Here is a 56,074-nt window from a genome sequence, read left to right as displayed (position 1 = left end):
TCGTGTTGGGCCACCCGAATTCACCTGCGGCACAAGCACTCGAGGCGGTGGCCGGGAAGCTTGCGGTACGCGAGCGCGGACTGGTGGGAATGTCGCTGGGAATCGACACGACCCGGAAACTGTAAGGCAGGCGCTTATACCCGACAAACGACGCGGGAAACAGGGTTGGAGCCTTATGATTTGCCTTCAATCCTACTGTCGATAGAGAGTGGCCTTCATGAAGAAGCCGCATCGGGTCAGGCCGGTCGTCGTTCCGGTACTGATCGCACTGCTGATGACCCTGCTGGGATCCGTACTCGGTCCCGCGCTGGCGTCGGCACAACCTGCCCCGCCTGCCCAGAATTACTCGATCGCGACGGACACCACGTTCGCGCCCTTCGAATTCCAGGACGAGACAGGCAAACTCGTCGGAATCGACATGGACCTGCTCGCGGCCATCGCCGTCGACCAGGGCTTCGACTACACCGTCGAACAGGTCGGATTCGACACCGCACTCCAGGGCGTCACCAGCGGCCAGTTCAACGGAATGATCGCCGGCATGTCGATCACCGACGAGCGCAAGGCCACCTTCGACTTCTCCGATCCGTACTTCGATTCCGGTGTCCAGATGGCGATTCTGGATTCGAACGACGAGATCAAGGGGTACGAGGACCTACGCGGTAAGTCCGTCGCGGTCAAGAATGGCACCGAGGGTGCGACTTTCGCGACGTCGATCGCCGATCAGTACGGCTTCACCATCCGCAGCTTCGACGACTCCGCGACCATGTTCGAGGAAGTGCGTACCGGAAACTCCGCAGCGGCCTTCGAGGACTACCCGGTGCTCGCCTACGGCATCACCCAGGGCAACGGCTTCAAGACGGTCACCGAGAAAGAAGCCGGTGCCAGTTACGGATTCGCCGTCGCCAAGGGCACCAACGCCCAGTTGCTCGACCAGTTCAACACCGGCCTCGAGAACCTGCGCGCCAACGGCCAGTACGACGAAATTCTCGACACCTACCTCAACGCCGACGCGTCCACCGCCGACACCTCGATCCCCGGCCTGATCGCCAGCAGCTGGCAGTTGCTGCTCAAGGGTCTGTGGCTGACGATCGTGCTGACCGTCATCTCCATCGCGATCGCGCTGGTACTCGGCGGCATCTTCGGCCTGTTCCGCGTCTCGACCAACATCGTGCTCCGCGGCATCGGTACCACGTACGTCGACATCTTCCGCGGCACACCGCTTCTGGTGCAGGCATTCTTCATCTACTTCGGCGTACCCGCGGCACTGAACTTTCAGATGTCAGCATTCACCGCAGGCATCATCACACTGTCGCTCAACGCCGGTGCGTACATGGCCGAGATCGTCCGCGGCGGCATCCTCGCCGTCGACAAGGGCCAGATGGAGGCGTCGCGCAGCCTCGGTATCAGCTACCTCAAGTCGATGCGAAAAGTGGTGATGCCACAGGCAATTCGCACGATGATCCCGTCGTACATCAACCAGTTCGTCATCACGCTCAAGGACACCTCGCTGCTCTCGGTCATCGGCCTCGCCGAGCTGACGCAGACGGGCCGACTGATCATCGCCCGCAACTTCGAGTCGTTCAACATGTGGCTCATCGTCGGCGTCCTGTACTTCATCATCATCATGGCTCTCACCAAGCTGTCGAACCGGCTCGAGAAGAGGATCAACAAGTGAGCACCGAACTGACCAAGGACCTGCCGGTCGACAACGGTCCGGCAACGAAGATCTCGATCAAGGGCCTGCAGAAGGCGTTCGGCGACAACACGGTTCTCAAGGGCATCGACGCCGAGATCGCCAACGGTGAAGTGGTGTGCGTGATCGGCCCGTCGGGCTCGGGCAAGAGCACGTTCCTGCGGTGCCTGAACAAGCTCGAGGACATCACCGCGGGATCGGTCGTCGTCGACGGCACCGACCTCACGGACAAGAACGTCGATCTGGACAAGGTGCGCCAGAACATCGGCATGGTGTTCCAACACTTCAACCTCTTCCCACACATGACAGCCCTCGAAAACGTCATGCTCGCACCCGTCGAGACCAAGAAGATGTCGAAGTCGCAGGCCAAGGACGCGGCCCTGCAGCTGCTCGAACAGGTAGGACTGTCCGAACGCGCCGATTACAAGCCGGCCAACCTCTCCGGTGGACAGAAGCAGCGCGTCGCCATCGCGCGAGCACTGGCCATGAGCCCGTCGATCATGCTCTTCGACGAAGCAACCAGCGCCCTGGACCCCGAAATGGTCGGCGAAGTTCTGCAGGTGCTGCGCGACCTCGCCAAGGGCGGTATGACGATGGTCGTCGTCACCCACGAAATGGGCTTCGCACGCGAGGTCGCGGATCGAGTGATCTTCATGGCCGAGGGCGTCATCGTCGAGGAGGGAACACCCGACGAGCTGTTCGGGAACCCGCAGAACCCACGCACTCAGGACTTCCTGAACAAGGTGCTCTAGCCCGCGCTCCCCCGTATGCGTCAATGGGCCACCGCCGTGCTCAGACGTATGCAAGGGTCCATTCACGCACAAGCGGGGTCGGCGTGAATGGACCATTGCCGCGCTCAGACGTATGCAAGGGTCCATTCACGCGGACGGGTGAGACCGAACGGGGAAGGATTCAGGCTTACGTGGCGTCGGCGTCGATGGGCGGGGTATCGCCGGGCGCGAGTTTCGGCTCGTTCTTGCTCATCGACACGGCACCCCCGGACGCACCGCCCGAGGACACGCCGTTCTGCGGCGTCGGTCCGCCGACGTTCTTCGGCTTGGTGTCGAAGGGCTTGCCCTTGAAGGTGTCGTCCAGCGGGTTCTTGAAGACCGAGTCGTCACCGTCGAGCAGGTGCTTGGTGATCACGGCTCGCGGTGTCATGCCGCGGAGCTGGTTGAGGTCGGCGAGGGGCTTGCGCAGGTCCTCGAAGTCGGTGCCCAGCTCGTCCTTGAGTTGTTGGCTCGCGCCGTTGGCGTAGTCCTTGACCTGGCGGAGGGATTTCGACACCCAGCTGATGGCACCGGGGAGACGATCCGGGCCGAGGATGACCAGAGCTGCTACGAGGAGAATGACGAGCTCTCCCCAACCGATGTTGCCGAACACGGGTGCCAGCCTACGTCGTCAGTCGGAAACCGGCGTGACGGACAGGTCCACCAGCCGTCCGGAACGGACGAGTTGCACCGGCACCGCCTGGCCGATCGTGGTTTCCTGCACCGCGACGACGAGCTCGTCCGCGTCACCCACCGAGCGGTCGCCGACCTTGGTGATGACGTCCCCTTCGACGATTCCGGCTTGCTGGGCCGGCCCACCGGCCCGAACGTTGGCGACTTCTGCGCCGGCCGAGGTTTCGTTGATCACCGAACGCGCGTTGATCCCGAAATCCGGGTGCCGCATGACGCCGTCCTCGATGAGGGCCTGCGCCACCTCGGTGACTTCGTCGACGGGTATCGCGAAGCCCAGTCCCACCGATCCGCCGCTCTCGCTTCGGATGGCGGAGTTGATGCCGATGACGCGACCTTCGAAGTCGATGAGGGGGCCACCGGAGTTACCCGGGTTGATGGCTGCGTCGGTCTGAACCGCGTCGATGACGGCGTTGGTGTCGGTGCCCTCCCCCGACAGCGCGACGGGGCGGTCGAGAGCACTGACGATGCCCGAGGTGACCGTCTTGTTCAGACCGAGCGGTGACCCGACGGCGATGACGTCCTGCCCGACGCGGACGTCGTCGGAGCGTCCGAGCTGAGCCTCGGTGAGGTTGCCGACGTCGGTCTTGAGCACGGCGAGGTCGGTCTTCGTGTCGCGGCCGACGATGCGGCCGGGCACTTTGGTGCCGTCGGAGAAGGTGACTTCGAGCGTCGACTTGTCCTCGTCGGATGCTGCGAGCGAGATGACGTGATTGTTCGTCACGATGTAACCCTCGTCGGCGTCGATCACGACGCCCGATCCGGTGCCTCCGGTCTCGCCGAGTGTCACCTGGATGGAGACGACCGACGGTAGGACGGCGTCGGCGACCTTGCTGATCTGGCCGCGTGGGACGTCGTCGCCACTGGACTGAGTCAGTGTCACTTTCTGACTGGTCAGAGCGCCGGTCACTTCGGCGGTCAGCCGGCCGAACAGACCACCGACCAAGCCGATGACGAGGGCCAGGACACCGAGTACGACGAGCGCCCGCACGGACACCGATCGGCCGAACAACACGTCGCGCACACCGAGCTTGGTTCCGGGGGGAAGCACAGGAGGTGGTGGGGTATCGAGGGCCGCGCCGCCCAACGACACTCGTGACGCGGGATCACGCCACGGATCGGCCGGAACCTGGGGGCCGGCGTCGGACTCGTCGACGGCGTCGGGGTCGCGCTGCAGCGACTCGGTGGCGTCGTCGGGACGTCCGAATGCCTCGGCCAGGACGGGGTCCGGAGGCCGGACCGTCAGCCGGGAAGGTAGTTGTTCGTCGGGGCGACGTGGGGAGAACGAACCGCCGACGTCATCGGGACGTCCGAATACCGAGGCCGACACCGGATCGACGGTGGGTCGATGGACCGGACGCGGCGGCAACCGTGGACCCTCGTCTGCTGTGCCTGTGGTCTCGGTGCTGGTCGAGTTCGATGTCACGCGTCCGGTTACCCCTCGCATACGTCGGTGTGAGAGTTCAGTATCACTCGAGCGGTCGGGGCAGCTCGATGCAGGTGAGGACTCGTCGGGCAGAAAACGGGGTCAGCGTCGCCGGCGGCGAACGGCCTCGACGGACGCCATGAACGATCGCTTGGTTCGGGCGGGCCCGTCTTCGCCAGCACAGGACGGAATCTGGCTCAGCAACCCGAGCAGCGAATGTGGCATCGACATCTCTCCTGCTCCGCGTAGTGCGCGACGCGCCTGCTGCTGCGCCTCGACCTCGGCGGAGCACTCTGGGCATTCGGAGAGGTGATGAGCGGCGCGGAGGTGAGCGGGCATTCGTAGTTCACCGTCGACGTAGGCTGCAACGGCTTCACTGGCCAGATGTTCGGTGGAGCTGAATTGCCGAGGCTTGCGTGCCTGCGTCATCCAACCCTCCTCGTAGCTAGTGGACACTTGCGTGACCCGAGTCGACCTTCCCGTGCACTCGAAGGTACTCCCGTAGCGCGTGACGGCCACGGTGAATGCGACTACGGACCGTTCCGAGCTTGACGCCCAGTGTCGCACCGATCTCTTCGTACGACAATCCTTCGATGTCGCACAACACGATTGCGGCGCGAAACTCGGGTGCCAGCGAATCGAGCGCAGACTGCAGATCCGGGTCGAGGCGAGCATCGTGGTAGATCTGCTCGGGGTTGGGCCGGTCCGACGGAACACGGTCGTAATCCTCGGGCAGCGCCTCCATACGGATGCGGCTGCGGCGACGAACCATATCGAGGAACAGGTTGGTCGTGATGCGGTGCAGCCAGCCCTCGAACGTTCCCGGCTGGTAGTTCGACAGGGAGCGGAACACGCGGATGAAGGTGTCCTGGGTCAGGTCCTCGGCGTCCTGAGCATTGCCGGAGAGGCGGTACGCGAGTCGGTAGACGCGGTCGCCGTGTTCGCGAACGAGCTCGTCCCAGGACGGCATGGTGGAGTTCTCGCCGGTCGCATCGAACACTGCGGTGCCGCTGAGGTCGTCGGGGGTGGGCACGGACTCGGGTAGACGTGCGATGTCGCGATCGCCGTTGATCTTGTAAATAGTTGGATCCTCCTGCTCAGGACTGCGTACGTCCTTCTGATGCAACCGACGACTACCCTCGGATGTTCCAGCTCACACTTCGCAATCGAGACGGACCTGCGATTCCTCCATAGCCTGACCGACCCGCGTGTGGGTCCGGTATGAATCACCTGAGGCCCACCTGAGAATGTGTGCGTGAGATCGAGCCCTCGGCACGATAACCTCGGGACGTGCCGACCAACGCCGAGAAGATGCTCGCTTATGCCGAAGACTCCGCTCAGGAGGACGAGGTTCTGATCGCAGCAAGAGAGCGAGCCGTCGACCTCGGTGCCGCTCCCGTGCCGCCGTCCGTCGGTGCCATCCTCAGCATCTTCACTCAGATGCTCGGCGCGAAGACGGTCGTCGAAATCGGAACGGGCGCAGGAATCAGCGGCCTGTGGTTGCTCGACGGTATGCGGGCGGACGGTGTGCTGACCACCATCGACACCGAGCCCGAACACCAGCGGGCAGCGCGAGAAGCATTCCGGGCAGGAGGAATTGCGCCGTCCCGCACCCGGCTGATCAACGGCTGGGCTTTGGACGTACTGCCCCGATTGGCCGACGACACCTACGACCTGGTCTTCATCGACGCCAGCCCTGCAGACCATCCACACTTCGTCGCCGAGAGTGTGCGGCTGCTACGCCCCGGCGGAGTCCTGGTGCTGCACAACGCATTGCTGGGTGGGCGGGTAGCCGACCCGACTCAGCGCGACGCGACCGCGGTGGCCGTTCGATCGGCTGCGCGTGCCATCGCCGAGGACGAGCGCCTGACGACGGTGCTGCTCCCTCTGGGCGACGGGTTGATCTGTGCGTCGCGAGCATGACCATGTGAGTGGAAACTCGTAGCACGCTACGAATTTCCACTCACATGCTGCAGGCTCTGCTCTAGATCCAGACGCCCTTGCCGACGGAGACGACTCCCCCGGCACTGACGTTGAAGCGTTCCCGATCGCGTTCGAGATCGACTCCGACGATTTCGCCGTCACCGACGACGACGTTCTTGTCGAGGATCGCGTGCCGAACGACGGCACCCTTGCCGATCCGGACTCCGGGCATCAGGACGCTGCCTTCGACGGTCGCGCCGCTGTCGATCATGACGTTCGAGCTCAGTACCGAGTTTCGGACGGTGGCGGCACTGAGAATGCAGCCGGCACCGACGACGGATTCCTGAGCGAGTCCGCCTTGCACGAACTTGGCGGGCGGCAGATTCTCGGCCGATCCGCGGATGGGCCAACGGCGGTTGTAGAGATTGAAGATGGGATGCACCGACACGAGGTCCATGTGGGCGTCGTAGAAGGCGTCGATGGTGCCGACGTCTCGCCAGTAGCCTCGATCGCGTTCGGTGGCACCGGGAACGACGTTGTCGTTGAAGTCGTAGACCGAGGCCACGCCTGCTTCGACGAGCGCCGGGATGATGTCGCCGCCCATGTCGTGGTCGGAGTCGGAGTTCTCGGAGTCCGCCTTGATGGCATCGACGAGCACCTTGGTGGTGAACACGTAGTTGCCCATCGAGGCGTACGTGACGTCGGGGTCGTCGGGGGTTCCGGGCGGCTGCGCCGGCTTCTCCAGAAACTGGGTGATCTTGCCGTTTTCGTCCGAGTCGATGCATCCGAACGCGAATGCCTCGCTACGCGGAACCCGGATGCCCGCGACGGTGACGCCCGCGCCGGAGTCGATGTGCTGCTGCACCATCTGCTCCGGGTCCATTCGGTACACGTGGTCGGCACCGAAGACCACGATGTACTCGGGGTCCTCGTCGTACACCAGGTTCAGCGACTGGAAGATGGCGTCGGCGCTGCCGGTGTACCACCGGGGGCCGAGACGTTGCTGTGCCGGGACCGGAGTGATGTACTCCCCGGCGAAACCGGACAGTCGCCACGTCTGCGAGATGTGGCGGTCCAGTGAATGGGACTTGTATTGAGTCAGCACGCAGAGCCGGAGGTAACCGGCGTTGACGAGATTGCTCAACACGAAGTCGATGAGTCGGTAGGCGCCCCCGAAGGGAACGGCTGGCTTGGCTCGGTCCGCGGTCATCGGGTAAAGGCGCTTACCCTCTCCGCCGGCAAGCACAATCCCTAGTACGTGCGGTTGTGTCCTCACCCACCCAACCTATCCGCACCGAGAGAACCTTGCTACCAGTACACGCACAACTGTCGGGGAATGTAGGTTCGTTCACGTGCGAGTAGCGATGATGACCAAGGAATACCCGCCGGAGATCTACGGTGGCGCAGGAGTTCATGTCACGGAGTTGACCGCGCAGCTGAAGTCGCTGTGCGAGGTGGACATCCACTGCATGGGAGCTCCGCGCGACACTGCCCAGGTGCACGATCCCGATCCTGCACTCGCCGGAGCCAACGCAGCACTGACGACGTTGTCGGCGGAACTGCGGATGGCCAACGCGGCAGCGGGGGCGGACGTGGTGCATTCGCACACCTGGTACACCGGGCTCGCCGGCCACCTCGCGGCCGAGCTGTACGGAGTTCCGCACATTCTCACCGCGCACTCTCTCGAGCCGCGGCGACCGTGGAAGGCCGAGCAGTTGGGCGGCGGTTACCGCATCTCGTCGTGGTCGGAAAAGAACGCGGTGGAGTACGCCGACGCCGTCATCGCCGTCAGCGAGGGTATGGCCAAGGACGTGCTCGACGCCTATCCGCGCCTCGACCCGAGTCGAGTCCACGTGGTGCGCAACGGTATCGACACCGAACGGTGGTACGCAGATCACGGCACGTCGACTCTCGACGAGATCGGGGTGGATCCGAGCAAGCCGATCGTCGCCTTCGTCGGCCGCATCACTCGACAGAAGGGCGTGGGTCACCTCATCGCTGCGGCGCACCACTTCGATCCGTCGATTCAGCTCGTCCTGTGCGCAGGCGCGCCCGACACTCCTGAGATCGCTGCAGAAACCGAACGCGCAGTGGCGTTGCTGGCCGAGCAACGCAGCGGGGTCTTCTGGGTCAAGGACATGCTCCCCACCGACAAGATTCGCCAGATCCTTTCTGCCGCAGCGGTATTCGTCTGCCCATCGGTGTACGAGCCACTCGGCATCGTCAACCTGGAGGCAATGGCCTGCGAAACCGCGGTCGTGGCGTCGGACGTCGGCGGCATCCCCGAGGTGGTCGACGACGGGCGCACGGGCCGATTGGTGCACTACAACTCGTACGAGCCCGACGTCTTCGAGCGAACCCTCGCCGACACCGTCAACGAGGTTGCCCTGGACCCCGCATTGGCGACCTCGATGGGTAAAGCCGGCCGCGAGCGGGCCGTTGCCGAATTCTCGTGGGCCTCGATCGCGAAACAGACCCTCGCCGTCTACAACGACGCGCTGGCGCGTCGGGGCTGAGACACCTTTCGGTAGGTCGACACCGTCACCGACGCGGTGACCGGGACGGTGTCGGGCAAATCCTTCAACGCCGCGGACCGCGCATCGGGGTCGCCGTGCCGAGCCGAAGGACCCATCCCGATGAGTTCCTCGATGTCGTTGTGCGAGAGCATCATCGAGTATTCGAGCGGGGTCTCGGCCACCGACTCGAACAGACCCGACAACGACTCGCCGAGCCGACGGGTCTTGTCCTCTTCGACGCCGATCAGCCCCAAAGGCCCGCGCAGCTCACGCTGATGCCGCGAGGTCGGCGTAACGACCACCAACGTGCCGTCGTTGCCGAGAACCCGATGCAGTTCACCGGCATTGCGCGGCGAGAACACACACGTCACCGCAGACACAGCACCTGCCCGAACCGGTAGCCCACTCCAGATGTCCGCGACAACGCAACCGACCCGCGCATGCGACCGTGCGGCTCTGCGCGCCGCGAACTTGGACACGTCCACCCCGACCCCCAACGCGGCCGGACGCGCGTCCAGGACACCTGCGAGGTAATACCCGGTACCGACCCCGATATCGAGGACCACGTCCGACTCGGTTGGAACAGCCGCCGAGACCGCCGCCGCGATGGGCTCGAAATGACCGCCACCCAGGAAGTTCTCACGGGCCGCGACCATCTCGGCCGAATCACCGGTGAACTTGCCGCCGTCACCGGTCAACAAGCTGACATACCCCTGCCGAGCCACGTCGAACGAATGACCACGGTCACACCACAGACTCCGATCGGTCTCGCCGAGACCCAGGCCGGACTCGACCTCACGAGCGCGGCACTGTGGGCAGACCAGCACATCGACGACGTCGGTCAGCATCGAGCACCTCTTTCGTATCGAGACAGATTCTTCGGCACTCCCCGGGAAACGACCTGCCGATCACAACTTCGCTGATGACAACACAAAGCCCCGCCGGCCGGTGCGGCGAGCGGGGCTGAGCGATGATCGATCGACGTGGCGATCAGCCGGTGACGCCCTTCAGTTCGTCACCGAGTGCCGCGGCCTCGTCGGGGGTCAATTCGACGACCAAACGGCCGCCCCCCTCGAGCGGGACACGCATGACGATTCCTCGTCCCTCTTTGGTTGCTTCGAGGGGACCGTCCCCGGTCCGGGGCTTCATCGCCGCCATCCTCTGCTCCCTCCAGATCTGCGCCCACCTGCTCGGCGCCTCGGCCTAAAAGATAAATTCGTCGCGGGGCGACGGAGTGTCCTGTGCCATTCTTCCCTATCGCCGTCGATGGGGGGAACCTGAGTCGGTATTCGTGACCTGCACCCAACACCCCGACAGGTGATCGTCGACCATTCCGGTGGCCTGCATCAATGCATAGGCGGTAGTCGGACCGACGAACCGTAGCCCGCGGCGTTTGAGCTCTTTGGCCAACGCCGTCGATTCGGGTGTCGACGCGGGCACGTCGGTGAACTCCGCGAGCCGCCGTGACCTGGGCTCGGGCGCGAAAGACCACAGCAGAGTGTCTAGATCGGTGTCGTCGAGGTCGACGATCGCGCGCGCGTTGCTCACCGCCGCCTCGATCTTGAGCCGATTCCGCACGATCGACGCGTCGTTCATCAACCGCTCCACATCGGCGTCGCCGAAGCGGGCCACTGCGTCGGGATCGAACCCGGCGAAGGCACTGCGGAAGCTCTTCCGTTTGCGCAGGATCGTGATCCACGCCAAGCCCGATTGAAACGCTTCGAGACACAATCGCTCGTAGAGTTCGTCGCGGCCGTGCAGCGGCTGACCCCACTCGGTGTCGTGATAGGTGCGATACAGCTCGTCGTCGGTGGCACCCCACGGGCAGCGCGGCTTCCCGTCCGGCCCCGCGACTGCGCTCATCGTTCGTCCGGCTCGACCGTGCCTGTGACGCCCGCGCTGTCCGTGACGCCCGCACCGTCTGCCAGGCCCGCACTGTCAGTGACACCCGAATTGCCGGTCTGCTTCGACAGCGGGGATCGAGAACCTGACTTCTGCGCCGCGGACAGCCGTGACCGCAGCATGTCGATCTCGCCGCCCAGGCGCTCGAGTGCCCAGTCGACTTCGCTCGGCTTGTAGCCACGCAACGTCTGCTGGAACTTCAACTCACGCACATCGGCACCGGTGACTCCTTCGGCCGGCAGCACTGTTGCGGTGGTTCCCTCGGGCAACGGGCCCAGCTCTTCGCCGCGACCGAACACCGCTGCGGCGATGAAGAACAACGCTGCAGCGACGACTGCAATGACGATGATGTAGATCAACAGCGTCAACATGCCACGATCTTGTCACGGCTGTCCGACACGTCGGCTGGACGCACCTCCTGGTCGGTCAGATCAGCGAGTTCATCGCCGGTCGATCGGCCAACGACACTTCGGTCGAGAACGGCTCGAACGAGTCCCCTGCCACGCGGAACTGCATCAGTCCGGCCCCGGAATCGACCATGCCGCACCGATTGAGCATCGTTCCGACGATCTGCCGACTCATCGCCCCGAGTTCGACCAGCGGCCGATTGCGATGCTTACGCACTCCCAGGTTCACCTGTCCGATGGCCTGCAGACCGAGCCGGTCGTACGTGTCGAGAAGCAGGCCGATCTCCACCCCGTAACCGGGCGCGAAGGGGACCGCGGACAACAACTCACGAGTGCCCGCGTACTCCCCGCCCAACGGTTGAATCACGCCGGTCAACTCCGGACGCAATGCCGCGAGCAAGGGCCGAGCGACCAGCTCGGTGACGCGTCCGCCGCCGTTGGCGTCCTCGGTGCCACTGACGCGAAGTGGACGTCGGTAGTAGCCCTTGACGAGATGGATGCCGTCGCCCATCAGCAGTGGGCCGAGCAGTTTCGGCACGAACGCGGGGTCGGGATTGATCAGATCGGAATCGACGAAGGCGATGAGATCACCCGACGACGCCGCGACCGATCGCCACAGCACCTCGCCCTTGCCCGGTACCGGATCGAGCCCCGGTACTGCTTCCTCGCGACTGATGACACGGGCACCGGCCGCTTTCGCGCGTACTGCCGTCTCGTCGGTCGAACCCGAGTCGAGCACGATCAGTTCGTCGACGAGGCCACCGAGCAACGGGTGGATGGTGTCGATGACGGCAGCCACCGTCTGTTCCTCGTTCAGCGCCGGAAGCACTACGGACACCGTGCGGCCCGCCTTGGCGGCCTCGAGCTCGGCGATGGTCCATTCGGGGGTGTCCCAGCTGTTGGTCTCGGACCACATTCGGGTCACGTCCGTTCGATCGGCCAGTGTCATGCCAGCCCCCTGACCGTCCGCGCCGGGGTTCGTCGTCCCTGGATCGCTGCCACCATGTCGACGACTCTTCTGGTCGACGCAACCTCGTGCACCCGGAACATCCGGGCTCCGCCTGCTGCGGCCAATGCTGTCGCTGCCAATGTTCCCTCCAACCGGTCGGCGAGCTCTACCCCTAGAGTCTCGCCTACGAAGTCCTTGTTGCTCAGCGCCATGAGCACAGGCCACCCGGTGTTTACAAGAACGTCCACGCGACGCAACAACTCGAGCCCGTGATAGGTGTTTTTCCCGAAATCGTGGGTCGGATCGATCAGAATCGAATCTTTCTTCACCCCCTCCGCGACGGCATTGTCGGCAGCCGCGGTGACTTCGGCGATCACGTCGGCCACGACATCGCTGTACCGAACCCGGTGCGGACGGGTCCGCGGAACGGCACCGCCGGTGTGCGAACACACGATCCCGACTCCCTCGGCAGCGGCGACGCGCACCAACTCGGGATCGGCTCCGGCCCAGGTGTCGTTGATCAGATCGGCTCCCACGCCGCAGGCCAAGCGAGCAACCTCGCTACGCCAGGTATCGACACTGATCAGCAGATCCGGATACGCACCCCGGATCGCTTCGACGAACGGCACGACGCGGCGGATCTCCTCCGCCGCGTCGACGAGGTCACCGGGGCCTGCTTTGACGCCGCCGATATCGACCATGTCGGCACCCTCGGCGACAGCCCTGTGCACGGACGCCATCGCTGCATCGTCGGAGAAATTCGCTCCCCCGTCGTAGAACGAGTCGGGGGTGCGATTGACGATCGCCATCACCAACGCGCGATCGTCGGCGACCGGTTTGCCACAGAGGGTGCTCATGAAATCAATAGTGGCACGCAGATTTCACCGCACCCGATCGGCGGGAACCGGCCCTATCCCTTGGGGGCCTTGCCTGCGGCCACCTCGTCGACGTAACCGTCGTAGAACTTCTCGTAGCCACCGGACTTGCCGCGCAGCACGTGGAGTTCGCTGTCACCGTCTTCCTGGAACCCCAGCTTGCGCAGCGCGACCTTCTGGCTCTTGAACGTCGAGGTCTGCTCGAGGCTGTCGACGATGCGGACGAACAGCGGCACCGCGTACGTGGGCAGCTTGTCGTAGAGGTGCTCGGCGAACGACTTGCCGTCGAAGGACTCACCGTCGCGCAGGGTCACCGCAGCCATACCGGCCTTGCCGTCGGCACCCTCGATGTCGACGCCGTAGACGACAGCGCCGTCCACTGCCGGATGGCTACCGAGCGCACCCTCGACCTGGGTCGTGGCGACGTTCTCGCCCTTCCACCGGAACGTGTCTCCGAGCCGGTCGACGAAGGCGACGTGCATCCAGCCCTGCTTGCGAACGAGGTCACCGGTGTCGAACCACGCGTCACCGTCCTTGAATCCGTCGCGCACCATCTTCTTCTCGGTGGCCTTGTCGTCGGAATACCCGTCGAACGGTGCGCGGTCGGTGATCTTGGACAGCAGCAGGCCCACTTCACCGTTGCCGACCTTGCGGAGCTTGCCGTCGTGGCCGCGCTTGGCCTTGCCGGACTCTTCGTCGTACTGCACCACGGCGTACGGCAATGGGCAGATTCCGGCGGTCTTCTTCATGTTCAGTGCGTTGATGAAGGCGATGTTGCATTCGCTGGCACCGTAGAACTCCGCGACGCGAGAGATACCGAATCGCTCGGTGAATTCCTCCCAGATCTCCGGTCGCAATCCGTTGCCGACGATCAGCTTGACCGAGTTGTCCCGGTCCGAATCCTTCTTCGGCTGCGTGAGCAGGTACCGGCAGAGCTCACCGATGTAGGTGAACGCCGTGGCCTTGTTGACGCGAATGTCTTCCCAGAAGTTGCTCACCGAGAACTGCTTACCGATGGCCATCGTCGCGCCGCCGGCGAGCACCGAGGACAGCGTCACCGTCAGAGCGTTGTTGTGGTAGAGCGGAAGGCAGCAGTAGATGACGTCGTCGCCACGCAGTCGCACGCCCATGTTGCCCAGGCCCGACATCGACTTGAGCCAACGGAAGTGACTCATCAGGCTGGCCTTGGGCATGCCCGTCGTTCCCGAGGTGAAGATGTAGAACGCCTTCTCCTTGGCCTGAATCTCCGCGGTGACCGACGGGTTGGCCGTCGACGCCTTCGCGGCGAGCTCGGCCAGCTCCTTCAGCGGCAACACCGACCCGACCTTGGGCTCGCCGTCCAGAGAATCGAGTGCTTCCTGCGCGTTCTCGTCGAGGACCAGCACTTTCGCTTCGAGGATGCCGAGACTGTGCTCGAGCACGTCGCCGCGCTGGTTGTAGTTGAGCATGCCTGCGGTGGCACCGAGCTTGACGGCAGCCAGCGCCGCGAACAGCGCCTCGGGGCGGTTCTTGCTCAGCACACCGACGACGTCGCCGCGTACGACACCCCGGTCGGTGAATACTGCGGCGTACTGATTGACCAGCGCGTTCGCATCCTTGTAGGAGATCGACTCACCCTCGAACCGGACGAACGGTCGAGTGCTGTTCTTGGCTGCCGCATCCTGGAAAATCAGTCCGATGGACACCTTGTGATCGGGCTTGCGCGTGAAGCCCGCCAGCCCCTTGAGCAGGCTCGGCACCTCCGTCACCATTTTCGGCAACGCGACCGCGAGGTCGGTCACTCCGATTTTCTGACGGGCATCGACAGCCATGAGCTCCCCTTTGAGACGATGTGAGATAACTAACCCTACTAGAGAGTAACAACTTCCAGCACTTCGTCAGGCGGGCTCGGTTGGTGAACTTTCACAACGCGCCGCACACGTCCAGGGCCTCGTCGACAGAAGTGGTGCGCACGAGCGCGTCGAGGGCTCTCTGCTGCACGAACCCGGTGGAGCTCAGGCCGTCGATCCATCGCATCAGGCCGTCGAAATGCCCGAACGGATCGAGCATCACCATCGGCTTGCTGTGCATGCCCAGATAGCCGGCCGTCCACGTCTCGAAGAGTTCTTCGAGTGTTCCGATGCCACCGGGCAACGTGATGAAGGCGTCGGCCCGATCCTCCATGATCTTCTTCCGCTCACGCATCGTGTCGGTGACGATCAACTCGTCGGCATCGACGTCGGCGACCTCGCGGTGTACGAGCGCTTTCGGGATGACACCGACGGTGTGGCCTCCGGCAGCGCGTGTCGCCGCGGCCACCGCGCCCATCATCGAGACGTTGCCGCCGCCCGACACCAGCTGCCAACCACGTCGACCGATTTCGGTGCCGACCTCACTCGCCAGGTCGATGAACGACGCGTCGACCGGTCCCGATGCGCAGTAGACGCACACGCTGATCGCCGGGACGACCTGCTGCTCGCTCACTGCTGGGCCTCTTGGACGATACGGACGGCCTCGTCGACGCTGTCGGTGCAATGAATGAGGTCGAGGTCCTTCTCGGACACCTTGCCTTCTTTCACGAGAGTGGTCTTGATCCAGTCGAGTAATCCCGACCAGAAGTCCTTGCCCAGCAACACGATCGGGAATCGTGTGACCTTCGCGGTCTGCACGAGTGTGAGCGCCTCGAAGAGTTCGTCGAGAGTACCGAAGCCTCCGGGCAGGCACACGAACGCTTGGGAGTACTTGACGAACATGGTCTTGCGCACGAAGAAGTATCGAAAATTGACACCGAGATCGACCCAGTCGTTGAGGCCCTGCTCGAACGGCAGCTCGATGCCCAATCCGATGGAGTACCCGTCGGCCTCGCTGGCACCGCGGTTCGCACCCTCCATCACACCGGGCCCACCGCCGGTGATCACGGCGAAGCCTTCGCGCGCCAGGGCAGCTCCGAGTTCGCGCGCCCGCTCGTATTCGGGATGGTCGACGGGTGTGCGCGCCGAACCGAACACCGTCACCGCTCGCGGCACCTCGGCCAGAGCACCGAAGCCTTCGACGAATTCGCTCTGAATACGCAGCACGCGCCAGGTATCCGAATGAATCCAGTTTCCGGATCCGCGTTCGTCGAGCAGGCGCTGATCCGAGGTGGACGTCTCGGTGTTTCGACTGCGGCGCAGTACGACGGATCCCTTGTGTTTGGCCGGCTTTTCGCTACCGGTCTGTTCGAAACTGCCTGGGTCGTCGACGCTGTTCATGGCGTCCAGGCTATCCGGCGGAGAGGTAGCTCCGTAGAACCTGTGTGACGTGGGTGATCTGTTCGACCGGGACGCGCTCGTCGCGCTTGTGGGCGAGGTTGGGATCGCCCGGTCCGTAGTTGACCGCGGGTATGCCGAGGGCGGAGAACCGGGAGACGTCGGTCCAGCCGTACTTGGCCCGGAACTGCCCTCCCGCTGCCTCGATGAGGGCAGCGGCAGCAGGCTGGTTCAGCCCGGGCAGCGCACCCGGTGACGAGTCGGTCACCTCGAACCCGAGATCGAGTCCGTCGACCACCTCATGGACATGCTCGACGGCCTCGTCGACACTGCGGTCCGGTGCGAAGCGGAAATTGACGTCGAGCTCGGCGGCATCGGGGACGACGTTGCCCGCCACCCCGCCGGCGATCCGAACAGCTTGCAGCCCTTCGCGATACACACATCCATCGATATCGACGCTGCGAGCGTGGTAGGCCGCCAGCCGATTGAGCACCGCACCGAACTTGTGAATGGCGTTGTCCCCCAGCCAGGACCGGGCACTGTGCGCTCGGGTTCCCGACGCCGTCAGCCGAACACGCAGTGTTCCTTGGCAACCGGCTTCGATGAACCCTCCGGACGGTTCGCCCAGAATCGCGACATCGGCGTTCAGCCATTCGGGTAGCTCACGCTCGATGCGACCGAGACCGTTGCGTGAGGCAGCAATCTCCTCGCAGTCGTAGAACACCAGAGTCAGGTCGTGTGCCGGGTTGTCGATCGTCGCGGCGAGGTGAAGAAACACCGCATCGCCCGACTTCATGTCGACGGTCCCGCAGCCGTGCAGGATGTCTCCCTCGGCGCTCTCGTGCTCGCGCCTCGACGGGACGTTGTCGGCAATCGGCACGGTGTCGAGATGACCGGCGAGCATCACCCGTGAACCCAGCCCGCGGTTGGTTCTGGCCAGGACGGCGTTGCCGCTCCGAATGATCTCGAAGCCCGTGGTCTGCTCGCGGAGTGCTTGCTCCACCTCGTCGGCGATACGCGCCTCGTCCTCACTGACGCTGGGGATGTCCACCAGCGCTGCGGTGAGGTCTATCGGGTCTGCCTGCAAATCGAGCGTCACGGCGACAACCCTAGGCTTTGGGCCCCGGAATCTCGCGGACCACGCCGTCGAAGCCTGCGCCGAACAATCTTCCGCTCGAAAAGCCCTGCTCGGAACGACCGTAGGAGACGACACTGGTCAACCGAGTGCCGGTACCGATCACGCAGGTGACCCCAGGAGCATCGATGCGGACGACGGAACCGCCTGCATTGAGCGGCACCACCGGACGGCCGGCGGCGTCGAGAGTAAGACCGTCCGGTGCTGCGAAGGAGCCGAATCCGGACAGGTCGAGCACGCTCTCGGGCGCGGCCGGGTTCGCCGTCGGGATACGGCTCACGCCCGGATTCACGAAGGTTCTCGAGACGTAGAGGTACCGACCGGCGGCGTCGAGCACAGCACCGTTGGCACTGGGGAACCGCGCCCAGCTCGGGTCGACAGAACCGTCGGGGCTGATGCGGCCGATGAGCGAACCGAAGTCGTTGGTGGCGTATACGGTTCCGTCGGCCGCGACCGCGAGTCCGTTGGCTGCACTGAGTCCCTTCGCAAAGGGGGTGACGGCAAGGGTGTCGATGTCGAGTCGAACGATGCCGGCGGCCTTGACGACGTCTCCGACGAATACACGCGGATCCGCGCCGTAGCCGACCAGGAGCGTCCCGTCGGGCATCCACGCCAGAGCCCCGCCACCACCGCTGGGAACCTTCGCGATGGGATACGCGGGCTGCCCCGGTGCGTCGATGCGGTACACCCGGCCCGAGACGATGTCGGTGACATAGGCGCGTCCCGACGCGTCGACGGCCAGCCCTTCGAGTGCGGCACCCGGAATTCGCGAGACCACGGCGGAGGGACCGCCGGCTCCGGCGCAGCTGGGATCAGCGACCGCGGTACCGGAACCGGCAACCACGCCGGTCACCGTCAGAAGTGATGCAGCGACCACCGAGATTATCGAACGCATAGCTACTGACCTGCTCGAACTCATGGAATCCCCCGCCTACGGCGACCCCCTGTCAGCCGATGGGCATTTCTACCACGCCTCGGCGACAACCAAGCCGAAAGCGACTCCGAGAATGATGGTCGAAGCGAAGGTTGCCACCAACCCGGTGAACGACATCCCGTCGGCCATCATCGACACTGCTCCTCTTCCGAGCGAAATCCTGCGGGTGGTCATTGTCGTCACTCTGTCAGCCCACCGGCCCCGGGCCGGTCTCCGCGAATCCCGATGTGGTCACGCTCGTCAGTCGAACGGATAACGAACCGCCGTCGTGACCGAACCGGCGACTACCGCCGGTCGGTGTGCCCGGAAATCACCTGGGAACCTGCGGCGCCCAGTCACCGAACCACGCACGACGCACCACCGCGTATTCTTCGAGCCGTGAGTGCACAGGGAGCAACAGCAGTAGGTATTGCCAACATCACGACGTCGGGCGTAGTTCTCGACACCTGGTTTCCCAGCCCGGAGCTCGGGTCCGATCTCGAGACCGGCACGACCCGGCTCGAGGGAGCCGACATTCCCGAGGAGCTGGCCGCGCTGGTCGGTCCGGACGAGGCGCGCGGCGTCGAGGTCGTCGCAGTGCGCACGACCATTGCATCTCTGGACGATGCTCCGACCGATGCCCACGACGCGTACCTACGACTGCATCTGTTGTCGCATCGCCTGGTCGAGCCGCACGGTCAGAATCTCGACGGACTGTTCGGACTGCTCGCCAATGTGGTCTGGACCAACTTCGGACCGGCCGCCGTCGAGGGCTTCGAGACTGTGCGTGCGAAGCTTCGTGCCCGCGGCCAGGTGACCGTCTACGGCGTGGACAAGTTCCCGCGCCTGGTCGATTACGTCGTTCCCACCGGCGTCCGGATTGCCGACGCCGACCGCGTCCGTCTCGGCGCGCACCTCGCGAGTGGCACGACGGTCATGCACGAGGGCTTCGTCAACTTCAATGCAGGCACGCTCGGTAACTCGATGGTCGAGGGACGTATCTCCGCGGGGGTCGTGGTCGGTGACGGTTCCGACGTGGGCGGCGGTGCGTCGATCATGGGCACGCTGTCCGGTGGCGGCAAGAACGTCATCTCCGTCGGCAAGAGCTGCCTGCTCGGCGCCAACTCCGGACTCGGCATTTCACTCGGTGACGATTGCGTCGTCGAGGCTGGGTTGTACATCACCGCCGGAACGAAGGTCAGTGGACCGGATGGAACTGTGGTGAAGGCGGCGACGCTGAGCGGCAAGTCCAACCTCTTGTTCCGTCGTAACTCGCTCTCGGGTGCGGTCGAGGTTGTGCCGTGGAAGGGCACCGGCGTCGAGCTGAACGCAGCGTTGCACGCCAACGACTGAAAGCCTGATCGACTCCAATCAGATTGACGAACAATCTCTTCCAGCCCCGCACCGTGTTCTCGGTGCGGGGCTGGAGTGTTTGCGTGGGGCTGGTGTGCGTTCGACGGGCCTATGCGATGTGGGGGCCTGCTCGGGCGTGGGATTGTCGGAGTTGCCGGTAGGGGTCGACGGTGGCCGGTGGGATGAACCAGGGGTGTTGATCGGTTCCGATGAACACTTCCCAGCCGGAGTGGTGGACGAGTCGGTGGTGGAATCCGCAGAGCAGGACGAGGTTGTCCATATCGGTGGGGCCACCATCGGCCCAGTGCCAGATGTGGTGACCTTCGGTCCAGGCGGCGGGTTTGCCACAGCCCGGGAACGCGCAACCGTGATCGCGGGCGGTCAGTGCGCGTTTCTGTTTGGCGGTGACGGTGCGGGCGGTGCGGGCGAGGTTGAGTGGGTTGCCGTTCTCGTCCATGACGATCGCGGTGAGAAGGCAATCGCAGGCCAGTTGGCGGGAAGTGTTGCGCGAGAGCGGTCCCATCCACGGCACCCACCCGACCGAAGAGCCATCACCGAACAGGTCCCGATACGCGCCGCGATCCGCGGCCGGGCGATCTGGTTCGCCCTGGGGATCGGGTTCGTCGGCCGTGTCGGGGTGGATCGGGTTTCCGGTGTCGATGTCGACCGGATCGACTGGATCCGCCTCGGACTCTGCTGCGGCGCGGGTGGTTTCGTCGTCGGTGATGTCGCTGTTGTTCTGGCTTTGGAGGTCCTGTAGTCGGATGTGCAGGTTGACGTGGGGTTTTTCGCCGCCTTCGGTGGGGCGGTTATTGGAGGCGAGGTAGCGGTCGAGGATGTGCCCGAAGGCGTCGGCTCGTCTCTTGGCGGGGCTGCGGTCGTCTCCGACTTTTAGTGTCTCGGTGCCGTCGGCGGCGGGTCGGGGTTCGGTCAGCGGGGAGAGTGCGGTGAGCAGTTTCTCGCCGGTGATCGCATCGAAATCGCCTTTCAACACCAGCCGCCCGTTCAAGGTCTTCGAGGCGAAGAGTTCGTTGCGGTCGGTGTCCTCGGCGGGTGGCTTGTTGCCGCCGAAGGTGTCTTCGAGTTTGGTGATCGCTGCTCGGATGCGGTCGGTGCGGGCTTCGGGCCCGGTGGCGGCGGCGATCATGGCAGTACGGGCGAGATCGCGGCCCTCTTGCGGGAGGTTCTTCGGGGGTGTTTCGGCGAAGGTGAGGATCAGGGCGGCGTGGTCGATGGTCATGACGGCGGTGTTGACGGCGTCGGCGATGTCGGGGAAGTTCTTCATGCCGCGGGCGAGGGCGACGATCTTGTTTGCTTTGGACGGTGAGAGCAGGGTGGTGGAGGTGAGCCAGCCTGCGGGTCCGGGGAACCCGAGTTTCTCACGGCTCACGCGGGTGTCGATGTCGGCGACGAGGGCAATCCGCCGGGCTTCGAGCAGTTGGATTCGGTGGGAGACCGCGGCGGCGTCGGCGAGGAGTTCGCTTTCGCTCAGTTGCCAGATCTCCGTGGTCATGGAAGCAAGTGTATCGAACAGGCGTTCGACGCGCAATGATGGTGCAATCGAAAACTATTGCCCTGCATAAGGATTCGGGAATCGAAACCTGTCGGTGGTACCTGCTATGAGGAATGACCTACTGCACGACGGTCCCCTGGTGATACAGGATTGTCCACTCCCCCGCGCGTCGCTGCCAGAGCGTCGCTCGCCGCGTAAGTCTGTCGACCTGCAGCAAGGTGTACGTCAACAAGTACGTGTCCGGGGCAACCTCACGGACCTCGAAATCGCTGGTTTCCCAGTCGACGTCGTGGTCTCCTGACGGGTCCTGTCGATAGCGCTTCTCGAGAACGGCCCACACCTCGTCACGGTCGTATCGGGTACCGGACGCACCGACCTCCCAGAAATCGACAACGGTCAGACGATCGAAATCTTCACGCGTGATGCCGTACTCACGGCGGTGAAATATGGGTTCACGCCGTTCGAGCTCCGCGAGCACGGATCGCACGTCGACCACCGGTCTGCCTGCGGCAGCGTCAGCCGATGGTCTTGAGCGAAGCCAGTGTCTTGACCACGGCGCGCGCGGCCTCGGCACCCTTGGTTTCGAGGTGCGCGGTGAAGAAGGCGTTGTGATCGGCGTGTTCGTGGAAGTGATGAGGAGTCAGAACCACCGAGAACACGGGGACGTCGGTGTCGAGCTGCACCCGCATCAGACCGTCGATCACCGCCGTTTCGACGAAGTCGTGTCGGTAGATTCCGCCGTCCACGACGAGCGCTGCAGCGACGATCGCCGCATACTTTCCGGTTCTGGCGAGCCGCTGCGCATGCAGCGGGATCTCGAACGCTCCGGGCACCTCGAAGACGTCGACCGTGGTGTCGCCATGGCCCAACTGCTCGAGTTCGGCGGAGAAGCCCACCCGCGCACGATCGACGATGTCCAGGTGCCAGGTGGCATGGACGAAGGCAATGGATCCGGCGAGTGGAGTGGTCATGGATGCGATGCTAGCGGTATCGCTCGTCGAGCAAGTCGAGTGTTGCGCCATCGAATTCACCGGAGAAATACTTCTGCAACACTTCGACGAAAACGGACTGCCCCTTGGTAGCTTCGGCGAAAAGCGACATGGAGGACTGCAGCTTCAGATTGTCCGGGTAACCGAAGATCTCGTCGACCGTGCTGCCCTCGACCGCAAGAGTGAGCTGTGCGGCTTTCTTCAAACGTGGCCCGAGAATCTCGTGGGACAGGTACAGCTCGGCCTCGGTCAGGTCCGCGATGCCGAAATGTTGAGCGGTGGCACTACGACCGAGCCCGGCCAACTGCGGAAACACGAACCACATCCAGTGAGTCTGCTTTCGACCTGCCTTCAACTCCTTGGTCACCGCGTTCCAGACGGGGTCCTGGGCATCGACGAAGCGTTGCAGGTCGTATTCGGTCATACCGACAACCTAGCGACACAGGAGTGGAACCTGCGGAACGACCCGGTCAGGTGAATCCGCGAAGCAGGGTGTCGACCGTGGCGTCGAGCAGGTCATCGGCAGGTATGCCGTCGAGGAGGTCGCCGACGGCGAGCACGGCGAGTCCGTGGACGCTCGCGAACGCAACCCGGGCGAGGACGGCAGGCGATGCTTCGGTGATCACTCCCGCGTCCATCGCAGCGTTCAGCAGGGATTCCGTCGCCGCCATGCTTTCGTGCGCAACGTCTTTCAGTTGTTCGCTGGCCTCGGGGTGATGCTTGGTGCTGTACATGACGTCCAGTAGCTGTGGATGTTCGACGGCGAAGCCCAGGTAGGCGCGAGCTACACCACGAAATTTGGCCAACAGCTCTCCCGGCCCGGTGGCCGCGTCGACCATTCGCCGATTCATTTCCTGGAAGCCGTGCAGCGCCAACGCGTCCAACAATGCCTGCTTGTCGCGGAAGTGGCGAGCGGGGGCCGCGTGACTGACTCCGACGTCTCTGGCCAATTGCCGCAGCGACAGCGCATCCACGCCGGCGCGGGCGATGCTCTGCTCGGCCTCCTCCAGGAGCACCGCGCGCAGATCACCGTGGTGGTAGCGCTCCGTTGCCATGGTCTCACCCTAGGCGATGTTGGCGTTGACAACAATGATGACGGTGCCTACATTTGCTCGCATGACATCCACAGCACTCATCACCGGGGCGAGCTCCGGCCTCGGCGAGGAATTCGCACATCGCTTTGCTGCACGCGGCGAGAACGTCGTCCTCGTGGCACGACGGGCGGACCGACTCGAGGCTCTTGCACGTCGCATCGAAGCAGACCACGGCGTCACCGCGACCGCCGTCGCCATGGACCTCGGAGTGCCGGGAATCGGCAAGTCACTACGAAAGGCGCTGGCCGACAAAGGGATAACACCCACGACGCTGGTCAACAATGCAGGATTCGGGACCCACGGTCGCTTTCGCGACGAGGATCCGGCACGGATGGCGTCGGAGATCGCATTGAACGTGAGCGCCCTGGTGGATCTGACACATGCATTTCTGCCGAATTTGACCGGCGCGCTGATCAACATCGCGAGTACCGCTGCGTACCAGCCCACTCCGAACATGGCGGTCTACGGGGCGACGAAGGCCTTCGTACTGAACTTCACCGAGGCGCTCGCCTACGAGTACCGCACGTCACCGCTGAAAATCCTTGCCCTCTCCCCCGGCCCGACGCGCACCGAGTTCTTCGACGTCGTCGGATCCGAGGATGCCGCAGTGGGCAACTTCCAGACCTCCGAGCAGGTGGTCTCGACAGCTATGCGTGCCTTGGATTCTCGCCGCACCCCCGCCAGTGTCGTGTCCGGTCTGTCCAACAAGATCAGCGCCGGCAGTGTGCGTTTGGCCCCACGGTCGTTGGCCACAAAGATCAGCGGCCACCTACTGAAGGCATGAGCCCTACCCCCGTGTTCGACGCGAATCGATCACTCCCGTATCGAATCCGGCCAGATGCAGTCCGCCGTGGAAGCGGGCGTGTTCGATCTTGAGGCACCGGTCCATGACGACGTTCAATCCGGCTGCTTCGGCGTCGCGGGCCACCTGCTCGTGCCACAGCCCCAACTGCAACCAAATCGTCTTCGCCTGCGCTGCAATGGTTTCGGCGAGCACGTCGGGGAGGTCGTCGTACTTGCGAAACACGTCGACCAGATCCGGACTCTTCGGTAGATCCGCGAGAGTCGGATAGACAGTCGTTCCTTCGATGTCCGAGACCGTCGGATTGACGAGAAATATTTCGTAGTTGCTCGTCGAGGACAGATACCGATTGACGAAATAGCTTGCTCGCGACGGGTTCTTGGACGCACCGACGATCGCGACGGTCTTCGTCTCACGCAGGATCCGCTGGCGGTCCTGAGCGGAGGGTCCCTGCCAGGTTCGTTCGCTCATGACCGCGCCTTCCCGGTTGCCAGCGTCAAGGCCTGATCGAGATCCCACAGCAGGTCCCCATCGTCTTCGAGGCCGACACTGATCCGAATGAGTTCGGGTCCCACCCCCGCGCCGGCCAGTTGATCGTCGCTGAGCTGCCTGTGAGTGGTGCTGGCCGGATGAATGACCAGGGTGCGTACGTCACCGATGTTCGCGACGTGGCTGGCCACCTGGACGCTCTCGACGAACGTACGTCCGGCGTCTCGACCACCTTCGATGCCGAATGCGAACACCGCGCCCGGACCCAAGGGCAGATATTTCGCGGCCCGATCGTGGTGCGAATGACTCTGCAACCCAGCCCATCTCACGTACTCGATGCGTGGGTCCGCCTCGAGCCACTCGGCGACGACGCGCGCATTGGCGACGTGCGCGTCCATGCGCTGCGGCAACGTCTCGACGCCCTGGATCAGGGTGAAGGCAGATTGCGGAGCCAGTGCTGCACCGATGTCGCGCAGTTGCTCGCTCCGCAGTTTGGTGAGAAATCCGTACTCACCGAAGTTTCCCCACCACGACAATCCACCGTACGAGGCCACCGGCTCGGTCATCTGCGGGAACTTGCCTCGGCCCCAATCGAATCGACCGGACTCCACCACGACGCCGCCGAGCGTGGACCCGTGACCGCCGAGAAACTTAGTTGCCGAGTGAATGACGATGTCGGCTCCGAACTCGATCGGCCGGCTCAACCACGGTGTCGCCATAGTCGCGTCGACCACCAGCGGAATTCCATGATCGTGCGCGACCTCGGCGAGACCCTCGAGATCGGCGATCTCACCGGAGGGGTTTCCGATGACCTCGGCATAGATCAACTTGGTCGAATCCGTCACCGCCGCTGCATAGTCCGCCGGGTCCGTGCCGGGAACGAAGGTGGTCTCGACGCCGAAGCGCCGCAGTGTCACGTCGAGTTGCGTCACCGTTCCGCCGTACAGTCCTGCTGCCGCGACGATGTGATCACCGGTGCCGGCCAGCGCGGCGAACACCGCGAACTCGGCCGCGAGTCCGCTGGCGAATGCGACTGCTCCGATGCCGCCTTCGAGGCTCGCGATGCGTTCCTCGAAGGCGGCGACCGTCGGGTTACCGATGCGGCTGTAGACGTTGCCGTACTTCTGCAGAGCGAACAGATCCCCTGCGTCAGCAGAATCCTCGAACACGTAGCTCGCCGTTTGATAGATCGGCACCGCACGCGAACCGGTTGCCGAGTCGGGCCGCGCGCCGGCGTGAATTGCTCTGGTACGCAGGCCGAATGTTCGCTCGCTCATGACGTCAGGCCGTTTCGAGGACGGTATGGATCGGCGTCGGGTTACGCGTGAGATCGAGTACCGGGCAGTGATCGTCGACGGCCTGCTGCAACTCCTCGTACCGCTCACGGGTCTCGGGTCCGGTGACCGTCACGACGACGCGTACCTCACCGAATCCCGGCCGGACGTCGTCGTCGAACCCGAAGAAGCCACGTACGTCGAGGTCGCCCTCGGCCTTCGCCTTGATGTCGTCGACGACGATACCGAGCTTCTCGGCCCAGACGCGGTAGGTGACCACCTGGCAGGACAGCAGTGACGCGAGGTAGTACTCGACGGGATTGGCGGCCGTGTTCTCACCGCCCAGCGCCGGCGGCTCGTCGACCTCGACGCTGTACTTGCCGAGTGTGACGGTGCTGGCGACGGCATCGTGCGCGGTGGCGGAGGCACGGAATACAGCGTGGGCGTTCTTCGCGTCCGCGCGTACTGCGTCGTCGGTGGCAGCGATGACGCCGCCGAGATGGGAGACAGATGTGGTCATGCGTGATCCTGTTCGTCGAAAAAGGTTGCCGGAACGACCCGAGGAGCGCGTAGAGCTCGTCGGGGCTGGGTTCGATCGACAGTTACGAACAGGAAGAAGTGCAGACCAGGCACAGATCGATGGTGCGACGACGCACGAGCCTTCTGCCCGCGTCGGTCACATGTGTCTCGGTCACGGTGCCGACAATAGCCTAAGAGAACTGGTCTGCGCCGACGTCGGTTTCGTCGTCGACGATCGCGGCCACGATCCGTGCTGATACCGCCTCCGGCGTCAGACCCTGCGGTAGTTTCGGTGCCTGCCCGGCGATCGGCCGCGTCGCAAGGCCCGTCTCGGTGTGCGGAGGCCGTACGTCGACGATACGAATCTTCGACTTCCGCGCTTCTGTGCGAACACTTTTCACCAGAGCACTCGCCGCGGCCTTGCTCGCCGAGTAAGCACCCATGTTGGGCATCGGCTTGTCTGCGACCACCGCACTGATGTTCAGTACGAATCCACCCTGATCCAGAGTGGTCAGCGCTTCACGCATGATGCGCAGCGGTGCCAGATAGTTGAGCAGCAGCAACTCGTCGACGGTGTCGTCGTCGACCTCGGTGACCGAGCCGAACGCCACGACACCGGCGGCGATCACGATCCCGTCCAGCCCACCGTGGTGGTCGACGGCCTCTGCCACTACCGAGCGACCCGAATCCGGGAGCGTCAGATCGGCATTCACCGTGTGATGCTCCACGGACTCGAGGCTGCGACCGCTGACGGTCAGCCGCGCACCTGCCTGTGCGAGTTGCTCGACGATCGGACCGCCGAGCCCGCCACTGGCACCGAATACGAGAATGCGTGCGCCGTCCAGGTTCATGACTCGAAGCTAGCGCGTTTCACCCGACTCGCGCTCACAACGCGGAGTCAGCCGAGAAGCTTCTTCTGCACCTTTCCCATGGCATTGCGCGGGAGTGAGTCGACGACGCGAATCTCCCGGGGCCGCTTGTGGATCGACAGTTCGGTGGCCACCAGGTCGATGAGCACTCGATCCTCGACCTCGGTACCGACGACGAACGCGACGATGCGTTGACCCAGATCGTCGTCGGGCAGGCCGACGACAGCTACTTCGTCCACGCTCGGGTGGCCCAGCAACACCGTCTCGATCTCCCCCGCGCCGACGCGATAGCCGCCGGACTTGATCAGGTCGGTCGAGGCTCGCCCGACGATGCGGTGGAACCCGTCGGGCTCGATGAGGGCGACATCTCCGGTGTCGAACCACCCGTCCTCGGTGTAGGTCTTCGCCGTCGCCTCGGGGTTGTTCAGGTAGCCGTCGAACAACATGGGGCAGCGGATCTGCAATGCGCCGATGGATTCGCCGTCGTGGGGCAGAATGTCGCCCTTCTCGCCCAGCAGTCGGGTTTCGACGCCTGCGACGGGCAGTCCCACCGAACCTGGTCGACGTTCACCGTCGGCGCGGGTGCTGATGGTGATGAGGGTTTCGCTCATGCCGTACCGCTCGATCGGAGCCTGACCGGTGAACTCACGCAGCTTCTCGAACACCGGAACCGGGAGCGGCGCACTACCGGACACCAGTAGTCGGGCGTGGGCCAGGGCGCGGGCCGACGTCTCGTCCGCGGCGACGCGCGACCATACGGTCGGCACCCCGAAATACAGAGAACCCCGCGCTGCCGCATAGAGCTCGGGAGTCGGTTTGCCGGTGTGGATCAACGGGCTGCCGACTCGCAGTGGGCCGAGCAACCCGAGAATCAGTCCGTGCACGTGAAACAGCGGAAGACCGTGCACCAGAGTGTCTTTCCACGTCCAGCTCCAGGCCTGCGCCAACGCGTCGAGCCCGGCCGCGATGGCGCTGCGAGAAATCAGCACACCTTTGGGAGGGCCGGTGGTGCCGGAGGTGTAGAGCACGAACGCGATCGACGACGGCTGCGGCTCGGGGTAGCTGTGCCACGACCGTGCGTGCTGACGCACCGGTAGAACCGTCAGACCTGCGGTGTCCGGCGGCGCTTCGCCGAGCCACGCCTGCGCACCCGAATCGCGGAGGATGTGCTCACGTTCGGCCGAGCCGGCATCCGGTGGGACGGGAACAACGGTGACACCGGCAATCAACGCACCGACGACGGCGAGGACCGTCTTCACCGACGGCGTCGCGTGGATGGCGAGCCGATCTGCCCGGCCGATGCGCTCGGCTACGGAAGTCGCCGCTCCCAGGATGTCGGCACGAGAGAGCGAAATGCCGTCGATGGTGACGGCGTCGGGAATATCGTCTCCCCGCGCAACGGCGAGTGGGTTCAGTGAACGAAGCAGCACATGGCTACCGTACAGACATGGACGTGGACGGAATCGACACCGGCGACTACGCCGAGTACATGACGGTCGCCGCCGGTGACCTGCAGGCGGGTGTCTATCTGATCGGAACCGACGCCGAACAGGACGTCGATTCCGAGGACGACCTCGACCTGGACCTCGAGGACGAGGACTCCGACGACGACGAGGACATCGACCTCGCGCACGTCAGTGACGGAGCGCCGCGACTGGTCTACTCGGTTCAGTCCGACGATTTCTGGACGCGAGTGGAATTGGCCGACCTCCGAGCGACTCAGCTCTACGAGGAGGCGCACGCACGCAACCCCGAGGTCAACGCCGAACCGAAGCGTTTCACCACCGTCGAGGCCTTCGGCAGCAACGAATTGGTCTACATCCTGCGCATCAGGCGCGGCGGATGGGACGTCGGCGAGCCGGGTCTCGACTGACCGATGTCACCGCTAAGCGGAGGACGCGACCGTTCCGATTCCGAGGGCAACGAGGAATCCGGCACTGATGCGATCCAGCCAGTCGGTCACGGCCGGTTTGCGCAGCAGCGTCACAGCGCGTGAGGCGACGACGGAGAAGGCCCCCATCACCAAAGCGGCCACCGCAACCTCGACCAACCCGAGCGTCATCGCTCCGGTGAACGTGACGGCGGTGAGGAACTGCGGCACCACCGCGAGATAGAACAGTCCTACTTTGGGGTTCAGAGCGCACGAAAGAATGCCTGCTCCGAACGCCGACCATGCGGGTGCCGCCACCGGGACCAACGGCTCCCCTGCCACCTTGTTCTTTCGGCGGGCTCGAAAAGCCCTCACTCCCAGATACAGCAGATACAACCCACCGAGAACTTTGACGACGCGGTATGCCGTCGCGGATTGCTCGACGATCGCCGCCAACCCGACAGCGACCAGCACGGCCCAGAACAGTCCGCCGACCGCCACACCCATGGCCGCACCGATTCCAGCACGCTGTCCGCCGATGCTGTAGCGCAGCACCAGAAACGAATCCGGCCCCGGAAGAATCGCCAGCAGAAAGCACACACCGGCGAAGCTGAGCAGCAGGCTGAGGGTCATGGGTACATGAGAACACCCGATCCAAGCAGGGGCCAACTGAGGTGAGTGTCCACAATTCACATCGAGAAGCGGAATCCCGTTCGCCGGGCCGAATAGTGGACACTCAGCGCACCACAACACTCAGCGCACCACAACACTCAGCGCACCACGACGCTCAGCGCACCAGGAAGCTCCGCTAACCGCGCAGGCGGGCCGCCGCAGCCTCGATGCGCTCGTCCGTCGCCGTCAGTGCGATGCGGACGTGTTTGCCACCGTTCGGTCCGTAGAACTCTCCCGGTGCCGCGAGGATGCCGCGTTCGGCGAGCCAGTCGACGGTGTCGCGGCATGGCTCGTCGCGCGTGGCCCACAGGTAGAGCCCGGCCTCCGAGTGGTCGACGCGGAATCCGGCTGCTTCGACGGCGGACTTCAACGTCGTTCGACGGGCGCGGTATCGCTCGCGTTGAATGCTCTCGTGCTCGTCGTCGGCCAGGGCCGCGGTCATGGCCGCCTGAATGGGGAGCGGCACCATCATCCCTGCGTGCTTGCGAACCTCGAGCAACTCGGCGATCAGGGAAGCGTCGCCGGTGACGAAACCGGCGCGGTAGCTGGCCAGATTCGAGGTCTTCGAGAGTGAGTGCACTGCAAGGAGATTGGTGTGATCGCCGTCGCACACGCGCGGGTCGAGCACCGAGACGGCGTCGGCTTCCCAGGTCAGCCCCAGGTAGCACTCGTCGGAGACGACGATGGCGTCTCGCTCACGGGCCCACTCGACGACCTTGCGCAGGTGCTCGACTCCGAGCACCTTGCCGGTCGGATTGGACGGAGAGTTGACGAAGATCAGCGACGCGCGCTCGGGCCCGAGACGGTTCAATCCATCTGCCCGCAGAATCCGCGCGCCGGCGAGCAGAGCACCCACTTCGTATGTGGGATATGCCAGTTCGGGGATGACGACCAGATCATCGGCACCCAGACCCAGCAGACTCGGCAACCAGGCGATCATTTCTTTGGTGCCGATGGCCGGAAGAACCGCGTCGGTCGAGATACCGGTGATCGAGTAGCGACGTTCGAGCGACGCCACCGCGGCCTCCCGAAGCGCCTCGGTACCGACGGTCGTCGGGTACCCGGGTTCGTCGGCCACCGAGTTCAACGCGACCCGAATCACTTCGGCGACCGGGTCGACGGGCGTGCCGACGGACAGATTCACGATGCCGTCCGGGTGCGCCGACGCCTTCTCCTTGGCAGCGGTCAGCGAGTCCCACGGAAAGTCGGGCAGCGTCGCTGCCACCGCTCTGCGTGCCAAGGCGTCAGTTCTCGCCCATGGGAGGCAGAGCCTTGATGAACGGCGGGTCGTAGTCGGTCTTGCCGAGTTTCGCTGCGCCACCCGGAGATCCGAGATCGTCGAAGAAATCGACGTTGGCGCTGACGTATGCACTCCACTGCTCGGGCACGTCGTCTTCGTAGAAGATGGCCTCGACGGGGCACACGGGTTCGCAGGCTCCGCAGTCGACGCATTCGTCGGGGTGGATGTACAGCATTCGGTTACCCTCGTAGATGCAATCCACCGGGCACTCTTCGATGCACGCTTTGTCCAGTACATCTACGCACGGTTCTGCAATCGAGTAGGTCACTGCTGCTCTCCCCTCCTTGTATAGATCGTGGGCGCTCACGCGCCCTCAGCATCCTAGTATCGCCGTCCGAACCTGGGGCAATCCGACCAGGGTGGCCTCACCTGCCCCGGACGGCTATCCCCGCAACTGCTTCGCGGGCGGGGTCACCGACGAGGCCGACGCCGTCTTGTGGGCGGCGAGCCACTTGCGTCCCTGCTTGGCGGCGCGCGAGAGCGCGCCCCGCTCACCGAGATATCCGGCGACGCCACCGACGAGCGGGATGGCTCCGAGTACCCGGTAGAACCCGCGTGGATGCGGGCGCTTCTCCAACTCGCCTGTGACGTCGCGCAGCACGTTGGCGATCTGCCACATTCCGCGCAGCAGTGCGAACGGGCCGGATTTCGGCGATTCTTCCTTCTTCGCGGGAGCACTGTCGGCCAAGGACGTCAGGTCACGCTTGCACAGCACCGACCCGAGCAGCGCCACATGCGTCTCGCGGTCGGTCACTCCGGATTCGCGAGCCACGGCGACGAGCACCATCGCCTGGTTGGCAAACCCGAGCAGATCCTGGATCGGCAGACGGTTGACCAGGATGCCGAACACACCGGGGAAGGCGACGGCGACAGTGTTGAGAGCTCCGATGCGGTTGACCCACCACTGCGAACGAGCGTCACTGTCGAGCTTGTCCCAGCCGGCGGTACCCGGGAAGTCTGTGGTGTCGAACGCCTTGGCCAGGAAGTCGATGACGTTGTCGAGGGTCGAATCGTCCGCGGAGGACTCGCGGAACGTCCGTCCTTTCAATCCGATCGGGTCACGAGTGGCCAGGATGTCGAGCACGGGATGAATGATGGCGACGGCACTGCTCAGCACCGCGGCGACTCGACGGTCGTCCATGTCGGGCAAACTCCGTTTCGGGTAAAGACCTGTAGGTCAGATCAGGCCGGCGACCGACACCGCCGGTGCCGGGCCGTACGTGGTGGTGCGCTGACGAACCGGTCGTCCGATGCCGTCGGCGATCTCGTGCAGTTCCGCAACGGTCTTCTCCGAACCGTTCTGCGAACCAGCCATACGCGAGATCGTCTCTTCCATCAGGGTCCCGCCCAGATCGTTCGCGCCCCCGTTCAGCATCGCCTGTGTACCCGTGATTCCCAATTTCACCCATGACGTCTGGATGTTGTCGATCCGGCCGTGCAGCATGATCCTGGCCAGGGCATGCACCGCGCGGTTGTCGCGGTTGGTCGGGCCAGGTCGTGAGGCCCCGGCCAGATACAGCGGCGAGGACTGATGCACGAACGGCAGCGGCACGAATTCGGTGAACCCACCCGTCTTGTCCTGGATCTTCTTGAGCACGTTCAGGTGCCCGACCCAGTGCGACGGGTTGTCTACGTGTCCGTACATCATCGTCGAGCTCGACCGCAGCCCCACCTCGTGCGCGGTGGTGATCACTTCGATCCACTCTGCTGCGGGGAGCTTGCCCTTGGTGAGCACCCACCGCACCTCGTCGTCGAGGATTTCTGCGGCGGTACCCGGAATCGAGTCCAGGCCGGCGGCCCGTAGCTCGGTGAGCCACTCGCGGATCGACTGGCCGCCGCGTGAGGCCCCGTTGACGATCTCCATCGGCGAGAACGCGTGCACGTGCATCGACGGCACTTTCGCCTTGACCGCACGGACCAGATCGGCGTATCCCGTCACCGGCAGTTCGGGGTCGATACCACCCTGCATGCACACCTCGGTGGCCCCGACGACGTGCGCTTCCCACGCACGGTCGGCGACCTCGGCGGTGGACAGGGTGAACGCATCGGCGTCGCCCTTGCGCTGGGCGAACGCGCAGAAACGGCATCCGGTGTAGCAGATGTTGGTGAAGTTGATGTTCCGGTTCACCACGTAGGTGACGGTGTCTCCGTTGACCTGCTTGCGCAGATCGTCCGCCAGCGCCGCGACGGCGTCCATGCCGGGGCCCTCGGCCGTCGCCAGTGCCAGGTACTGCTCGTCGGACAGACCGGCCGGGTCCTTCTCCGCTGCCGTCAACGCCGACACCAGGTCGCGGTCCACTCGCTCGAGCCCGGCGAGATCACGCACCTGTTCGCGGATCGATTCCCAGTCGCCGAACGCATTCGCCAGATCCGAGCGCGTCTCGGTGTTACGGCCCTCGGTGTCGATCTCGGTGTTCAGATCCACCCGTCCCGAGGACTCCCATTCCTCGTCGGGCTCCTGCCACGGCAGACCCGTCGGGTTCACGCCCTCGCGCGCCATCCCGGTCTCCGGGTCGGCCACCGCCCGCACGTGTGCCGAGATTCGCGGATCGATCCAGGGCGCACCGGCGAGAACGTACTGCGGCTGCGCGGCGGTGCGCTCGACCAGCCGGTAGCCGGCCGCCGCCGACAGCTCGGCCAAGGTGTCGAGGTTCGGCCACGGCCGCTCGGGATTGACGTGGTCGGGAGTCAGCGGCGAGACCCCGCCCCAATCGTCGACGCCTGCGCCCAACAACGCAGCGGTCTCTTCCGGCGCGACCAGATTCGGCGGAGCCTGAATCCGCATCGACGGACCGACCACCATGCGCGTCACCGCGATGGTGGCCAGGAATTCTTCCATTCCCGCGTCGGGCACCGACCGCATCGCGGTATCGGACTTGGCCAAGAAGTTCTGCACGATGATTTCCTGCACGTGCCCGAAAGACTTGTGCACCTTACGAATTGCCATGATGGACTCGGCCCGGTCCCGCAACGTCTCACCGATGCCCACCAGAATGCCGGTCGTGAAGGGAACGTTGAGCCGGCCCGCGTCGGTCAGTGTGCGCAGCCGAACCTCGGGATCCTTGTCGGGACTGCCGTAATGGGCCTGCCCCTTCTCCTCGAACAGCCGACGCGACGTCGTCTCGAGCATCATCCCCATCGACGGGGCCACCGGCTTGAGGCGCGAGAGTTCCTGCCACGACATCACTCCGGGATTGAGATGCGGAAGCAGGCCGGTCTCTTCGAGTACCCGGATCGACATGGCGCGCACGTAATCCAGGGTCGAGTCGTAGCCACGCGAGTCCAGCCACGCCTTGGCCTCGGGCCAGCGTTCCTCGGGCCGGTCGCCGAGCGTGAACAACGCCTCCTTGCAGCCCAACTCGGCCCCCTTGCGGGCGACGTCGATGATCTCGTCGGGATCCATGAACATCCCGTGCCCGGCCGCATTGAGCTTGCCCGGCACCGTGACGAACGTGCAGTAGTGGCACTTGTCGCGGCACAACCGCGTGATGGGCACGAACACCTTGCGTGAATACGACACGGTCTTCGGACGGCCGGCGGATTCGAGTCCGGCGTCACGTACCCGGGACGCCGACGTCATCAGATCGGTCAGATCGTCACCGCGAGCGTGCAGCAACACAGTGGCTTCGTCGACGTTGAGAGACACTCCATCGCGGGCACGACGCAACACTCGTCGCATCGCAGAGGGGGCAGGCGCGGAGTCAGGTAGAGAAGTCACTCGTCGATCATGCGCCTTCCCGGTACGCCCGTGCCACTGCAGGGCCTCCGGGTTGCCACCCACCCGTCGACTCCGGGGTGGTGGATACCAAAAGACACCTCTAGGTTTGTAGCCGTGACAACGATGACAGACCCACAGTGGCAGCCGTCTCCCCGCGCGCGTCTGCTCTGGACCCTGAGCGCCGGACTGCTGTGGCTACCGGTGTTCATCGCTCAGATCGTCTGGTTTTTCGTCGACTCGAATCGGACGTCGTGGCTCCACGTCACCGTCCTCGTGGTATCGGTCGTGCTGACCGCACTGCACCTCGCAATCGTCCCGCAGTGGCGTTACCGCGTGCACCGCTGGGAGATCAGCGACACCGCCGTGTACACCCGCACAGGTTGGCTCAGCCAGGAACGACGCATCGCCCCCATCTCGCGGGTGCAGACCGTCGACACCGAACGCGGACCGCTCGATCGCCTGCTCGGGTTGGCGACGGTCACTGTGACGACGGCATCGTCGGCGGGCGCGGTGAAGATCACCGCACTCGATCAGAACGTTGCGGACGAGACCGTCGCGCGACTGACCGACATCGCAGGACGAACCGTCGGAGATGCCACATGACCGATCAGGCGGAGTTGCTCGCAGTCGAAGAAGAGCAACCGTGGTTGCGCCTGGACAAGCGAATGTTGTTGGTGCATCCGGTGAACGAGGGCATCAAGATCCTGCCGGTACTGCTGATCTCGTTCTTCGTCGGCAGTCAGAGCGGTAATCACTACTGGAGTCTGGGCATCCTCGCGGTCGTCGTCGTGTTCGCGATTGCGCGCTGGTTCACCACCAGCTACCGGATCGGGCCGGTGCACGTACAACTGCGCACCGGCGTACTGCAGAAGAAAGTACTGTCCATCCCGCGCAACAGGATTCGATCGGTCGACGTCGAAGCGAACGTACTGCACCGGGTGCTCGGGCTGTCCATTCTCCGCATCGGGACCGGCCAGCAGGCAGGCAAAGGCGAGGCCTTCGAGCTCAACGCCCTCGACACGTCATTGGTGCCGGAGCTTCGCGGCGAACTGCTGCAGCGCGTGTCGGGCCGAACAACGCCGAGCGACGGAATGCCCGTTGCCGCAGCCGATCCCGGGGTCGAGATTGCACACTGGCAATTCTCGTGGGTTCGGTTCGCGCCGTTCTCCATCACCGGCATCGTCACCATCGCCGCGGCCGTCGGCGTGCTGTTCCAGTACGGCATCGGACAGACGTTGGCGGACACGTCGGTGGTATCGAACAGTGTCGAATCGGCGCAACGGTTCGGCATCGCCCTGTTCGTCGTCTTCGCACTGGTCGTGCTCCTCGTGGTGTCCAGCATCTTCGCGTGCTTCCGCTACCTGATCACCTACGGCAACCTGACCGTCACCGATCAAGGTCGCACCCTGCACGTCAGCCACGGGCTGCTCCGCACCCGTCAATCGACCCTCGACCGCAAGCGACTGCGCGGCACCTCTCTGTCGCAACCACTGCTGCTGAGGTCGGTCGGCGGGGCCAGGCTCGACGCCATCATGACGGGCGTCAGCGCCGAAAAGAAAGAATCGTCCCTGCTGCTCCCCCAGGCACCGCAGGCCGAGGCTCTACGCATGATGACCACGGTGCTCGGCGACGCCGGTCTGCACGGCGGGGCCGACCGACCGCTCCTGCAGCACGGACCTGCCGCGCGGCGACGCCGCTACACCCGGGCCGTTCTACCGCTGCTCGTCGTCGCGGCCGGACTGGGAATTGCGCAATCTCTCGGCGCACCGATCCCGATCCTCGCGTGGATCGCCGTGGCCGTGCTGGTCGTCGCTGCCTTCGGCCTCGCCTACGACCGATACCGAGGTCTCGGACACGCCGTCCTACCCGGCTGGCTGATCACCCAGCACGGTTCACTGGACAGAACACGGCACAGCCTCGAAGCCGGCGGCATCATCGGCTGGACAGTGCGGCAGACGTTCTTCCAACGTCGCGCCGGAGTTGCCACCGTCGTGGCAGCGACACCGGCGGGCGTCGGGCACTACGAGGTGGTCGACATCCCCATCGAGAACGCGTGGGCCATGATCGACGCCGTCACACCGGGTGCCGGCGACATCTGGCTTCGACGCAGCACGTGAAGACGTAGCCGGTAAAGAAGGAGCCGATGACGAAGGAGCGCCCGCAGACCATTGCGCAACTCGACCTGGCGGTGTCCCAGTGTCGCGCCTGTCCACGGCTGGTGCAGTGGCGCGAACAGGTCGCTGCCGAGAAGCGCGCCGCGTTCGCGAACGAAACGTATTGGGGGCGGGCCGTTCCCAGTTTCGGACCGGCCGACGCGTCGATGTTGATAGTCGGGCTCGCTCCGGCCGCGCACGGCGGCAACCGCACCGGTCGTATGTTCACCGGGGACCGTAGCGGAGACGTGCTGTACCGAGCCATGCATGCCGTCGGGCTCGCCAGCCAACCGACCGCGACGCACATCGGCGACGGACTGACGCTCAACGGAGTTCGTATCGCGGCCCCGGTGCACTGCGCTCCGCCGCAGAACAAGCCGACTCCCGCCGAGCGTGATCGATGCCGCCCCTGGCTCGACGACGAATTGCGGCTCCTGCGTCCGCGACTGAAGTCGATCCTCGTACTCGGGGCGTTCGGGTGGCAGTCGCTGCTACCGATTCTTGCCGCGAACGGGTGGGAAATACCAAGGCCTGCACCGAAATTCGGGCACGGCGTGCAGCTCGATCTGGGCTCGATCACCGTGTTCGCCAGCTACCACGTCAGTCAGCGAAACACCTTCACCGGACTGCTGACTCCGACGATGATCGAGGACGTGCTCCGGAATGCGGGTCGGCACGCACGCTTGCTGTGATGGCCTTCATTCGGAACATGAACAGCAGCACACCGGCCGGCCCGGCACCAGCCACGATGAGCAGCATCGTGCGCCAGTCGGCCAGCAGCAGAACATCGTTGCCGGGGCCGCCGAACATGCACAGCACTACTGCGGCGAACCATCCGATCAGCGGCGACGCCACCCAGATCGGCCGTTCGGCGACTTTACGCGCGGCCAGAACCAGAGCCACGTTCGCGATGCCCCCGAGCAACGCGCTGATGGGAAATTGCACCGACCCCACATAGGTCGGAAGAAAGAAGACCGACAGGATTCCGGACAGGAAGCCGTCGAACACCAGTACTGCGACCGTCGCCCAGGACACCAGGGCGACAGTATTGGATGCGGCCTTCGAGATCATGCGCCCAATACTGCCTTGGCCCGGGTCGTTTCAGTACATCGCATTCGAAAAACCGGGCACCGGCACTCAGGAAACCGGCGGATAGCCCAGCGAGGTGAGCAAGTTGCTTGCACCCATGGCGATCTGACCCAGTACGTACTGGTACAGATCTGCCTGTGCGCCGAACTGCGGCTTGAGAGAATCGACGAACGCGACGATTGCGTCCTGCACTACCCAGTTGTACATGTGTGTTCCGCCCCTGCTGTGGTGAGATCAGTGATTCGGAACACAGCCTAGTACGCCCGCAAAAAGATCGTTCTCCCTGCCCGCCCCGTCGGAGCCCAGCACGCCACGCACAAGCACGTACTGCTCGTCGAGCAGGATCGGCTGAACGATGTCGTTGGAGAGTGCGTACTCGGCACCCGAGGGCGCAACCGTCACCTGAGTGGCGTGTGCACGCAACGCGTCGGTCTTCGCGTCGAGCACACCGCGGACGTCGATGCTGGTGGTGATCATGTCCTCTGCCACACTCGGCAACTCGCCGTCCAGGGGCATGCGCCACCCCTCGGGGATATCCGCGATCGCCCGTAGTCCCGCGTGCAGTTGATCGTGGCCGGTGACGGTCCAGTAGAACTTCGCTACCTCCCACGGAACTCCGGCCGTGGGATGGGCGTCCGTTCCGCAGACCTCGACCGCCTCGGTCACCAGAGAGTGGACCTGCTGATGATCGGGGTGGCCGTAGCCGCCCTCGGGGTCGTAACCGACGACGACCTGAGGCCGGAGTTCGCGGATCACCGACACGAGCGCCCCGAGCGCCTCCTGCCGGTCGGCGTTGACGAATGCACGCGGTTTGAGAGCAGCCGGGGTTCCGGCCATTCCGGAATCTCGCCAGCGGCCGGCACCACCCAGAAAGCGGGGCGGGTTACAGCCCAACGCCGCGAGCGCGCGATGCAGTTCCAGAATCCGGTAACCACCGAGTTGGTCGGCTCGGTCGACCACGAGATCGGCCCACGTATCGCCGATCACTTCACCCTCTTCACCGAGCGAGCACGTGAGCACGGTGACGTCGACGCCCGCGCGCACGTAATGGGCGATGGTCCCGCCGGTGGTGATGCTCTCATCGTCCGGGTGCGCATGGACCAGCAGCAACCTTTGCGGCTGCGTCATTGCTTGTTCTGTCGCAGCTTGTTCCGTCGTCGCGCTCGCCGTCATGGCCTGTTCCGTCATGCCTCGTCGCTCGCTACTCGCTCTGTCGTCTTTTGCTTCGGTCCCTCGGTCGGGCAGTTCACGTCGAAGACGATCACCCGAGGTGCGCGGATGGTATTCATCGGACCGTCCGGATCCACTTCGCGGCATCGGCGAAGATGCCGACCTCCACCGGTCCGGTCAACGAGACGCCGGTGATACCCGGAACCGCAGCCACGACGGACTGGTCCTGCATGATCGGCAGCGTCGACGCCAGAGACCACAGCTTGGGCTCGATCTCCTCGGCCACGACCGTCGCGTCGACGCCGGTTATCAGGGCGCGGTCGATCGTAGGCTGCAATTCCGGAACACACAGACCGGAAAGATTGCGCGGGGCCTCCGCTCTGTCGCTGCTCCCCGGAGCCGGCTCGACAACACACCCGAAGCGCGAGGCCAGGGCCGTCGCCGGGTCCACGCCCGCGCTGGTCCACCCGACCACGGCGTCGACGCTGCCGTCGGTCAGCGCCGTCGAGTACAACTCGTCCGCGGGCAGTGGAGTGACGGTTGCGTCGATACCCGCACTGACGAGCTCGTCGGCGGCGGTGCCGGCCACGGCCAGTGCAATGTCGTCGTTCTCGACGGCACCGATGACGAATCGCAGCGCGGTACCGCGTGCGTCTGCGAGTCGGGCAGCTCCGGGAGCCGGCGCACTCGTGGTCGGCAGGGTGGTGGTCGGCGCAGCAGCAGGGGTCGTGGGGGCGCTGGCCCTCGGCGTCGAGGTCACGATCGCGTCGGGTGTCGGAACGAAGCCGGCACGGCGAAGCAGGTCCAGGGCCGCGGTTCTGCCGATCGGGGCGGGTGCGGTCGCGGTGTAACCGGGGTCCGACGGCGACGACAACTGCGCTGCTGCTCGGCGATCCGTCGCCCCTCCGCCGGCCCCGACCGTGGCCAGCAGGTTGGGGTCCAGCAGACCCATGATCCCCTGCCGCACAAGCGACTCCGACATATTCGGTGCCCGGCCGTTCACGGTCATCGACAACACTCGCGATTGGTGGATGGTGTCGGTGCGGACCCCGGGTATTGCCGAGAGTTGCGCGCGCGTCGCAGACCCACCGCGAACCTGTGCGATCTGCGCATCACTCGACCGCAACGAGTCGGCCAACTGTGCTGGGGTGCCTCCGCGCCGAATCAGGATCTGATCGGGCGAGGCGGGTTCGTCCCAGAAGCGATCGTTGCGTTCCAGCAGAATCTCGTCCCGGCCCTGATCGACGGTCTTGATGTTGAACCGCGAACCGGAGACCGGCACATTGTCGGTGAGGCCGCCCTCGAAGCCGCCGGGCGAGTCCTTGAGCAGGTGCGAAGGTACGAGGTCGGTGAACAATCGCTGCCACGCCGGATACGGCGACTCGAGGGTGACGTCGACGGTCTTGCCGCCGCCCGAAGAGGCAACATCGCTGATCAGTGCGTAGCCGGCCGGATCGACGACGCCCGGCTGCGTGATCATCTGCTGCCAGAGGTACCGGAAGTCCTCGGCCGCGATCGGTGCGCTGTCGGACCACTGGGCCTCGTTGCGGAGTTGGTACCGGATGGTGAACGGAGACTGCGACGTCACTTCGGCGGAGATCAACAGCGACAGGTCCGGCTCCCACGTGGTCACACCGGTGTCGGGGTTCAGGGTGGGACGGAACGGGCTGGGCAGCACGAGCGAACTGACCGCGGCGGTGGCGGGCGACTGGTCGGCCAGCAGGTGTGGGTTGAACCCGATGCCCACGTCGTCGATCGCCACGACAACGGGGTCGCCGGTCTTCGACGGCACGGTCGTCGTGGTGACCGGAGTTTCGACGCTCTCGATCGGTGGCGGTGGATCCGCGGTGCATGCGGTGAGTACCAGAGCAGTGGCGGAGGCCAGAACCACCGGCATCAGTACGTTACGCAACGAGGATCTCCTTCGTGATCGGCTACAGGTACGGCAGAAGCGACGTCCCACGATGGTGACACGTCGCTTCTGCCGTACAGGATCTGTCTTACAGAGCAGCCTTGTCGCGCGTCTTGCTGCGTGAACGCTCACGGGCGCGCTCGTTTGAATCGAGGTGCACCTTGCGGACGCGGACGACCTCGGGGGTCACCTCGACGCACTCGTCGCCTGCACAGAACTCCATGGCCATTTCCAGGTCCAGCTTCTTCGGCTTGGCCAGGGTCTCCATGACGTCGGCGGAGGACTGACGCATGTTGGTCAGCTTCTTCTCGCGGGTGACGTTGATGTCGAGGTCTTCCTGACGCGGGTTGATGCCCACGACCATGCCCTCGTACGTGTCTGCGCCCGGCTCGACGAAGAACGTGCCGCGGTCGGCCAGCTGGATCATCGCGAACGGGGTCACGGTGCCGTGACGGTCCGAGACGAGCGAGCCGGTGTGGCGGGCGCGAATCTCGCCGGCCCACGGCGCATAACCGTGGAAGACGGCGTTGGCGATGCCGGTGCCGCGAGTGTCCGTGAGGAACTCGGTACGGAAGCCGATCAGGCCACGCGAGGGAACGATGAATTCCATGCGAACCCAGCCTGCGCCGTGGTTCGTCATCTGGACCATCTTGCCCTTGCGTGCAGCGAGCAGCTGAGTGACGGCACCGAGGTACTCCTCCGGTGTGTCGACCATGAGCTCTTCGAAGGGCTCGTGCAGCTTGCCGTCGACCTGCTGGGTGACCACCTGAGGCTTGCCGACGGTGAGCTCGAAGCCTTCACGACGCATCTGCTCGACGAGGATGGCGAGCGCGAGCTCTCCACGGCCCTGTACCTCCCAGGCATCGGGGCGACCGATGTCGAGGACCTTCAGCGAGACGTTACCGATGAGCTCCTGGTCGAGGCGGCTCTTGACCATGCGCGAGGTGAGCTTGTGGCCGCTGACGCGTCCGACGAGCGGGCTCGTATTGGTACCGATGGTGACCGAGATGGCCGGCTGGTCGACGGTGATGCGGGGCAGTGCGACCGGGTTCTCCAGGTCGGCGAGGGTGTCGCCGATCATGATGTCCGGGAAGCCTGCGACGGCGACGATGTCTCCTGCGACACCCTTCTCGCCGGGAACGCGCTCGACGCCGATGGTGTTGAGCAACTCGGTGATCTTGGCCTTCTGGACGACGGGTTCGCCGTCGACCTCACGCATCCAGCTGACGGTCTGGCCCTTGGAGAGCTGGCCGTTGTGGATACGAACCAGGGCGAGGCGGCCGAGGAAGGCCGACGCGTCGAGGTTGGTGACGTGTGCCTGCAGCGGCGCGTCGACGTTGCCCTTGGGCGCGGGGACGTAGCTGAGCAGAACCTCGAACAGCTCGTCGAGGTTCTCGGCGTCGGGGGCGTGTCCGTTCTGGGGCTGGACCTTCGAGGCCTTGCCTTCACGGCCGGAGGCGTAGAGAACGGGGAGGTCGAGGGCGAGCTCGGCTGCCTCGGACGCTTCGTCGTCGAGATCGGACGCGAGGTCGAGCAGCAGATCGTGGCTCTCCGAGACGACCTCTTCGATGCGCGCGTCGGGACGGTCGGTCTTGTTCACGACCAGGATCACCGGCAGCGAGGCGGCGAGCGCCTTGCGGAGCACGAAGCGGGTCTGCGGAAGCGGGCCCTCGGATGCGTCGACGAGAAGGACGACGCCGTCGACCATGGACAGGCCGCGCTCGACCTCTCCGCCGAAGTCGGCGTGGCCGGGGGTGTCGATCACGTTGATGACGGTGATGGTGCCGTCGGCATTGCGCTTGTGAACGGCCGTGTTCTTGGCCAGGATCGTGATGCCTTTTTCTTTTTCGAGGTCACCCGAGTCCATGACGCGGTCGATCGCTTCGGCACGTTCCTCGAACGCGCCGGACTGCCGAAGCATGGCGTCGACCAGGGTGGTCTTGCCATGGTCGACGTGTGCAACGATGGCGACGTTGCGAAAGGTAGTGGTGCTGTCGATGTTGTCTGCACTGCTTGGGGCGCTCACGCGAAAAATTCTCCTGGAGTCGAATGCGGGCTCTTGTTCGCTAGCGGGCTTATGTCGCTAGAGAAGCGCGCTGCACCGCGAGGTTCTCGCGACTGATCGAGTTTACCCGTAGTTCTACCGTGCCCCGCGCCACCCTCAGGTCTGTGACCTGCGCCACCCATTAGTCTTGGTGCTCATGGGCAAGATAAAGGCCGCAGATGTCTCGGGGATGAAGCCCAAGAAAAAATGCTGCCGCAAGAAGGTTCGTTGCATCAAATGCCCCGTCGTGATCATGCGAATGAAGAAGCTGGAGTCCGCGGGCGCGACCAAGAAAGACCTCAAGAAAGGTCTGAAGACCGCTCGGGCGAAGTGAGCAGAATTTCCTGCAGGTCCGGCAGCCAGAGTCGGTCCGCATCGACCAGATCCACCGTCGGCAGCGTCGCGGCATCGACCCACCGAAGAGCCGAATGCTCCAGCGGCGCAGCGGTTCCCGAGACTATCGACGCTCGGTAGGCCCGCAAGACGAGTCCGCCGGCCAGGTCGACGTCTCCGCTGAGTGCGGCACCGATCGAACACTCGACCCCCAGTTCCTCGCGCAGCTCACGCGCCAGCGCGGCATCCTCGGACTCCCCCGGCTCGACCTTGCCGCCGGGCAGTTCCCAGCGGCCGGCCAGCTCCGGTGGACGAGTTCGTTGCGCGAGCAACAGGCGACCGTTCTCGATCAACGCGGCTGCGACAACGACAGCGGTGGGGGTACCGGACATGCCACCATCTTTCTATGACCGAATTGCTGACCGACCGCGACATCGAGGACGCAGAGCTCACCCACTGGACGGTCGCGGAGAAATCTATGACTCGCACCGTCGAACTGACGTCGTTTCCCGCCGCGATCGAGGTGGTGAACCGCGTGGCCGACGCCGCGGAGGAGGCGGACCATCACCCCGACATCGACATCAGGTGGCGGACGCTGACGTTCACGCTGTCCACACACTCTGCCGGCGGTCTCACACAGAAGGATGTGAATCTGGCGCGTCGGATCGATGCGATCGTTGCCGGATGACGCGTCCGGCGTAAATAACCCAGCCGAGGAACAGAGCAGAACCGATCACGTCGACGGCACCGGCCCAGGCCTCGAGGCCGGGGCGAGGAATGGTCCAGATCGTTTCCTGGAAGAAGCTCAGCAACCAGGGCACCCCTACCGTGACCGTCACCAGCCAGTAGCCGGCGACGAGCTTGGCTCCGGCGATATCGCGCAACGGCCCGTGCAGCAGCCAGATCACCATCGGAATCACCCAGATCCAGTGGTGCGACCACGAGATGGGCGACACCAACAGACCCAGGAGTTGGACGATGACCAGGGTTCCCAGGTAGTCGCGGCGATCGAGTGCTCGCCATGCCAGCACAGCGAGAACCGCGGCGATCACCGCGGCGGCGATCCACAGCGGTCCCTGGCCGACGTCCTCGCCCACGATCCGGCTCAGGGCTCCGCGCAGAGACTGATTCCAGACCGAGCCGACGGGGCCGATGCGCTTCGCATCGCCGAGCAGAGTAGTGAAGTACGTCGCCGCCTGATGCCCCAGCGCCGCGAAGCTGACAGCGACCGTGAGCGCGAATGCCACCGCCGAGAATGCTGCGGCCTTCCACCTGCGCGTAGCCAGGAAGTACAGACCCGTGATGGCCGGGGTCAGCTTGATGCCCGCCGCGAAGCCGACGAGGCCGCCGGCGACCCACCACCGCGAGCTTCGTACAGCGAGTAGCGCCAGCAGCACCAGGAAAACGTTCACCTGGCCGTAATCGAGAGTTGTCCGTACGGGTTCGGACCACAGCCCCAGCGCGGTCCATAGCATCGCGATGCGTACCCACCGAGGTTCGGCCGCGCGCTCGTCGCCCAGAACCATCGACAGTGCCAGCCGCACCACCGCGAACAATGCGGCCATGGTGGCGGCCTGCCACGCGACGCCGACCACCGTGAAGGGCAGGTAGTGCAGCGGGAAGAACACCAGCGCAGCGAACGGCGGGTAGGTGAAGGGGAGCGGGAAGTCCGGGGTCTGTATCGAATACGTGTAGTCGTACAGATTGCCCCCGAGGAGGGCCGCGGATCCGTCGACGTAGACGTGCAGATCGACGAGGTTCATTCCGTTGGGCGTCGCGAAGGCCCAGACCCATCGGCTGATCACCGAAACTGCCAGCAGAACGGGGGCCAGCCGAACAAGTCGGTTCACGGTGCGTGTGGTTCCGTTCGGTATCGATGCCGTTTATCGACAGCCGAGCTTATAGGGCGGTCGATACCTACCCTAACCGTGCCGATCCGCTCGTAACATTTACATCACCTTTCACACTGGTCACTCGAGTAACACGCTATTGTTCGATTCTGCGGAGAATTCGCAGAGCGTGGCCCATAGAATCCTCGATGGAGTTCAGCCGGGGAGGACTGGACCTACTACGGCTGTACATCCGGGATCGCTCTACATAGAGTGACCCCTCGGGCACCGGCTGTCGCCGTGGACCTGCGTCATGATCAGAATGGGGAATATCACCGTGCTTCGTACTCGCGGAACGCGTCGCGTCTTCACAGCTCTGGCTGTGGCCGCAGCCGCCGCACTCGTTGTGCCGACCAGCGCATCCGCTCAGCCTCTGGTGCCCATGGCTCCGGCAGATCTGCCGGCCGCTCCGGCCGATCCCGCAGCGCTGATCGCCCAGTTCCTGCCTGCTCCCGGTGAACCCCTGCCCAACCTCTCCGACATCGAGGCACTGGCGTCCTTCGCGCCTGCCATCGTCGGAGCAGCTGCAGGTCCGGCCGATGTCGGGACCGCACCCGCAGCAGATCTCCTCGGCCAGGCCCGGGCCCTCCTCGAAACCGCGCAGCTTCCGGACCAGGTCAAGTCGCTGCTGGAATCGGTCATCACCTTCCTGGACGGATCCGGCGGCGGCGGGCCCGAGCTGCCCGCCGACGGCCCCGTCATTGCACAGTTCCTGTACCCGACCCTGGGCAAAGGCTGCATCTCCGACACCGCAGATTCCGTCGGAACCGCCTTGGCCGTTCCCGGACCGGCCACGTTGCCGCCTCCCGGACCGGCCGCAGGTCAGGCCGGTTTCGTGTTCACCGCCCTCGGTACCGCGCCTCTCGCCGCGCAGCAGTCTGCTCCGCTCACCGTGACGTGGCTCAACATCGACAACCGTCGATCGGGAACGCAGGACCTGACCGGCGCAGCCAAGATCAACGCCGACGGCCCCGCGACGTTGTCGGCCATCGCCGACACCGGCCCCGGTCGCGTGCTGTCCGTGGTGTCCGGCTCGATCACCACTCAGTCCAAGGAAGACGCCGCCGCGCCGCCGCGCAGCTGCAACTTCCTGCCGACGATCGGCACGGTCTACGTTCCGTAGCTCACCAGACCACAGCAATTCGCCCCCGGCTTCATCGAAGCCGGGGGCGAATTGTTTTCGTGCTTATCGGCCGGAGAAAAGACGCCGAATTACACGGATGTTATTCAGACGATGTCGGCACCGGATTTCGACCACTGGCCGTAATCGGACTTCAAGACATTGTTGATATCCACTTTCACTCCACCCACCGTGTCCTTGTCGATACGAATCTGGTGAATGTGCGCCTCGGGATGCACGAACCCCTTGGGGGTCCCCCAATTGTGCTGCCAATACCACTGGCCCAGCCCTGCGACGGATGCCAATTCGATGGTCGGAGAATTCGCGTAGATACCGGTGTTCTCCGCTCCGATCACCGACTGCCACCCCAGGATGTACGGCGCGATGAGGGTGGCGAACTCGACGGCTGTCGGGTTGTCGTCGATCGATGCGTAGATCGGCCGATCGGATGGGCCACCGGCCGCCAGATGGAGCTCGAGTCCACGTTTCGCATGCTTGACGCCCGCAACGTACCCGCCTCGCCAATCCGCGGTGGCACCCTTACCGAACTGGTAGTTGGAAACCACCTCCAGGCCGGCCTCGGTGAGGGACTGCGCCTCCGACGCGGTCATCGGCTTGCCGACCATCCAGGTCGCGTCGGGACGCCGATCCGACACGTAGCGGACAGCTCCGAGATGGCCTGCGCTCTTGATGGCCGACGCCGACGGCACCCCTCCTGCGTAATCGACGAGCGTTCCCAGCCCCGCGTCGGCATGAGCGGTGGCCGAACCCAACGCGGCCAGGCCGACGGCGGCTGCGGAGCCGGCCGCGGCGTACTTGAACAGTTCACGTCGCGAAACCTGCACAAAATCTCCCATGACGTTCGATTGCCACGGCGCGCCTACGTAACGAAACGCGCCGTCACTGCTACTTTCCGATGTTTTGTCGTATCCCATCACAAACACATGTGCACCGCCAGCCCCACTGCTCACACCCCACCCGCGCGGCTCGTCGTTCACACATGCAACTCGAGCACCGCGCCCGCAGTCATGAATAGGGTGGGGAGGACGAAGCACGAACGACAGCGCGAAGGAGTGGTTGGACATGGGCGTAACACTCGCCAAGGGCGGAAATGTCTCGCTGACGAAGGAAGCACCGAACTTGACCGCGGTCACCGTCGGACTGGGCTGGGACGTTCGCTCCACCACCGGCGGAGACTTCGACCTCGACGCGAGCGCGATCGGCCTCGGTACCGACAAGAAGGCGCTGAGCGACAACTATTTCGTCTTCTACAACAACCTGCGCTCCCCCGACGGCGCGATCGAGCACACCGGAGACAACCGCACCGGCGAGGGCGAAGGCGACGACGAGAGCATCGACGTGGACCTTGCAGCGCTGACACCCGAGGTGGACTCCGTTGCATTCCCGGTGTCGATTCACAACGCGGACGCGCTGGGACAGAACTTCGGCCAGGTCGTCAACGCCTTCATCCGCGTGGTCGACAAGTCCGACGGCCGCGAACTCGCGCGCTTCGATCTGAGCGAGGACGCGTCGACCGAGACTGCGATGGTCTTCGGCGAGTTGTACCGCCGCGGTGCCGAGTGGAAGTTTCGCGCAATCGGTCAGGGCTACGCGTCCGGCCTGGAGGGCATCGTGCGCGATTTCGGCATCGACGTCGGCTGATCCAGGGTGCGCGAGTCCGTCTCGATTGCACAACGGTCTACAGCTGAGCTTGTGACGTCAAGATGATGTGTGGTGATATCAGCGCACCCGCAACATCAGCCACATAAGTCACAGGAGTCACACATGTCTCGTCGCCTCAGCCGTCTGGCGGGCGCGCTCGCGCTCTCCTGCGCGGCATTGCTCGCCGTTCCCGCCACTGCGGCAGCAGATCCGGCTCCCGCCGATCCGCTCGCCCGGGCGATCGCCGCATTGCAGGGGCAAGACGGTGCCTCGCTCGCCGCAGCGAATGCCATCGCCGACTCGCGCACCCCGGTCGCCGAGAACACCTCCGCAGACCCCTTCGCTGCCCTCGACGCGGCCAACAAGGCTCTCACCGACTTCGGCATCACGCCGTTCTTCTACCCGACCGCTGCGATCAACTGCGCCGCCACACCGGGCGCGCCGCTCGGAATCGTGCCGGGCGTCGCCGGTGGTGCCGGCGGACCGTGGCCCAGGCTGACCGTGCCGCCGATCGCCACTCTGCCCGGCCTGCCCTCGATCCCTGTTCCGGAACTCAACGCGGTGAACAAGGGCGAGACGATGTTCGCGTTCGTTCCGGCCGGCATCGTCAACGACTCGGCCGACAAGTCCGGCATGCAGGTGGCCTGGTTCAACGTCAACACCTTGCAGGGCGGCTTCGCCGACTTCGGCGGCCTGGTCACCACCATGGCCCAGTCGATCCTCGACAACTCCGGAATTCCAGCGGAGTTCAAGGACATGGCCCGGCCCCTCGTGGTCAACGCACTCAATGCGTTGCCCGCTGCCGGTGCGCGCGCTGTCCCCGTGCAGACCGGATCGGGAACCGTTCTGGCAGCGGTGTTCGGCACCGTGAACCACAAGGCAATCGACGGCTCGGACAAGAGTTGCTTCTTCTTCCCGACGGTTGGCCTGGTCAACGTCGCCTGACGCAGGACGAATCGAACGATCGAAAAGCCGTGCAGCTTTGCGCTGCACGGCTTTTCGCTGCCTCAGGAGCGATCGATGCGGCCGAGCCGACCCAGAACCGCCTGCATCTCGGTGCGCTGCGCGCGTGCGGCCCAGGGACGCAAGCGGTTCCGCCCTCGCATGTGCATGACCGCTCCGGTCACGAGATCTCCGTTGGGAGCGAACTGGACCCGCACCATCTCGTCGAGAGATCGCCCGAAAACGGAGCCGGGGAAGCCTCGACGGAACCCGTACGGAAACAATGGGGCATCGGGTTCGTTGTACTTCCCTCCGACGAAAACCGGACCGGCCGTGCGGAAATCACGACTCTGCGCGATGAAGCCGTGGAACGCGCGGCCGGCTTCACGGCCGTAGTACGAAATTCCGACTCGCCCCGATCCAGTGGCGGTAATCGCACCGAATCGCGCACCTCGCACTCCCGGAGCGGACACCACGACGGGTCTCGACCAGCTGTTCGCGCCGTCGGAAGACCACGAGGCGTGCAGCAATCCGTCCCGGTCCGGCCACAGGGCGTACAGGGTGCCGTCGCAGTCGACGGCGACCGACTCCGGCAGTAGGTATCGGGAAGCGAGCAGGAGAAGGTGCAACGGGTTGTGATATTTGGCGAGCGCCGATCCGGGGACTATGCGCACATCCCAGGTCAGACCCTCGTCGCGGCTGACCGCCACCGCGAAACGACGGCCGTATCGGCCGCCGATGTAGACCGTGCCGTCCGGGCCGACGACGCCGGTGCCGAAGGCGACGTAGTCCGTACTGGGCAGTCCCGGAATGTTTTTCGGGTCGATGTCGAACCCGCCGGCTACTTCCCATTTGGTCCCGCCGTCGTACGAACGCCAGATCACCTGGCGAGTGGCGTTGATCAGAGGTCGCACGCGGAGGGCGAACGGCGTGGGAGCGGACAGGTACGTCACGCGAGCAGATGACGGAGACGACGCGTCCGGTTCGGACACCCGCGGTCCGGCGAATACCTTGGCACCTGTCCTGGCCTTGGATGCCACTCTCCGGAAGCGCCACGTTCGGCCTCGGTCGTCGCTGATTCCGAGGTCGAAGCCCGATCGAAACATGCGCGTCGGTGTCGAGTCGACGCGACCGGCGGTGAGAAACAGCCGGTCGTCGGCATCGTCGAAGTACATGTGCGCTCGACGGCCATTGTTCACGGTGTCGTCCGGCACCGATGCTCGCCAGGATTGCCCGAAATCGGAGGACTGCAGAACTCCGACGCCGTCGACGGTGTATGCCGGGGCGAGAAATACGGTGTTGTCCGCGGCTGTTCCGAGGGTGCAGGCCGACGACCCGTATTCGGTGTAGGAGATGTCGGTGGCGTAGTCGGCCGAAGCTGCCGCGTTGGTCGAAAAGCGAAGCCCTGCTCGGTATCCCGACGCGACCCGCGGTGTCACGACACCCGCCCGCGGCGCGGGCGTCGTGATATCGGGGCGCGGTTGTGCATTGGATCAGGCTAGCGTCGATTCACGCAGAAAACGCCGAGGCCGATGCAAAAGTCCTGGGCCGAACGTCGTGACAGCTCACAGAACGAAACCGGTCTGTTTCGAGACAGTGGATCGGAGATGCACGCCTTAAGCTTCTGGTGTGCACTGCGCGTTCGCCGAATCCCTGTTGTCGGGCTCTGCACGTCTGCACCCGGTCGATGCGCACGCGTACTGGATGGCGTCGAAGGTTCCCAGTGACCAGTTTCTGCTGTACTGCTTCGAGGGAGCGCGCGAACCTCTGGAGTCCACGGTGCGGCGGCTGCGCGTTCGCAGTGCGGGTATCGAGGTGCTGAATTCACGAATCACAGAGGTACCGTTCGGTCTCGAGCGTCCGCACTGGACTGCGACGGACCCCGACACGGACACGATCACCGTTCACCCCAAACCCCGCACGTGGCAGGAATGCCTCGACGCCGTCGCGTCGTCGTTCGAGCGTCAGGTCGACCCGCGACACACGGTCTGGCATCTGCAACTGTATCCGAACGTGTCGGGAGCTCCTGCGTGTGACGGGGCGAGTCTTGTTGCCGTTCTGCAACTGTCGCACGCAGCGGCGGACGGAACACTGGCCGCACGAACTGCTCGCGAGCTGTTCGGTGCACAACCCGTGCCCTCCCGGCCGGTTACACCGACTGCGCCACCGGCACCCCTGACCGCCGCCCTCGCCGCTCTGACTCTGCCTGTCCGGGTAGTGCGCATGGCTCGCGCCGGCATCCGAGCGCGACGCGACGCACTGCGATTGGAGGAACACACCGCATCCGGGTCCGTCCCTCCTCCTGCCCGTTCTCGCACATTGACGACTCTCGACGTTGCGCCTACGGACCGGACGGATCTGCGAACGATCGTGCTACCCAAGTCGGCTCTCCAGTTCGCCGACACCTCGATCACCGTCACTGCGCTGACCGCCATTTCCGTTGCACTCCAACGGTTTCTCGGCGATTCGGACGATGCTTCGGCCGATTTCGCCGCCGAGGTCACCGTCGCACGGAGGGCTGCAGTGGGCGCACGCAACAACTTCGGCAACGTCGGCGTCGGCCTGTTTCCCGCCGAACCGGACCTACGGACTCGCAGCCGACTCGTGGCCGCAGACCTGGCCGAGCGCAGAGCGCGAGCAGGTCACCCGATGTCGTTGACAGCCCGCGCATCTCAGGAGGAGACAGAACGCCACGTCCCGGCATTCCTGGCTTCGTGGGGCGTCGCACAGTTCGATCCGACTGCGGTGCCGCCGACCGTCACGGGCAACACGGTCGTATCCAGTGTCTCGCGCGGTGCAGCAGACCTCACGCTCGGCGGCGGGCCCGTTCGGTTCACGGCAGGGTTCCCCGCCCTCTCCCCTGCCATGAGCCTCACGCACGGCGTGCACGGAATCGGAGACACCGTCACGATCAGCGTGACGTCCAACCGAGCGGCCCTACCGGATCCTGATCGCTACGAGAAACTTCTGCGCGATGGCCTCGACGACGTACGTGCCGCGCTGAGCTGAACGCGTCACTGCCAGACAGTTCTCAGCATTTGTCGGGCGTTCGGCTCAGGTTCGTCGACCACACTCGGTAACCATGAACCAGGAGCAGGTAACCGTACTCGCGGTCGGCGGCACCGGCGAATCGCGACCGGCCGACCATCGGACCCGCGTCACCGGTCTCCTGTCGGATGTCGTCGGCGCACTCGACGATCGCTTCGTCGGCCGCTGGGTGGGCTATCCGGCGTCGTACGGGCCCGTGGCGTTCGGCGGACTGAGCTACCGGCACAGTACCGAACTCGGAGTTCGTCGCCTGCGTCGCGCGATCGAGAACACCACTGGGCCTCTCGCTCTGATCGGATATTCGCAGGGAGCTACGGTCGTCCGCGAGGTACTGGGCCTAGTTCACGACGGAATCGTCGACGGCAGCCGCATCGTCGCGGCCGGTCTGGTTTCGGATCCACAGCAGCCGGCCGGTGCGGTGCCCGGTTGCACCGGCCGCGGGGTCGCCGGCACCGGGCCGGCTCTGCCGGAGTCGATTCCGACCCACTGGATAGCTTTCGCGTCGGACATGATCTGCAATGCCAGCGACGACAGCTTCGTTCGCGACATCGCCGACCTGACGCGCTGGATGTCCTTTCGCACACCCAAGACCTGGTTACGCGAACTCTGGCTGCTTGTGCGCAGCAACAACTTTCAGAACGCGACTCGAACTCGCCTACGACCGGCCCAGTGGGCGAAGGATGTTCGACGCCTCCGCACCGCAGCCACCGAGGTGGCCGGGTACCTGCCCACGTCGCTCGGCTGGAGACGATGGGTGTGGACCAACTCGGGTGGCGGTCGCCACATCGCCTACGCGTCGGAGCCGTATAGAGGCGACCTCACCGGATGCCAGGTTCTCGCCCGCTGGCTCGGTGAGCAAGAGGATCAGCGGCTCGGCCGAGCTCTGCCGGCTGCGCAGGTCGCGTAACGCAGATCAGTCTCGCTTGCAGAGACAGAAGATGTGACCGACCGGGTCTCGGTACACCCAGAACGACCTGTGCGCATCGTCGATCAACGTCGCTCCGGCATCGACGACGAAGTCGCGGGCCTGTTCCATCTCATCGACGACGAAATCGAGGTGAATCTTGATGCCGTCGTTCGGCCAGTCCACCGGGGTGAAGTCGGGAGCCTTCTGGAAGGCCAACCGCAGTTCGCCCGGACCATGGACGACCACCCAATCTCCGTCGTCGCGCACCGGTTCCCAGCCGAGGATCGTGCTGTAGAACCGGGCGAGCGCTGCCGGATCAGGACAGTCGAGAACCGTGTAGTCCACGGCGATGACGGGTGCATTCATGTCGGAATCGTAACGAGGTTCACCCGGGTCGGACCATCGATTACTCGCTGCCGATCAACCGCCGACTGCCGGGGCAATGGTCTCGAACCACGCCTCGTGCAGATGCTGCTGCCAGTGGTTCCACCAGTGCACGCCGGTGCCGGTGATCTTGACGTTGGGTCGACCGCCTGCGGCCTGCAACAACGGAACGAATGCTCGGCTGCTCATGCCTGCGGCAGTTTCGAGCGGCACCATCTGCGCGAACTTGACGGGGTCGAAGCGGCTGCTGGCCGGGTTGAACACCGGGTCCGTAGCCGGTGAGCCGCTACCCGAGGAGACGAAGACTGCCGTGTTGCGCAACGCGCCGACGTTGAGGGACGGGTCGTTGCGGATCCAATCCGCGGAGGGCCAGGTTCCCCACATGTTGCGCGCGTTGCCGCCCATCTCGCCGACGGCGACCGAGATGCCCTGAGCGAATCCGGGGCTGCTGGCCGTCGGGTAGCCACTGAACGACGCCACCGCCTTGTAGAAGTCCGGCCGGTGCGCGGCCAGGTTCAGTGCCGAGGTGCCGCTCATCGACAAGCCGGCCACGGCGTTGTTGACGTTGTCGCTACCGAAACGATCGGCCATGAAGGGCGGCAATTCCTGGGTCAGGAACGTTTCCCACTTCACCCGTCCGAGCTTGGGGTCGTCGCGCTGCCAGTCGGAGTAGAAGGTTCCGCCGCCGCCGAACGGAATGACCACATTGACGTGCTTGTCGGCGAAGAAGCTCTCGACGTCTGTTTCGATGAGCCAACCGCTGTTGTCCTCGGGCGCACGCAGCCCGTCGAGCAGGTACAGCGTGGGTGCGGGGCCGCCGCCGGCAGCTCGGAGCACCTTGATCGGGATGTTCTTGTCCATCGACGGCGAGTAGACGTAGACCAGCTCGGAGTCGGCTTTCGCCACACCGGTCCCCATCAGCACCGTTGCCATCGTGGCGACCATGACCGCTACCAGAGCGAGCACCGCACTTCGTAACCGACCGCGCATCGAGATTGTCCCCTTGTTCGTATCCAGCCCCACCGTCCCGGGGAGGGTAACAGCTCGGTCACGGTAATGCGTCCTCTAGCGCGACGGGCTGTCGACGATCCACCAGGCCGCGTACGGCGGCAGCCATACCGATCCGTTCTCGTCGACGGCCAGGTCGTGCTGCGAGAGCACCTCCGCAGGGGCCGGGATGCCGAGCTCGATCAACTGCGTATGGGGGAACGGGCGGGGCTGAGAAGTGACGTTGTAAAGCCCCACCAGGGTGCCGCTGGGATGGCGTCTGCGCACCACGAGCAGACCGTCGTCGGAATCGGTCTGGACGTCGACCGGCGCCTCGGCGTGCAACATCGGTAGACCGGAGCGCACCTTCGCGATACGAGCGATGCCGTCGAACACTCGCTGGGCGTCGCTCCCCTGCTGAAATCGGCCGGCGCGGTCGGCGTCGGTGACGCGGGGTCGATGCACCCACCTGTTGTCCTCGGCATGAGCCGGTTCGTCGGCCCAGTTCGGGTCTCCCGGGGAGCCGAGCTCGTCACCGCTCCACACGACGGGAATGCCGCCCCATCCGGCAATGATGGCGTGCGACAGAAAGATTCGTCCGAACGCGCCGTCGGGATCCAGGCGGGCCGGGCCCAGACCGGTGAGCGCGGCTGCGGTTCCACTGATCCGGCGATCCCCGGTGTCCGGGTTGTACTGGAACACAAGCCCTTCGGCCCAGGAACCGTCGAACTCGCCGGAGTACCAGTCGGCCAGAAAATGCCGATGGCCTGCACCCGACAGTCCGAGTGACGCCGCGTCGCCGTCGTCGATGGCCCAGCCGATGTCGTCGTGGCATCGCACGTAGGTCACCCAGGTGCCACTCGGTGGCGTCGGCGGTAACGACGCCAGGGCATGACGCGCCAAAGCCGTACTGCCCGTGGCCAACATCGACCAGACCTGCACCATCAGCGAGTTGTGATAGGCGATGTCCGATACTCGCCCGGTGTGTCTGCCCTGCCCCAGATACGGCAACAGATCGCGTGGTCCGACGATTGCCTCGGCCTTGAAGAGCGTTGCCGGAGCGGCAAGGCGAGCGGTCGCTCGGAGAGCCTGGGTGATCGCATGCACTTCGGGCTGGTTCTGGCAATTGGTGCCGAGCCGCTTCCACAGGAATGCGATCGCATCGAGGCGAAGCACTTCCACCCCGAGATTGGCCAGGTGCAGCACGATGCTCGCGAACTCCTGCAACACAGCCGGATTGGCCCAGTTCAGATCCCACTGCCACTCGTTGAACGTCGTCCACACCCATTCGCCGAGTTCGTCGTCGAACGTGAAGCTGCCCGGCGCGAAGTCCGGAAACACCTCGGGGAGGGTGCGCTCGTAGGAATCCGGGGTCGTCCGATCGGGGTAGATCAAGAAGTAGTCGCGGCACACGGGATCACCGGCTCGCGCCTCGACAGCCCATTCATGTTCGCGAGCAACATGATTGAGGACCAGGTCGACCACCATGCTGATACCACGTCCGCGCAGGGTTTCGGCGAGTGTACGCAGATCCTCGTTGGTGCCC

The 56,074-nt window shown here is 64.7% G+C and carries 61 protein-coding genes (2 of these 61 running past the window's edge); 17 read left to right on the top strand and 44 right to left on the bottom strand.

All coding sequences use genetic code 11. The features are described 5' to 3' along the window. The 3 genes from QM588_RS15955 to QM588_RS15945 all read left to right on the top strand — a co-directional run. Positions 1-125: the 3' end of an Mrp/NBP35 family ATP-binding protein gene (locus QM588_RS15955; protein WP_283314671.1), read on the top strand. It extends 1,012 nt beyond the left edge of the window; the window shows 125 of its 1,137 coding nt (coding positions 1,013-1,137); its start codon lies beyond the left edge, outside the window; it ends in the stop codon at positions 123-125. Positions 126-217: 92 nt separating this feature from the next. Continuing rightward, the gene (locus QM588_RS15950) at positions 218-1,675 is read left to right on the top strand and encodes an amino acid ABC transporter substrate-binding protein/permease (protein ID WP_027498046.1); all 1,458 of its coding nucleotides are present in this window, start codon (positions 218-220) and stop codon (positions 1,673-1,675) included. Further along, positions 1,672-2,445, top strand: a complete 774-nt coding sequence (locus QM588_RS15945; protein WP_283314668.1) for an amino acid ABC transporter ATP-binding protein — start codon at positions 1,672-1,674, stop codon at positions 2,443-2,445. Before QM588_RS15950 ends, QM588_RS15945 begins: the two co-directional genes overlap by 4 nt. 166 nt (positions 2,446-2,611) lie before the next feature. Here QM588_RS15945 and tatB read toward each other — a convergent pair whose 3' ends face one another. The 4 genes from tatB to sigE form a co-directional block, all read right to left on the bottom strand. Next, positions 2,612-3,076, bottom strand: coding sequence for a Sec-independent protein translocase protein TatB (tatB, locus tag QM588_RS15940; RefSeq protein ID WP_283314666.1), 465 nt, complete (start codon positions 3,074-3,076; stop codon positions 2,612-2,614). A gap of 18 nt (positions 3,077-3,094) precedes the next feature. Then, the gene (locus tag QM588_RS15935; protein ID WP_283314664.1) at positions 3,095-4,600 is read right to left on the bottom strand and encodes a S1C family serine protease; all 1,506 of its coding nucleotides are present in this window, start codon (positions 4,598-4,600) and stop codon (positions 3,095-3,097) included. Between the two features lie 81 nt (positions 4,601-4,681). Beyond that, complete coding sequence (locus QM588_RS15930; RefSeq protein ID WP_222088096.1) at positions 4,682-5,008, bottom strand: hypothetical protein; 327 nt, start codon at positions 5,006-5,008, stop codon at positions 4,682-4,684. A 16-nt stretch (positions 5,009-5,024) separates the two neighbouring features. Next, positions 5,025-5,651 carry an RNA polymerase sigma factor SigE gene (gene sigE, locus QM588_RS15925; protein ID WP_045840779.1) on the bottom strand — a complete coding sequence of 209 codons (627 nt, stop codon included), beginning with the start codon at positions 5,649-5,651 and terminating at the stop codon, positions 5,025-5,027. Between the two features lie 239 nt (positions 5,652-5,890). On the opposite strand from sigE, the gene QM588_RS15920 reads away from it, so the two are divergent. Further along, complete coding sequence (locus QM588_RS15920) at positions 5,891-6,502, top strand: O-methyltransferase (RefSeq protein ID WP_032365496.1); 612 nt, start codon at positions 5,891-5,893, stop codon at positions 6,500-6,502. A 61-nt stretch (positions 6,503-6,563) separates the two neighbouring features. Here QM588_RS15920 and glgC read toward each other — a convergent pair whose 3' ends face one another. Further along, complete coding sequence (gene glgC / locus QM588_RS15915; RefSeq protein WP_027498053.1) at positions 6,564-7,778, bottom strand: glucose-1-phosphate adenylyltransferase; 1,215 nt, start codon at positions 7,776-7,778, stop codon at positions 6,564-6,566. Between the two features lie 76 nt (positions 7,779-7,854). Between glgC and glgA the strand changes: the two genes are divergently transcribed. Next, positions 7,855-9,018, top strand: a complete 1,164-nt coding sequence (glgA, locus tag QM588_RS15910; protein ID WP_283314662.1) for a glycogen synthase — start codon at positions 7,855-7,857, stop codon at positions 9,016-9,018. On the opposite strand, the gene QM588_RS15905 is transcribed toward glgA, so the two are convergent. The 12 genes from QM588_RS15905 to QM588_RS15850 all read right to left on the bottom strand — a co-directional run bounded on the left by QM588_RS15905 (position 8,988) and on the right by QM588_RS15850 (position 18,621). Then, positions 8,988-9,866: a putative RNA methyltransferase gene (locus tag QM588_RS15905; RefSeq protein ID WP_283314660.1), complete on the bottom strand. Its 879-nt coding sequence runs from the start codon at positions 9,864-9,866 to the stop codon at positions 8,988-8,990. The genes glgA and QM588_RS15905 overlap by 31 nt on opposite strands. A gap of 142 nt (positions 9,867-10,008) precedes the next feature. After that, a complete protein-coding gene (locus QM588_RS15900) occupies positions 10,009-10,176 on the bottom strand; it encodes a DUF3117 domain-containing protein (protein WP_008714277.1) in 168 nt (55 codons plus the stop codon). Positions 10,177-10,272: 96 nt separating this feature from the next. Then, positions 10,273-10,881 (bottom strand): DNA-3-methyladenine glycosylase I, encoded by a 609-nt coding sequence (locus QM588_RS15895; protein ID WP_283314658.1) that lies wholly within the window; start codon positions 10,879-10,881, stop codon positions 10,273-10,275. Beyond that, the gene (locus tag QM588_RS15890) at positions 10,878-11,291 is read right to left on the bottom strand and encodes a DivIVA domain-containing protein (protein ID WP_283314657.1); all 414 of its coding nucleotides are present in this window, start codon (positions 11,289-11,291) and stop codon (positions 10,878-10,880) included. Before QM588_RS15890 ends, QM588_RS15895 begins: the two co-directional genes overlap by 4 nt. Before the next feature lie 55 nt (positions 11,292-11,346). After that, entirely contained in the window at positions 11,347-12,276 is a 930-nt protein-coding gene (locus QM588_RS15885) for a glucosyl-3-phosphoglycerate synthase (protein WP_283314656.1), read from the bottom strand. Then, positions 12,273-13,133: a dihydropteroate synthase gene (gene folP, locus QM588_RS15880; RefSeq protein WP_283314654.1), complete on the bottom strand. Its 861-nt coding sequence runs from the start codon at positions 13,131-13,133 to the stop codon at positions 12,273-12,275. Before folP ends, QM588_RS15885 begins: the two co-directional genes overlap by 4 nt. A gap of 53 nt (positions 13,134-13,186) precedes the next feature. Beyond that, entirely contained in the window at positions 13,187-14,962 is a 1,776-nt protein-coding gene (locus tag QM588_RS15875; protein WP_283314652.1) for a long-chain-acyl-CoA synthetase, read from the bottom strand. Between the two features lie 91 nt (positions 14,963-15,053). Continuing rightward, entirely contained in the window at positions 15,054-15,614 is a 561-nt protein-coding gene (locus QM588_RS15870; RefSeq protein WP_283314651.1) for a TIGR00730 family Rossman fold protein, read from the bottom strand. Next, entirely contained in the window at positions 15,611-16,381 is a 771-nt protein-coding gene (locus QM588_RS15865; RefSeq protein WP_283314649.1) for a TIGR00730 family Rossman fold protein, read from the bottom strand. Before QM588_RS15865 ends, QM588_RS15870 begins: the two co-directional genes overlap by 4 nt. 10 nt (positions 16,382-16,391) lie before the next feature. Then, positions 16,392-17,477: a succinyl-diaminopimelate desuccinylase gene (gene dapE, locus QM588_RS15860; protein ID WP_283314647.1), complete on the bottom strand. Its 1,086-nt coding sequence runs from the start codon at positions 17,475-17,477 to the stop codon at positions 16,392-16,394. A gap of 10 nt (positions 17,478-17,487) precedes the next feature. Continuing rightward, positions 17,488-18,408 (bottom strand): SMP-30/gluconolactonase/LRE family protein, encoded by a 921-nt coding sequence (locus tag QM588_RS15855; protein WP_283314644.1) that lies wholly within the window; start codon positions 18,406-18,408, stop codon positions 17,488-17,490. Positions 18,409-18,477: 69 nt separating this feature from the next. After that, complete coding sequence (locus QM588_RS15850) at positions 18,478-18,621, bottom strand: hypothetical protein (RefSeq protein ID WP_155288421.1); 144 nt, start codon at positions 18,619-18,621, stop codon at positions 18,478-18,480. A 204-nt stretch (positions 18,622-18,825) separates the two neighbouring features. On the opposite strand from QM588_RS15850, the gene dapD reads away from it, so the two are divergent. Then, positions 18,826-19,779 (top strand): 2,3,4,5-tetrahydropyridine-2,6-dicarboxylate N-succinyltransferase, encoded by a 954-nt coding sequence (gene dapD / locus QM588_RS15845; RefSeq protein ID WP_283314641.1) that lies wholly within the window; start codon positions 18,826-18,828, stop codon positions 19,777-19,779. Positions 19,780-19,888: 109 nt separating this feature from the next. Here dapD and QM588_RS15840 read toward each other — a convergent pair whose 3' ends face one another. The 5 genes from QM588_RS15840 to QM588_RS15820 form a co-directional block, all read right to left on the bottom strand. Next, positions 19,889-21,292 (bottom strand): HNH endonuclease signature motif containing protein, encoded by a 1,404-nt coding sequence (locus tag QM588_RS15840; RefSeq protein WP_283314639.1) that lies wholly within the window; start codon positions 21,290-21,292, stop codon positions 19,889-19,891. A 118-nt stretch (positions 21,293-21,410) separates the two neighbouring features. Next, the gene (locus QM588_RS15835; RefSeq protein ID WP_283314637.1) at positions 21,411-21,779 is read right to left on the bottom strand and encodes a nuclear transport factor 2 family protein; all 369 of its coding nucleotides are present in this window, start codon (positions 21,777-21,779) and stop codon (positions 21,411-21,413) included. Positions 21,780-21,807: 28 nt separating this feature from the next. Then, entirely contained in the window at positions 21,808-22,263 is a 456-nt protein-coding gene (locus QM588_RS15830) for a 6,7-dimethyl-8-ribityllumazine synthase (protein ID WP_283314636.1), read from the bottom strand. A 10-nt stretch (positions 22,264-22,273) separates the two neighbouring features. Beyond that, entirely contained in the window at positions 22,274-22,705 is a 432-nt protein-coding gene (locus QM588_RS15825; protein WP_283314635.1) for a DUF1810 domain-containing protein, read from the bottom strand. A 46-nt stretch (positions 22,706-22,751) separates the two neighbouring features. Then, the gene (locus QM588_RS15820) at positions 22,752-23,336 is read right to left on the bottom strand and encodes a TetR/AcrR family transcriptional regulator (RefSeq protein WP_283314633.1); all 585 of its coding nucleotides are present in this window, start codon (positions 23,334-23,336) and stop codon (positions 22,752-22,754) included. A gap of 61 nt (positions 23,337-23,397) precedes the next feature. Here QM588_RS15820 and QM588_RS15815 point away from each other — a divergent pair, with 61 nt between their 5' ends. After that, complete coding sequence (locus QM588_RS15815) at positions 23,398-24,159, top strand: SDR family NAD(P)-dependent oxidoreductase (protein WP_283314632.1); 762 nt, start codon at positions 23,398-23,400, stop codon at positions 24,157-24,159. A 3-nt stretch (positions 24,160-24,162) separates the two neighbouring features. On the opposite strand, the gene QM588_RS15810 is transcribed toward QM588_RS15815, so the two are convergent. From QM588_RS15810 to QM588_RS15790, 5 genes are all read right to left on the bottom strand, one after another. After that, positions 24,163-24,648 (bottom strand): CoA-binding protein, encoded by a 486-nt coding sequence (locus tag QM588_RS15810; protein WP_283314630.1) that lies wholly within the window; start codon positions 24,646-24,648, stop codon positions 24,163-24,165. Further along, entirely contained in the window at positions 24,645-25,943 is a 1,299-nt protein-coding gene (locus QM588_RS15805; RefSeq protein WP_283314629.1) for an O-acetylhomoserine aminocarboxypropyltransferase/cysteine synthase family protein, read from the bottom strand. Before QM588_RS15805 ends, QM588_RS15810 begins: the two co-directional genes overlap by 4 nt. A gap of 4 nt (positions 25,944-25,947) precedes the next feature. Then, the gene (locus QM588_RS15800) at positions 25,948-26,460 is read right to left on the bottom strand and encodes an OsmC family protein (protein WP_283314627.1); all 513 of its coding nucleotides are present in this window, start codon (positions 26,458-26,460) and stop codon (positions 25,948-25,950) included. Between the two features lie 190 nt (positions 26,461-26,650). Continuing rightward, positions 26,651-27,310 carry an SDR family NAD(P)-dependent oxidoreductase gene (locus QM588_RS15795; RefSeq protein WP_283314625.1) on the bottom strand — a complete coding sequence of 220 codons (660 nt, stop codon included), beginning with the start codon at positions 27,308-27,310 and terminating at the stop codon, positions 26,651-26,653. A gap of 47 nt (positions 27,311-27,357) precedes the next feature. Then, positions 27,358-28,758: an acyl-CoA synthetase gene (locus QM588_RS15790; RefSeq protein ID WP_027498076.1), complete on the bottom strand. Its 1,401-nt coding sequence runs from the start codon at positions 28,756-28,758 to the stop codon at positions 27,358-27,360. A 17-nt stretch (positions 28,759-28,775) separates the two neighbouring features. On the opposite strand from QM588_RS15790, the gene QM588_RS15785 reads away from it, so the two are divergent. Further along, a complete protein-coding gene (locus tag QM588_RS15785) occupies positions 28,776-29,201 on the top strand; it encodes a hypothetical protein (RefSeq protein ID WP_283314623.1) in 426 nt (141 codons plus the stop codon). Between the two features lie 12 nt (positions 29,202-29,213). Here the strand turns inward: QM588_RS15785 and QM588_RS15780 are convergent, their stop codons facing one another. The 5 genes from QM588_RS15780 to QM588_RS15760 form a co-directional block, all read right to left on the bottom strand. Then, positions 29,214-29,831, bottom strand: coding sequence for a LysE family translocator (locus QM588_RS15780; RefSeq protein ID WP_283314621.1), 618 nt, complete (start codon positions 29,829-29,831; stop codon positions 29,214-29,216). Between the two features lie 175 nt (positions 29,832-30,006). Then, the gene (gene dapC, locus QM588_RS15775; protein WP_283314620.1) at positions 30,007-31,110 is read right to left on the bottom strand and encodes a succinyldiaminopimelate transaminase; all 1,104 of its coding nucleotides are present in this window, start codon (positions 31,108-31,110) and stop codon (positions 30,007-30,009) included. A gap of 4 nt (positions 31,111-31,114) precedes the next feature. Beyond that, positions 31,115-31,438, bottom strand: coding sequence for a ferredoxin (gene fdxA / locus QM588_RS15770; protein ID WP_027498080.1), 324 nt, complete (start codon positions 31,436-31,438; stop codon positions 31,115-31,117). Between the two features lie 114 nt (positions 31,439-31,552). Next, entirely contained in the window at positions 31,553-32,311 is a 759-nt protein-coding gene (locus tag QM588_RS15765) for a hypothetical protein (RefSeq protein ID WP_283314617.1), read from the bottom strand. Positions 32,312-32,347: 36 nt separating this feature from the next. Next, positions 32,348-34,888: a bifunctional FO biosynthesis protein CofGH gene (locus QM588_RS15760; protein ID WP_283314616.1), complete on the bottom strand. Its 2,541-nt coding sequence runs from the start codon at positions 34,886-34,888 to the stop codon at positions 32,348-32,350. A 123-nt stretch (positions 34,889-35,011) separates the two neighbouring features. Here QM588_RS15760 and QM588_RS15755 point away from each other — a divergent pair, with 123 nt between their 5' ends. Genes QM588_RS15755 through QM588_RS15745 form a run of 3 tightly spaced genes read left to right on the top strand, consistent with a single transcriptional unit; the run spans position 35,012 to position 37,733 of the window. Further along, positions 35,012-35,491 carry a PH domain-containing protein gene (locus QM588_RS15755; protein WP_283314841.1) on the top strand — a complete coding sequence of 160 codons (480 nt, stop codon included), beginning with the start codon at positions 35,012-35,014 and terminating at the stop codon, positions 35,489-35,491. Further along, entirely contained in the window at positions 35,488-37,005 is a 1,518-nt protein-coding gene (locus QM588_RS15750; RefSeq protein ID WP_283314614.1) for a PH domain-containing protein, read from the top strand. The genes QM588_RS15755 and QM588_RS15750 overlap by 4 nt, the downstream gene beginning before the upstream one ends. A gap of 26 nt (positions 37,006-37,031) precedes the next feature. After that, entirely contained in the window at positions 37,032-37,733 is a 702-nt protein-coding gene (locus tag QM588_RS15745; protein WP_283314612.1) for a uracil-DNA glycosylase, read from the top strand. On the opposite strand, the gene QM588_RS15740 is transcribed toward QM588_RS15745, so the two are convergent. From QM588_RS15740 to QM588_RS15715, 6 genes are all read right to left on the bottom strand, one after another. Continuing rightward, positions 37,660-38,112, bottom strand: coding sequence for a hypothetical protein (locus QM588_RS15740; RefSeq protein WP_283314610.1), 453 nt, complete (start codon positions 38,110-38,112; stop codon positions 37,660-37,662). The two genes, QM588_RS15745 and QM588_RS15740, sit on opposite strands and share 74 nt — an antisense overlap. A gap of 66 nt (positions 38,113-38,178) precedes the next feature. Then, positions 38,179-38,337: a hypothetical protein gene (locus QM588_RS15735; protein WP_008714214.1), complete on the bottom strand. Its 159-nt coding sequence runs from the start codon at positions 38,335-38,337 to the stop codon at positions 38,179-38,181. Positions 38,338-38,364: 27 nt separating this feature from the next. Next, complete coding sequence (mshB, locus tag QM588_RS15730; RefSeq protein ID WP_283314608.1) at positions 38,365-39,258, bottom strand: N-acetyl-1-D-myo-inositol-2-amino-2-deoxy-alpha-D-glucopyranoside deacetylase; 894 nt, start codon at positions 39,256-39,258, stop codon at positions 38,365-38,367. A gap of 157 nt (positions 39,259-39,415) precedes the next feature. Continuing rightward, positions 39,416-41,197, bottom strand: a complete 1,782-nt coding sequence (locus QM588_RS15725; RefSeq protein ID WP_283314840.1) for an ABC transporter family substrate-binding protein — start codon at positions 41,195-41,197, stop codon at positions 39,416-39,418. A 103-nt stretch (positions 41,198-41,300) separates the two neighbouring features. Continuing rightward, the gene (gene typA, locus QM588_RS15720) at positions 41,301-43,238 is read right to left on the bottom strand and encodes a translational GTPase TypA (protein ID WP_032365354.1); all 1,938 of its coding nucleotides are present in this window, start codon (positions 43,236-43,238) and stop codon (positions 41,301-41,303) included. 317 nt (positions 43,239-43,555) lie between these two features. Next, on the bottom strand, positions 43,556-43,981 hold the full coding sequence (locus QM588_RS15715) for a (deoxy)nucleoside triphosphate pyrophosphohydrolase (RefSeq protein ID WP_283314606.1): 426 nt from the start codon (positions 43,979-43,981) through the stop codon (positions 43,556-43,558). 14 nt (positions 43,982-43,995) lie between these two features. Between QM588_RS15715 and QM588_RS15710 the strand changes: the two genes are divergently transcribed. After that, positions 43,996-44,277: a 4a-hydroxytetrahydrobiopterin dehydratase gene (locus QM588_RS15710; RefSeq protein ID WP_283314603.1), complete on the top strand. Its 282-nt coding sequence runs from the start codon at positions 43,996-43,998 to the stop codon at positions 44,275-44,277. Here QM588_RS15710 and QM588_RS15705 read toward each other — a convergent pair. Continuing rightward, positions 44,222-45,439, bottom strand: coding sequence for a mannosyltransferase (locus tag QM588_RS15705; RefSeq protein ID WP_283314600.1), 1,218 nt, complete (start codon positions 45,437-45,439; stop codon positions 44,222-44,224). The genes QM588_RS15710 and QM588_RS15705 overlap by 56 nt on opposite strands. Before the next feature lie 301 nt (positions 45,440-45,740). Between QM588_RS15705 and QM588_RS15700 the strand changes: the two genes are divergently transcribed. Beyond that, on the top strand, positions 45,741-46,601 hold the full coding sequence (locus tag QM588_RS15700; protein WP_283314837.1) for an Rv1157c family protein: 861 nt from the start codon (positions 45,741-45,743) through the stop codon (positions 46,599-46,601). Positions 46,602-46,705: 104 nt separating this feature from the next. On the opposite strand, the gene QM588_RS15695 is transcribed toward QM588_RS15700, so the two are convergent. After that, the gene (locus tag QM588_RS15695) at positions 46,706-47,455 is read right to left on the bottom strand and encodes a DUF1906 domain-containing protein (protein ID WP_032365350.1); all 750 of its coding nucleotides are present in this window, start codon (positions 47,453-47,455) and stop codon (positions 46,706-46,708) included. 226 nt (positions 47,456-47,681) lie between these two features. Between QM588_RS15695 and QM588_RS15690 the strand changes: the two genes are divergently transcribed. Beyond that, positions 47,682-48,260 carry a TerD family protein gene (locus QM588_RS15690; protein WP_283314597.1) on the top strand — a complete coding sequence of 193 codons (579 nt, stop codon included), beginning with the start codon at positions 47,682-47,684 and terminating at the stop codon, positions 48,258-48,260. A gap of 123 nt (positions 48,261-48,383) precedes the next feature. Beyond that, positions 48,384-49,205 (top strand): hypothetical protein, encoded by an 822-nt coding sequence (locus QM588_RS15685; RefSeq protein WP_283314593.1) that lies wholly within the window; start codon positions 48,384-48,386, stop codon positions 49,203-49,205. A 62-nt stretch (positions 49,206-49,267) separates the two neighbouring features. On the opposite strand, the gene QM588_RS15680 is transcribed toward QM588_RS15685, so the two are convergent. Continuing rightward, positions 49,268-50,641: a sialidase family protein gene (locus QM588_RS15680; RefSeq protein ID WP_283314591.1), complete on the bottom strand. Its 1,374-nt coding sequence runs from the start codon at positions 50,639-50,641 to the stop codon at positions 49,268-49,270. Positions 50,642-50,831: 190 nt separating this feature from the next. Here QM588_RS15680 and QM588_RS15675 point away from each other — a divergent pair, with 190 nt between their 5' ends. Together QM588_RS15675 and QM588_RS15670 are read left to right on the top strand one after the other, a co-directional pair. Further along, positions 50,832-52,211, top strand: a complete 1,380-nt coding sequence (locus tag QM588_RS15675; RefSeq protein WP_283314589.1) for a wax ester/triacylglycerol synthase domain-containing protein — start codon at positions 50,832-50,834, stop codon at positions 52,209-52,211. Positions 52,212-52,284: 73 nt separating this feature from the next. Further along, a complete protein-coding gene (locus tag QM588_RS15670; protein ID WP_283314587.1) occupies positions 52,285-53,157 on the top strand; it encodes a PE-PPE domain-containing protein in 873 nt (290 codons plus the stop codon). A 6-nt stretch (positions 53,158-53,163) separates the two neighbouring features. Here QM588_RS15670 and QM588_RS15665 read toward each other — a convergent pair whose 3' ends face one another. The 3 genes from QM588_RS15665 to QM588_RS15655 form a co-directional block, all read right to left on the bottom strand. After that, complete coding sequence (locus QM588_RS15665) at positions 53,164-53,523, bottom strand: VOC family protein (protein ID WP_283314584.1); 360 nt, start codon at positions 53,521-53,523, stop codon at positions 53,164-53,166. A gap of 54 nt (positions 53,524-53,577) precedes the next feature. After that, the gene (locus QM588_RS15660) at positions 53,578-54,531 is read right to left on the bottom strand and encodes an alpha/beta hydrolase (protein ID WP_442972932.1); all 954 of its coding nucleotides are present in this window, start codon (positions 54,529-54,531) and stop codon (positions 53,578-53,580) included. 75 nt (positions 54,532-54,606) lie between these two features. Further along, positions 54,607-56,074, bottom strand: the 3' portion of a protein-coding gene (locus QM588_RS15655; protein WP_283314583.1) for an alpha-amylase family protein. The gene runs 446 nt beyond the window's last position; only the last 1,468 of its 1,914 coding nucleotides appear in the window; the start codon falls outside the window, past its right edge; its stop codon occupies positions 54,607-54,609.

This window comes from Rhodococcus sp. IEGM 1354, from assembly GCF_030056855.1.
Taxonomy (GTDB): domain Bacteria; phylum Actinomycetota; class Actinomycetes; order Mycobacteriales; family Mycobacteriaceae; genus Rhodococcoides.
Note: the sequence above shows the minus strand (reverse complement) of the source record. Positions and strands in the feature narration are given on the sequence as shown.

Coding starts and splice junctions, on each gene's coding strand:
- QM588_RS15725 (WP_283314840.1), bottom strand. CDS start 41,197: ATGCCGGTGGTTCTGGCCTCCGCCACTGCTCTGGTACTCACCGCATGC.
- QM588_RS15855 (WP_283314644.1), bottom strand. CDS start 18,408: ATGCGTTCGATAATCTCGGTGGTCGCTGCATCACTTCTGACGGTGACC.
- QM588_RS15800 (WP_283314627.1), bottom strand. CDS start 26,460: ATGACCACATCTGTCTCCCATCTCGGCGGCGTCATCGCTGCCACCGAC.
- QM588_RS15930 (WP_222088096.1), bottom strand. CDS start 5,008: ATGACGCAGGCACGCAAGCCTCGGCAATTCAGCTCCACCGAACATCTG.
- QM588_RS15810 (WP_283314630.1), bottom strand. CDS start 24,648: ATGAGCGAACGAACCTGGCAGGGACCCTCCGCTCAGGACCGCCAGCGG.
- QM588_RS15780 (WP_283314621.1), bottom strand. CDS start 29,831: ATGACCCTCAGCCTGCTGCTCAGCTTCGCCGGTGTGTGCTTTCTGCTG.
- QM588_RS15695 (WP_032365350.1), bottom strand. CDS start 47,455: ATGGGAGATTTTGTGCAGGTTTCGCGACGTGAACTGTTCAAGTACGCC.
- QM588_RS15750 (WP_283314614.1), top strand. CDS start 35,488: ATGACCGATCAGGCGGAGTTGCTCGCAGTCGAAGAAGAGCAACCGTGG.
- QM588_RS15700 (WP_283314837.1), top strand. CDS start 45,741: ATGGGGAATATCACCGTGCTTCGTACTCGCGGAACGCGTCGCGTCTTC.
- QM588_RS15690 (WP_283314597.1), top strand. CDS start 47,682: ATGGGCGTAACACTCGCCAAGGGCGGAAATGTCTCGCTGACGAAGGAA.
- QM588_RS15850 (WP_155288421.1), bottom strand. CDS start 18,621: ATGACCACCCGCAGGATTTCGCTCGGAAGAGGAGCAGTGTCGATGATG.
- QM588_RS15685 (WP_283314593.1), top strand. CDS start 48,384: ATGTCTCGTCGCCTCAGCCGTCTGGCGGGCGCGCTCGCGCTCTCCTGC.
- QM588_RS15805 (WP_283314629.1), bottom strand. CDS start 25,943: ATGAGCGAGCGAACATTCGGCCTGCGTACCAGAGCAATTCACGCCGGC.
- QM588_RS15890 (WP_283314657.1), bottom strand. CDS start 11,291: ATGTTGACGCTGTTGATCTACATCATCGTCATTGCAGTCGTCGCTGCA.
- QM588_RS15735 (WP_008714214.1), bottom strand. CDS start 38,337: ATGTACAACTGGGTAGTGCAGGACGCAATCGTCGCGTTCGTCGATTCT.
- QM588_RS15665 (WP_283314584.1), bottom strand. CDS start 53,523: ATGAATGCACCCGTCATCGCCGTGGACTACACGGTTCTCGACTGTCCT.
- QM588_RS15795 (WP_283314625.1), bottom strand. CDS start 27,310: ATGAACCTGGACGGCGCACGCATTCTCGTATTCGGTGCCAGTGGCGGG.
- QM588_RS15670 (WP_283314587.1), top strand. CDS start 52,285: ATGAACCAGGAGCAGGTAACCGTACTCGCGGTCGGCGGCACCGGCGAA.
- mshB (WP_283314608.1), bottom strand. CDS start 39,258: ATGACGCAGCCGCAAAGGTTGCTGCTGGTCCATGCGCACCCGGACGAT.
- QM588_RS15920 (WP_032365496.1), top strand. CDS start 5,891: ATGCTCGCTTATGCCGAAGACTCCGCTCAGGAGGACGAGGTTCTGATC.
- QM588_RS15950 (WP_027498046.1), top strand. CDS start 218: ATGAAGAAGCCGCATCGGGTCAGGCCGGTCGTCGTTCCGGTACTGATC.
- QM588_RS15875 (WP_283314652.1), bottom strand. CDS start 14,962: ATGGCTGTCGATGCCCGTCAGAAAATCGGAGTGACCGACCTCGCGGTC.
- QM588_RS15830 (WP_283314636.1), bottom strand. CDS start 22,263: ATGACCACTCCACTCGCCGGATCCATTGCCTTCGTCCATGCCACCTGG.
- QM588_RS15820 (WP_283314633.1), bottom strand. CDS start 23,336: ATGGCAACGGAGCGCTACCACCACGGTGATCTGCGCGCGGTGCTCCTG.
- QM588_RS15710 (WP_283314603.1), top strand. CDS start 43,996: ATGACCGAATTGCTGACCGACCGCGACATCGAGGACGCAGAGCTCACC.
- QM588_RS15785 (WP_283314623.1), top strand. CDS start 28,776: ATGGACGTGGACGGAATCGACACCGGCGACTACGCCGAGTACATGACG.
- QM588_RS15745 (WP_283314612.1), top strand. CDS start 37,032: ATGACGAAGGAGCGCCCGCAGACCATTGCGCAACTCGACCTGGCGGTG.
- folP (WP_283314654.1), bottom strand. CDS start 13,133: ATGAGCACCCTCTGTGGCAAACCGGTCGCCGACGATCGCGCGTTGGTG.
- QM588_RS15715 (WP_283314606.1), bottom strand. CDS start 43,981: ATGTCCGGTACCCCCACCGCTGTCGTTGTCGCAGCCGCGTTGATCGAG.
- QM588_RS15765 (WP_283314617.1), bottom strand. CDS start 32,311: ATGGACGACCGTCGAGTCGCCGCGGTGCTGAGCAGTGCCGTCGCCATC.
- QM588_RS15825 (WP_283314635.1), bottom strand. CDS start 22,705: ATGACCGAATACGACCTGCAACGCTTCGTCGATGCCCAGGACCCCGTC.
- QM588_RS15900 (WP_008714277.1), bottom strand. CDS start 10,176: ATGGCGGCGATGAAGCCCCGGACCGGGGACGGTCCCCTCGAAGCAACC.
- QM588_RS15885 (WP_283314656.1), bottom strand. CDS start 12,276: ATGACACTGGCCGATCGAACGGACGTGACCCGAATGTGGTCCGAGACC.
- QM588_RS15935 (WP_283314664.1), bottom strand. CDS start 4,600: ATGCGAGGGGTAACCGGACGCGTGACATCGAACTCGACCAGCACCGAG.
- QM588_RS15905 (WP_283314660.1), bottom strand. CDS start 9,866: ATGCTGACCGACGTCGTCGATGTGCTGGTCTGCCCACAGTGCCGCGCT.
- QM588_RS15840 (WP_283314639.1), bottom strand. CDS start 21,292: ATGACCACGGAGATCTGGCAACTGAGCGAAAGCGAACTCCTCGCCGAC.
- QM588_RS15660 (WP_442972932.1), bottom strand. CDS start 54,531: ATGCGCGGTCGGTTACGAAGTGCGGTGCTCGCTCTGGTAGCGGTCATG.
- QM588_RS15815 (WP_283314632.1), top strand. CDS start 23,398: ATGACATCCACAGCACTCATCACCGGGGCGAGCTCCGGCCTCGGCGAG.
- QM588_RS15755 (WP_283314841.1), top strand. CDS start 35,012: ATGACAGACCCACAGTGGCAGCCGTCTCCCCGCGCGCGTCTGCTCTGG.
- QM588_RS15895 (WP_283314658.1), bottom strand. CDS start 10,881: ATGAGCGCAGTCGCGGGGCCGGACGGGAAGCCGCGCTGCCCGTGGGGT.
- QM588_RS15865 (WP_283314649.1), bottom strand. CDS start 16,381: ATGAACAGCGTCGACGACCCAGGCAGTTTCGAACAGACCGGTAGCGAA.
- QM588_RS15740 (WP_283314610.1), bottom strand. CDS start 38,112: ATGATCTCGAAGGCCGCATCCAATACTGTCGCCCTGGTGTCCTGGGCG.